The sequence below is a fragment of the Candidatus Binataceae bacterium genome (assembly GCA_035500095.1).
Taxonomy (GTDB): Bacteria; Desulfobacterota; Binatia; order Binatales; family Binataceae; genus JAKAVN01.
In genome coordinates, this window is the sequence record DATJXN010000121.1 from 1 (window position 1) to 50816 (window position 50816).

At 66.0% G+C, this 50816-nt stretch carries 51 protein-coding genes and 5 tRNA genes; 11 read left to right on the top strand and 45 right to left on the bottom strand.

Annotation, left to right across the window (positions count from 1 at the left end):
- The 39 genes from secY to VMI09_12680 all read right to left on the bottom strand — a co-directional run.
- Positions 1–989: preprotein translocase subunit SecY (gene secY / locus VMI09_12490; GenBank protein ID HTQ25508.1), on the bottom strand; the 989-nt coding region annotated here is incomplete at its 3' end.
- A complete protein-coding gene (gene rplO, locus VMI09_12495) occupies positions 982–1461 on the bottom strand; it encodes a 50S ribosomal protein L15 (protein HTQ25509.1) in 480 nt (159 codons plus the stop codon). The genes rplO and secY, both read right to left, overlap by 8 nt.
- Positions 1461–1643, bottom strand: coding sequence for a 50S ribosomal protein L30 (rpmD, locus tag VMI09_12500; GenBank protein ID HTQ25510.1), 183 nt, complete (start codon positions 1641–1643; stop codon positions 1461–1463). Before rpmD ends, rplO begins: the two co-directional genes overlap by 1 nt.
- A gap of 39 nt (positions 1644–1682) precedes the next feature.
- Positions 1683–2189 carry a 30S ribosomal protein S5 gene (rpsE, locus tag VMI09_12505; GenBank protein ID HTQ25511.1) on the bottom strand — a complete coding sequence of 169 codons (507 nt, stop codon included), beginning with the start codon at positions 2187–2189 and terminating at the stop codon, positions 1683–1685.
- Between the two features lie 24 nt (positions 2190–2213).
- Entirely contained in the window at positions 2214–2576 is a 363-nt protein-coding gene (gene rplR, locus VMI09_12510; protein ID HTQ25512.1) for a 50S ribosomal protein L18, read from the bottom strand.
- Positions 2577–2600: 24 nt separating this feature from the next.
- Positions 2601–3152: a 50S ribosomal protein L6 gene (rplF, locus tag VMI09_12515; GenBank protein ID HTQ25513.1), complete on the bottom strand. Its 552-nt coding sequence runs from the start codon at positions 3150–3152 to the stop codon at positions 2601–2603.
- 11 nt (positions 3153–3163) lie between these two features.
- Positions 3164–3562, bottom strand: coding sequence for a 30S ribosomal protein S8 (gene rpsH / locus VMI09_12520; protein ID HTQ25514.1), 399 nt, complete (start codon positions 3560–3562; stop codon positions 3164–3166).
- Positions 3563–3684: 122 nt separating this feature from the next.
- Positions 3685–3870: a type Z 30S ribosomal protein S14 gene (locus VMI09_12525; protein ID HTQ25515.1), complete on the bottom strand. Its 186-nt coding sequence runs from the start codon at positions 3868–3870 to the stop codon at positions 3685–3687.
- A gap of 11 nt (positions 3871–3881) precedes the next feature.
- Positions 3882–4457, bottom strand: a complete 576-nt coding sequence (rplE, locus tag VMI09_12530; protein ID HTQ25516.1) for a 50S ribosomal protein L5 — start codon at positions 4455–4457, stop codon at positions 3882–3884.
- Positions 4458–4600: 143 nt separating this feature from the next.
- Positions 4601–4939: a 50S ribosomal protein L24 gene (gene rplX / locus VMI09_12535; GenBank protein HTQ25517.1), complete on the bottom strand. Its 339-nt coding sequence runs from the start codon at positions 4937–4939 to the stop codon at positions 4601–4603.
- On the bottom strand, positions 4939–5307 hold the full coding sequence (gene rplN / locus VMI09_12540) for a 50S ribosomal protein L14 (GenBank protein HTQ25518.1): 369 nt from the start codon (positions 5305–5307) through the stop codon (positions 4939–4941). Before rplN ends, rplX begins: the two co-directional genes overlap by 1 nt.
- A 17-nt stretch (positions 5308–5324) precedes the next feature.
- Positions 5325–5579, bottom strand: a complete 255-nt coding sequence (gene rpsQ, locus VMI09_12545; GenBank protein HTQ25519.1) for a 30S ribosomal protein S17 — start codon at positions 5577–5579, stop codon at positions 5325–5327.
- Positions 5563–5817 carry a 50S ribosomal protein L29 gene (gene rpmC / locus VMI09_12550; protein ID HTQ25520.1) on the bottom strand — a complete coding sequence of 85 codons (255 nt, stop codon included), beginning with the start codon at positions 5815–5817 and terminating at the stop codon, positions 5563–5565. The genes rpsQ and rpmC overlap by 17 nt, the downstream gene beginning before the upstream one ends.
- Positions 5807–6232, bottom strand: a complete 426-nt coding sequence (gene rplP / locus VMI09_12555; GenBank protein HTQ25521.1) for a 50S ribosomal protein L16 — start codon at positions 6230–6232, stop codon at positions 5807–5809. The genes rpmC and rplP overlap by 11 nt, the downstream gene beginning before the upstream one ends.
- Before the next feature lie 41 nt (positions 6233–6273).
- Complete coding sequence (gene rpsC / locus VMI09_12560) at positions 6274–6954, bottom strand: 30S ribosomal protein S3 (protein HTQ25522.1); 681 nt, start codon at positions 6952–6954, stop codon at positions 6274–6276.
- A 6-nt stretch (positions 6955–6960) separates the two neighbouring features.
- Positions 6961–7290 carry a 50S ribosomal protein L22 gene (rplV, locus tag VMI09_12565; protein ID HTQ25523.1) on the bottom strand — a complete coding sequence of 110 codons (330 nt, stop codon included), beginning with the start codon at positions 7288–7290 and terminating at the stop codon, positions 6961–6963.
- A 20-nt stretch (positions 7291–7310) separates the two neighbouring features.
- A complete protein-coding gene (gene rpsS / locus VMI09_12570; protein ID HTQ25524.1) occupies positions 7311–7643 on the bottom strand; it encodes a 30S ribosomal protein S19 in 333 nt (110 codons plus the stop codon).
- A 14-nt stretch (positions 7644–7657) separates the two neighbouring features.
- Positions 7658–8488 carry a 50S ribosomal protein L2 gene (gene rplB, locus VMI09_12575; GenBank protein HTQ25525.1) on the bottom strand — a complete coding sequence of 277 codons (831 nt, stop codon included), beginning with the start codon at positions 8486–8488 and terminating at the stop codon, positions 7658–7660.
- Positions 8489–8563: 75 nt separating this feature from the next.
- A complete protein-coding gene (rplW, locus tag VMI09_12580; GenBank protein HTQ25526.1) occupies positions 8564–8851 on the bottom strand; it encodes a 50S ribosomal protein L23 in 288 nt (95 codons plus the stop codon).
- Positions 8848–9525, bottom strand: coding sequence for a 50S ribosomal protein L4 (rplD, locus tag VMI09_12585; GenBank protein HTQ25527.1), 678 nt, complete (start codon positions 9523–9525; stop codon positions 8848–8850). The genes rplW and rplD overlap by 4 nt, the downstream gene beginning before the upstream one ends.
- Positions 9518–10183 carry a 50S ribosomal protein L3 gene (gene rplC, locus VMI09_12590; protein HTQ25528.1) on the bottom strand — a complete coding sequence of 222 codons (666 nt, stop codon included), beginning with the start codon at positions 10181–10183 and terminating at the stop codon, positions 9518–9520. Before rplC ends, rplD begins: the two co-directional genes overlap by 8 nt.
- A 6-nt stretch (positions 10184–10189) precedes the next feature.
- Positions 10190–10498: a 30S ribosomal protein S10 gene (rpsJ, locus tag VMI09_12595; GenBank protein ID HTQ25529.1), complete on the bottom strand. Its 309-nt coding sequence runs from the start codon at positions 10496–10498 to the stop codon at positions 10190–10192.
- 132 nt (positions 10499–10630) lie between these two features.
- The gene (tuf, locus tag VMI09_12600) at positions 10631–11830 is read right to left on the bottom strand and encodes an elongation factor Tu (GenBank protein HTQ25530.1); all 1200 of its coding nucleotides are present in this window, start codon (positions 11828–11830) and stop codon (positions 10631–10633) included.
- Between the two features lie 42 nt (positions 11831–11872).
- Positions 11873–13966 carry an elongation factor G gene (gene fusA, locus VMI09_12605; protein HTQ25531.1) on the bottom strand — a complete coding sequence of 698 codons (2094 nt, stop codon included), beginning with the start codon at positions 13964–13966 and terminating at the stop codon, positions 11873–11875.
- A 75-nt stretch (positions 13967–14041) separates the two neighbouring features.
- Positions 14042–14512, bottom strand: a complete 471-nt coding sequence (gene rpsG / locus VMI09_12610) for a 30S ribosomal protein S7 (protein ID HTQ25532.1) — start codon at positions 14510–14512, stop codon at positions 14042–14044.
- Positions 14513–14521: 9 nt separating this feature from the next.
- On the bottom strand, positions 14522–14893 hold the full coding sequence (rpsL, locus tag VMI09_12615; protein HTQ25533.1) for a 30S ribosomal protein S12: 372 nt from the start codon (positions 14891–14893) through the stop codon (positions 14522–14524).
- A 208-nt stretch (positions 14894–15101) separates the two neighbouring features.
- On the bottom strand, positions 15102–19373 hold the full coding sequence (gene rpoC / locus VMI09_12620; protein HTQ25534.1) for a DNA-directed RNA polymerase subunit beta': 4272 nt from the start codon (positions 19371–19373) through the stop codon (positions 15102–15104).
- 25 nt (positions 19374–19398) lie between these two features.
- Positions 19399–23511 (bottom strand): DNA-directed RNA polymerase subunit beta, encoded by a 4113-nt coding sequence (gene rpoB / locus VMI09_12625; protein ID HTQ25535.1) that lies wholly within the window; start codon positions 23509–23511, stop codon positions 19399–19401.
- A gap of 183 nt (positions 23512–23694) precedes the next feature.
- On the bottom strand, positions 23695–24090 hold the full coding sequence (gene rplL / locus VMI09_12630; protein ID HTQ25536.1) for a 50S ribosomal protein L7/L12: 396 nt from the start codon (positions 24088–24090) through the stop codon (positions 23695–23697).
- A 153-nt stretch (positions 24091–24243) separates the two neighbouring features.
- Positions 24244–24852 carry a 50S ribosomal protein L10 gene (rplJ, locus tag VMI09_12635; GenBank protein ID HTQ25537.1) on the bottom strand — a complete coding sequence of 203 codons (609 nt, stop codon included), beginning with the start codon at positions 24850–24852 and terminating at the stop codon, positions 24244–24246.
- Positions 24853–24868: 16 nt separating this feature from the next.
- Positions 24869–25576 carry a 50S ribosomal protein L1 gene (rplA, locus tag VMI09_12640; GenBank protein HTQ25538.1) on the bottom strand — a complete coding sequence of 236 codons (708 nt, stop codon included), beginning with the start codon at positions 25574–25576 and terminating at the stop codon, positions 24869–24871.
- Between the two features lie 42 nt (positions 25577–25618).
- Entirely contained in the window at positions 25619–26044 is a 426-nt protein-coding gene (gene rplK / locus VMI09_12645; protein ID HTQ25539.1) for a 50S ribosomal protein L11, read from the bottom strand.
- A gap of 109 nt (positions 26045–26153) precedes the next feature.
- The gene (gene nusG / locus VMI09_12650) at positions 26154–26738 is read right to left on the bottom strand and encodes a transcription termination/antitermination protein NusG (GenBank protein ID HTQ25540.1); all 585 of its coding nucleotides are present in this window, start codon (positions 26736–26738) and stop codon (positions 26154–26156) included.
- 380 nt (positions 26739–27118) lie between these two features.
- A tRNA-Trp gene (locus tag VMI09_12655) sits at positions 27119–27196 on the bottom strand.
- Between the two features lie 129 nt (positions 27197–27325).
- Positions 27326–27478 carry a 50S ribosomal protein L33 gene (gene rpmG / locus VMI09_12660; protein HTQ25541.1) on the bottom strand — a complete coding sequence of 51 codons (153 nt, stop codon included), beginning with the start codon at positions 27476–27478 and terminating at the stop codon, positions 27326–27328.
- A 104-nt stretch (positions 27479–27582) separates the two neighbouring features.
- Positions 27583–27655, bottom strand: a tRNA-Thr gene (locus tag VMI09_12665).
- A 61-nt stretch (positions 27656–27716) separates the two neighbouring features.
- Positions 27717–27792 (bottom strand) — tRNA-Gly (locus tag VMI09_12670).
- A gap of 37 nt (positions 27793–27829) precedes the next feature.
- Positions 27830–27915, bottom strand: a tRNA-Tyr gene (locus VMI09_12675).
- A gap of 21 nt (positions 27916–27936) precedes the next feature.
- Positions 27937–28008 (bottom strand) — tRNA-Thr (locus VMI09_12680).
- A 187-nt stretch (positions 28009–28195) separates the two neighbouring features.
- Here VMI09_12680 and VMI09_12685 point away from each other — a divergent pair.
- Entirely contained in the window at positions 28196–28888 is a 693-nt protein-coding gene (locus VMI09_12685; GenBank protein HTQ25542.1) for a glutathione S-transferase N-terminal domain-containing protein, read from the top strand.
- Positions 28889–28939: 51 nt separating this feature from the next.
- Here VMI09_12685 and rlmB read toward each other — a convergent pair whose 3' ends face one another.
- Positions 28940–29914: a 23S rRNA (guanosine(2251)-2'-O)-methyltransferase RlmB gene (gene rlmB, locus VMI09_12690; GenBank protein ID HTQ25543.1), complete on the bottom strand. Its 975-nt coding sequence runs from the start codon at positions 29912–29914 to the stop codon at positions 28940–28942.
- 202 nt (positions 29915–30116) lie between these two features.
- On the opposite strand from rlmB, the gene lptF reads away from it, so the two are divergent.
- The 7 genes from lptF (at position 30117) to VMI09_12725 (ending at position 35778) form a co-directional block, all read left to right on the top strand.
- On the top strand, positions 30117–31292 hold the full coding sequence (gene lptF, locus VMI09_12695) for an LPS export ABC transporter permease LptF (GenBank protein HTQ25544.1): 1176 nt from the start codon (positions 30117–30119) through the stop codon (positions 31290–31292).
- A complete protein-coding gene (locus VMI09_12700) occupies positions 31289–32389 on the top strand; it encodes an LptF/LptG family permease (GenBank protein HTQ25545.1) in 1101 nt (366 codons plus the stop codon). Before lptF ends, VMI09_12700 begins: the two co-directional genes overlap by 4 nt.
- Positions 32389–32880: a TIGR03668 family PPOX class F420-dependent oxidoreductase gene (locus VMI09_12705; GenBank protein HTQ25546.1), complete on the top strand. Its 492-nt coding sequence runs from the start codon at positions 32389–32391 to the stop codon at positions 32878–32880. Before VMI09_12700 ends, VMI09_12705 begins: the two co-directional genes overlap by 1 nt.
- Positions 32881–32899: 19 nt before the next feature.
- On the top strand, positions 32900–34090 hold the full coding sequence (locus tag VMI09_12710) for a M24 family metallopeptidase (GenBank protein HTQ25547.1): 1191 nt from the start codon (positions 32900–32902) through the stop codon (positions 34088–34090).
- 262 nt (positions 34091–34352) lie between these two features.
- A complete protein-coding gene (locus VMI09_12715) occupies positions 34353–34577 on the top strand; it encodes a hypothetical protein (GenBank protein ID HTQ25548.1) in 225 nt (74 codons plus the stop codon).
- A gap of 37 nt (positions 34578–34614) precedes the next feature.
- Positions 34615–35301 (top strand): HAD family phosphatase, encoded by a 687-nt coding sequence (locus VMI09_12720; GenBank protein ID HTQ25549.1) that lies wholly within the window; start codon positions 34615–34617, stop codon positions 35299–35301.
- A gap of 153 nt (positions 35302–35454) precedes the next feature.
- Positions 35455–35778, top strand: coding sequence for a hypothetical protein (locus VMI09_12725; GenBank protein HTQ25550.1), 324 nt, complete (start codon positions 35455–35457; stop codon positions 35776–35778).
- Positions 35779–35949: 171 nt separating this feature from the next.
- On the opposite strand, the gene VMI09_12730 is transcribed toward VMI09_12725, so the two are convergent.
- The 5 genes from VMI09_12730 to aroF all read right to left on the bottom strand — a co-directional run bounded on the left by VMI09_12730 (position 35950) and on the right by aroF (position 43122).
- Positions 35950–37413, bottom strand: coding sequence for a Mur ligase family protein (locus VMI09_12730; protein HTQ25551.1), 1464 nt, complete (start codon positions 37411–37413; stop codon positions 35950–35952).
- 5 nt (positions 37414–37418) lie between these two features.
- The gene (locus VMI09_12735; GenBank protein HTQ25552.1) at positions 37419–39893 is read right to left on the bottom strand and encodes a heavy metal translocating P-type ATPase; all 2475 of its coding nucleotides are present in this window, start codon (positions 39891–39893) and stop codon (positions 37419–37421) included.
- 45 nt (positions 39894–39938) lie between these two features.
- The gene (locus tag VMI09_12740; protein HTQ25553.1) at positions 39939–41072 is read right to left on the bottom strand and encodes a serine hydrolase domain-containing protein; all 1134 of its coding nucleotides are present in this window, start codon (positions 41070–41072) and stop codon (positions 39939–39941) included.
- Positions 41059–42009: an LD-carboxypeptidase gene (locus VMI09_12745; protein HTQ25554.1), complete on the bottom strand. Its 951-nt coding sequence runs from the start codon at positions 42007–42009 to the stop codon at positions 41059–41061. The genes VMI09_12740 and VMI09_12745 overlap by 14 nt, the downstream gene beginning before the upstream one ends.
- A 93-nt stretch (positions 42010–42102) precedes the next feature.
- Positions 42103–43122 carry a 3-deoxy-7-phosphoheptulonate synthase gene (gene aroF, locus VMI09_12750; GenBank protein HTQ25555.1) on the bottom strand — a complete coding sequence of 340 codons (1020 nt, stop codon included), beginning with the start codon at positions 43120–43122 and terminating at the stop codon, positions 42103–42105.
- Between the two features lie 171 nt (positions 43123–43293).
- Between aroF and VMI09_12755 the strand changes: the two genes are divergently transcribed.
- From VMI09_12755 to VMI09_12765, 3 genes are all read left to right on the top strand, one after another.
- Positions 43294–44049 (top strand): DNA repair exonuclease, encoded by a 756-nt coding sequence (locus tag VMI09_12755; GenBank protein HTQ25556.1) that lies wholly within the window; start codon positions 43294–43296, stop codon positions 44047–44049.
- Between the two features lie 118 nt (positions 44050–44167).
- Positions 44168–47392 (top strand): PD-(D/E)XK nuclease family protein, encoded by a 3225-nt coding sequence (locus VMI09_12760; GenBank protein HTQ25557.1) that lies wholly within the window; start codon positions 44168–44170, stop codon positions 47390–47392.
- A gap of 17 nt (positions 47393–47409) precedes the next feature.
- On the top strand, positions 47410–50816 hold a 3407-nt coding region (locus tag VMI09_12765; GenBank protein HTQ25558.1), incomplete at its 3' end, for a UvrD-helicase domain-containing protein.

Genomic DNA, 50816 nt, shown 5'->3' on the forward strand with positions numbered 1-50816 from the left:
GTATAGAAATACGAGAAGAAGACGATCAGTCCCGCGTACATCGCCATATACAAGGGCTGACCATGCGCGAGCTGGCCACTGATCCAGCTTACCCACCCAGGCGCGTTGGCGCCCCCGGAAAAACCGGCGATGGTGGCCGGCACCAGCAGAATGGAGCTGGCGAAGATCGGCGGGATCACGCCCGAAGTGTTGATCTTCAGCGGCATATGGGTCGAGTCGCCACCGAACATGCGCGTGCCGACCTGGCGCTTCGGATACTGGATGACGATGCGGCGCTGCGCCCGCTCCATGAACACGATGAAGGCGATCACCGCCACCGCGATCAGGATGAAGGCCAGGATGAACACCGGCGACAGCGCGCCGGTGCGGCCGAGTTCGAGGGTCGCGGCAAGCGCGTGCGGCAGGTTGGCGACGATCCCGGCCATGATGATCAGCGAGATGCCGTTGCCGATGCCCCGTTCGGTTACCTGCTCGCCGATCCACATCACGAACAGCGAGCCTGCGGTAACTGTCAGCACCGTGATGATGCGGAAGCTCCAGCCCGGAGCGTAAACCACCGATCCGCCGCCCGGCGCCTGGATGTGCTCGAGCGACACCGCGATCATGAAGCCTTGTACCACCGAGAGCAGGACGGTTCCGTAGCGCGTGTACTGGCTGATCTTGCGCCGCCCCGCCTCGCCCTCCTTGTACAGTTCGTCGAGGTAGGGCCACGCGACCTTCAGCAGGTCGAGGATGATCGCGACCGAGATGTACGGCATGATCCCTAGCGCGAAAACCGAAAAGCGCTCGAGTGCGCCGCCCGAGAACAGGTTGACCCATCCGAACAGCGTGCTCGATGCCGCGTCGAAAAATGCCGCAAGCGCCTGGCCATCGATACCTGGCGTGGGCACGGCAACGCCGGCACGGTACACGACCAGCATCATGGCCGTGAACCACAGCCGCCGGCGCAGCTCGGGGATGCGCGAGGCGTTTGAGAACCCTTCAAGCATTAAGCTTCGGGTTATCCTCGATTAACTCCGCCATACCTCCGGCCGCCGCGATCTTCTCTTTCGCGCTCGAGGAAAACGCATGCGCACGGATCGTCATCCGTCCCGCGAGCGTCCCGTCGCCGAGCACCTTGACCTTGTCCGCGGCGCGGATTATTCCGCGCGCAGCCATCAGCGCCGGATCGACCGTCTCGACGCCCAACTCGGCCAGCCGCTTGAGGTTGACCACCACGAATTCTTCACGCCGATCCTCGGCCTTCTGCAGGCGGCGAAATCCGCGCTTGGGCACTCGCCGCCGAAGCGGCATCTGGCCGCCTTCGTAACCCGGCGGCGTATTGCCGCCCGAGCGCGAACCCTTTCCCTTGTGACCGCGGCCCGCGGTCTTACCGCTGCCGGAACCGATTCCGCGGCCCACCCGCGCATGGCGGCGCTTGGAGCCCGGGGATGGCTTGAGCGTACCTAAATCCACAGCCATTACTTTTTCACTTCGGCGACCAGGTGCACCACCCGGCGCAGCATGCCCTCGACCGCCGGGGTCCGCACGAGTTCGCTCTCGCTACCCACGCGGCGAAGCCCCAGCCCCTTGAGCGTCTGGCGCACGCGGTCCTTGGTCCCGATCGGACTGCGCACCAGCTTAATTCTGATCGACTCCGTCATTCGCGTGCGTTTCTCCCTGGTCTAGCCCCGTTACCCGTTTCAGGCCGCGGCCGGGCGCTTCGGCCCGCTTTCGCGCGTGCGCAAAATGTCCTGCGGGCTGCGCAGCTCGGCGAGCGCCTCGAGCGTTGCCTTCACCAGGTTGTGCGGGTTCGACGAACCCAGTCGCTTGGTGAGAATATTGCGTATCCCGGCCAGTTCCACCACGGCGCGCACGCCGCCCGCCGCGATCACGCCCGTGCCTTCGGAGGCCGGTTTGAGAATCACCTTGCCCGCACCGAAGCGGCCGAGCACCTCGTGCGGAATCGTTCCTTCGCGCAGCGGCACCCGCATCAGATTCTTCTTCGCTCGCTCGACGCCCTTGCGGATCGCCTCGGGCACTTCGTTGGCCTTGCCGAGACCGAATCCCACCAGGCCGTTTTGATCGCCGGCCACCACCAACGCGCTGAAACTGAAGCGCCGGCCACCCTTGACGACCTTGGCCACCCGGTTGATATGGACGACCTTTTCCTTGATATCGAGCCCTTGCGTTTCTATCCGCTGTGCCACGATGCTCCCGTTTGCCCGGCGTCCTTAGAACTTGAGTCCGGCTTCGCGCGCCGCGTCGGCCAGTGCTTTCACCCGGCCGTGATAGAGAAAGCCGTTACGATCGAAGATGACCTGGCTGATTCCCGTGCTGAGACAGCGCTCGGCGATCGTCTTGCCGATCACCTTGGCGGCCTGCACGTTGCGCTGGCTCTTGAGCCCCTCGCGCAGCTCGGCGCTGAGCGTCGAGGCGGCCGCAAGCGTCCGGCCCGATTCGTCGGACACCACCTGCGCGTAAATATGGTTGAGCGAACGGTAAACCGAGAGCCGCGGCCGCTGGTCGCTGCCCCGTACCTGGCGCCGCACGCGCCGGCGCCGCTCCATCCGCTTTGCAAATCGCTCCGCAGCCATCTCTTTTGATCCGCTCCCGCGGGACTAGCCCGCCGCCGCTCCGGCCGCAGCCTTGCCGGCCTTGCGGCGAATCTTCTCGGTGGCGTACTTGATCCCCTTGCCCTTGTACGGCTCGGGCGGCCTCAGTTCGCGCACCTCGGCAGCAACCGATCCAATCAACTGCCGATCCGCACTTTCCAGCGTGATCAACACCTGCCGATCGACCTTGGCGGTCACGCCAGGCGGCAGCTGGTACACGACCGGATGCGAGTAGCCGAGCGAAAGGTGAATATTGCTGCCGCGAACCTCGGCCCGATAGCCGACGCCGTTGATCTCGAGCTGCCGGGTGAAGCCCTTGCCCACGCCCTCCGCCATGTTGGCGACCAGCTTGCGCACGAGCCCGTGCAGCGCGCGTTCCCGTTGCGAATCGCCCGGGCGCTTCACTTCGATCATCGAGTCGCCAATCTCGAGCGCGAAACCCGACGGTATCCTGATTTCGAGCTTGCCCTTGGGACCCTCGACCTTGAGCAGGTCGCCCGCAAGCTGGGCCTTCACGCCCTTTTCCAGGACCACCGGCAATCTGCCTATGCGCGACACGGTGCTTCTCCCTACCAGACCCGCAGCAGGATTTCGCCGCCGACCTTCTTGCGCCGCGCCTGGCGATCGGTCATCACCCCGAGCGGCGTCGTCACCACCTGCACGCCCATCCCATGCGGCACGCGCGGCATCGAGTCCGCGCCCGCGTAGCGGCGCAGACTGGGGCGGCTGACGCGCTCGATTCCTCGGATCACCGGCTCGCGCTCGCCCGAGTAGCGCAGCCCCACGAGCAGCTTCTTGTTGGGGATTTCGCCGGCGACCTCGACGCCGCCGAGAAAGCCCTCGGCCGAGAGCGTGCGGCAAATCGCCTCGCGCATGCGCGAGTGGGGGACTTCGACCTGGCTGTAACGCGCGTGCATGGCGTTGCGAATCCGGGTCAGCAACTCAGCGATGGGATCGGTCTGCGACATTAAGCCTGTTTGATCCTTTTATCCGTCGATCCTGCTTTAACTGCGCGCCTGCTTTAACTGCCGGCCTTCTTTAACTGCCGGCCTTGTCCGCCGGCTCCTCAAAACGATCGTCAAGTCCGGCCCTACCAGCTCGCCTTGGTCACGCCCGGCAACGCGCCGCGCAACGCATTCTTGCGCAGGCACAGCCGGCACATCTTGAACCGCCGGTAGAAAGCCCGTGCGCGTCCGCACAGCGGACAGCGGTTGTGCTGGCGGGTCGGGAACTTGGGCTTGCGCTGCGCCTTCACGCGCAGACAGGTTTTCGCCATCGCTTCCTACCTTACGCCGCTCGCGCCGCGGCCTCGCGCTCGAGCGCTCCGCGAAACGGCATGCCCAGTGCGCGGAGCAGGGTGTAACCCTCGAAGTCGCTCCGCGCGGTCGTGTTGATCGTCACCGTCAGTCCCTTGACGCGCTCGACCTTGTCCAGGTTGAGCTCGGGGAAAATCGTATGCTCGCGCAGGCCGAGCGAATAGTTGCCGCGCCCGTCGAAGGCCTTGTCGCTGACGCCGCGAAAGTCGCGCACGCGCGCGAGCGATACGCTCACCAGCCGGTCGAAAAATTCATACATCCGCTCGCGCCGCAAAGTGACCATCACGCCGATCGGCATGCCTTCGCGCAGCTTGAAATTCGAGATCGCCTTGCGCGCCCGCGTGATGACCGGTTTCTGGCCCGTCACCAGCTTGAGCTCCTCGACCGCGGCGTCGAGAATCTTGGCGTTGTCGCGCGCCTCGTTGAGCGCCATGTTGATCACGATCTTCTCGAGCCGCGGCGCACGCATCACGTTCTCGATCTTGAGCTCGCGCATCAGCGCCGGCCGGATCTCCTGCTCGTAGCGCACCCTAAGGCGCGCCGGCACCTTGACCTCGGGCTCGCGCGGCTTGGCCTCGACCCGCGGGCCACCCGCCGCGCCGCCGCCTGCTCCGTCGCCGCCCTTTTTGCCCTGGCGCTCACCCTTGGGCTCTTTCTTCGGCTTCTGCGCCTTGTCCTTTTCGTCCGCCATCACTCGTTACCCAGCGCTTCGCCGCAGCGGCGGCACATGCGCGAGCGTGTCCCGTCGGTCGCGGCCTTGATTCCCACGCGCACCGGCGCGTTGCAGCGCTCGCAGAACACCATCACGTTGGAGATGTCGATCGGCGCTTCCTTCTCGACGATTCCGCCGGGGCTCGCCGCGCCGCGCGGCTTCGAATGGCGCTTGACAACATTAAGCCGTTCGATAATCACTCGGCCGGAGGCCGGGATCACCTTGAGCACCTTGCCGGTCTTGCCCCGCTCGCGCCCGGTGATGACCATCACCATGTCGTTTTTCTTGATCGGATACTTGGCCGCGCCGCGTTCCATCACAGCACCTCCGGCGCCAGCGAAATGATCTTGAGAAAGCGCTTGGCGCGCAGCTCGCGGGCCACGGGGCCGAAAATACGCGTGCCGATCGGCTCGTGCTGCGCGTCGACCAGCACCGCCGAGTTGTCGTCGAAGCGGATGTAACTACCGTCGTTGCGGCTGATCTCCTTGTTGGTGCGCACGATTACGGCGTGCGCGACATCGCCCTTCTTGACCTTGGCGTTGGGGATCGCCTCGCGTATCGCAACCACGATAACGTCGCCCACGGTCGCGTAGCGCCGGCGCGAGCCGCCCAGCACCTTGATGCACATCACCTTGCGCGCGCCCGAATTATCGGCCACGTCCAGCACCGTTCGCATCTGCACCATCTGACGCCTGCGCTCCCCTAACCGGCGGCCCGCGCCAGCACCTTGCTGACGCGCCAGCGCTTGCGTCGCGAAAGCGGCGGCGATTCGATCACCAGCACGCGATCGCCCTCGTGGCACTCGCCCCGTTCGTCATGCGCCATCAGGCGCGTGCGCTGGCGGATCCGTTTGCCGTACAGCGGATGCTGAACCAGCCGGTCCACCCGCACCACCACGGTCTTGGCCGCCTTGGCCGAGACCACGACGCCCACGCGCTGTTTAACTCGCTCTCGCATCGTTCGCCTTTGCCGCCGCAGACCCCGCGGCGCCGGCCGCACCCGCCACCGGTCCGCTCTTTTGCCGCAGCAGAGTCATGATCCGCGCGAGTTCCTTGCGCGCGCGCCGGTAGTTCGACGGATTGTCGAGCTGATTGGTGCGCAGCTTGAGCTTGAGGCGGAAGATCTCTTCGCGCGCCTCGCGCTCCTTGACTCGCAGGTCGCCCGCGTTCATCTGTTTGAGTTCGTCAAGCTCCAAGGCTTTCGCTCTCCCGCTCGATCACGATCGTCTTGATCGGCAGCTTGTGCGACGCGAGCCGCATCGCCTCGTGCGCGGTTGCCCGGTCGACCCCTTCCATCTCGAACAGGATGCGCCCCGGCCGCACCACCGCGGTCCAGCCCTCGGGACCACCCTTGCCCTTGCCCATCCGGGTCTCGGCCGGCTTCTTGGTGAACGGCTTGTCGGGAAAAACCCGAATCCACACGCGCCCGCCGCGCTTGATATGACGGGTGAGCGCGATCCGCGCGGCCTCGAGCGCGCGGGTATCGACGCGGGCGGTCTCGACGCTCTTGAGCCCGTAGTCGCCGAAGGCGAGCTCGAGGCCGCGCGACTCCGCGCCGCGCACCCGGCCCTTCTGGATCTTGCGATACTTAACTTTCTTGGGCTGAAGCATTATGCAGTCCCACTAACACGCTCTTTGCGTCAACCGATCCGTCACTGCTGATGGGCTGCGCTCATGCCCGAACGCCTGAGGTCCTCTTCCTTGCGGGTCAGGACCTCGCCGCGGAAAATCCATACCTTGACGCCGATCTGGCCGTAAGTGGTGCGCGCCTCGGCGAAGCCGTAGGCCACGTCCGCGCGCAGCGTTTGCAGCGGCACGCGTCCTTCGCGATACCACTCCACGCGCGCGATCTCCGCGCCGCCCAGGCGTCCCGCGACGTGCACCTTGACGCCCTGCGCGCCCATCCGCATCGCGCGCAGCACCGCTTCTTTCATCGCGCGGCGAAACGCCACGCGCCGCTCGAGCTGCAGCGCAATATTTTCCGCGACCAGCTGCGGATCGAGGTCGGGACGGCGCACTTCATGGATATTGATGAACGCCTCCTTGCCCTTGATCAGCTTCTGGATGTCGCCCTTGAGCTTGTCGATCTCCGCACCCTTTTTGCCGATCACGATTCCGGGGCGCGCCGTATGAATGTTGATCTTGGCCTTGTTGGCCATGCGCTCGATTTCGATCCGCGAGATGCCGGCGTGGTAGAGGCGGCGCTTGATGAAATCGCGCAGCTTCAGATCTTCGTGCAGCAGCGCGGCGTAGTTGTGCGAGGCGTACCACTTGGAATCCCAGCCTTCGATAATTCCGAGCCGAAGCCCGCGCGGATGCGATTTCTGTCCCATGACTACCTACGAGGCGTTCTCGTCAACCACCACCGTCAGATGGCTGCTGCGCTTTAGGATCGGCGTTGAATGCATATGTGCACGCGCGATCGAACGTTTCCAGGTCGGGCCCGTGTCGGCCGTCGCGCGTTTGACGTACAGCCGGTCTTCGTCGACGTTCTGCTGGTCGCGGGCGTTGGCCACCGCCGCCAGCAGGGTCTTGGACACGACCTTGGCGCCGCGCTTGGGCGTGAACTCGAGCACGGACAGCGCGAGATCGATTTTCTTGCCCACGATAAGCTCGCACACCAGCCTAAGCTTCTGCGGCGAGATACGTACATGACGGGTTCTGGCCACCGATTCCATCGCGAAGCCTCTCAGCCTCCCGTCGCCGCCGGTTTCGCCGCCGACGGCGGAGCAGCCGGGGCGCCCGCGCTCTTGACCTCGCCCTTGCGGTCACCGGCATGGCCATGGAAAGTGCGGGTGGGAGAAAATTCGCCGAGCTTATGGCCGACCATGTTCTCGGTGCAGTAGACCGGGATGAACTTGTGGCCGTTATGCACCGCGAAGGTCAGCCCCACCATGTCCGGCACGATCATCGAGCGGCGCGACCAGGTGCGGATGATCCGCTTGTCGCCCGCGGCGAGCGCGGCCGTGACCTTGCGTTCGAGATGGCCGTCGATGAACGGACCTTTTTTAAGCGATCTCATTTTCCAGCTTCCGCCTAACGCTTGCCCTTGGGCCGGCGGCTCACGATGTAATGATCCGACGGCTTCTTGCCGCGCGTCTTGTAACCCTTGGCCGGCTGTCCCCACGGCGATTGCGGGTGATTCCCCTTTGACCGCCCCTCGCCGCCGCCGTGCGGATGATCGACCGGATTCATCGCCATCCCGCGCACATGCGGGCGTTTGCCCAGATGACGGCTGCGGCCGGCCTTGCCGATCGAAATATTTTCATAGTCCAGGTTGCCGACCTGGCCGATGGTCGCGCGGCACTCGGCCAGCACCATCCGCTGCTCGCCCGAGGGCAGCTTGAGCAGCGCGAACTTGCCTTCCTTGGCCATCAACTGCGCTGAGGCTCCCGCACCGCGCACCATTTGCGCGCCTGCGCCGGGCTTGAGCTCGACCCCGTGCACCAGCGTGCCGAGCGGGATGTTCTTGAGCGCGAGCGCATTGCCCGGCTTGATGTCGGCCTGCGGCCCGGACTCGACCTTGTCGCCCGGCTTGAGCCCTTCGGGTGCCAGGATGTAGCGTTTGTCGCCGTCGGCGTAGTGCAGCAGGGCGATATTGGCCGAGCGGTTGGGATCGTATTCCAGCGCCGCAACGATCGCCGCTACGCCATCGCGGTCGCGCTTGAAATCGATAATCCGCAGACGGCGCTTGTGGCCACCGCCGCGATGGCGCGAAGTCATCCGCCCGCGATTGTTGCGGCCGCCCGAGTGTTTGAGCGGCGCGAGCAGACGCTTCTCGGGCGCCTTGGCGGTAAGGTCGGAAAAGTCCGCCAGCTGCATGAAGCGCTGCCCCGGCGTCCTCGGATTGAGCTGTATTACCGCCATCGCAAAATCACCCGATTACCAAATCAGCCGGACTGCCCGATCAAAACCGTTCGTCAAAAGTCACCGCGCAAAATCCTAGACGCCCTCGAAGAACTCGATCTTGTCGCCTTCCTTGAGCGTCACGTAAGCCTTCTTCCAGTCCGCGCGCGCGCCCACGATCCGGCCGCGCCGGCTCTTCTTGCCGAGCATCTTGAGCGTCCGCACCTTGAGCACGGTCACCTTGAACATGCGCTCGACCACCTCGCGAATCGCGTCCTTGCTCGCCTCCGGGCGCACGCGGAACACGACCTGGTTGCCCTGCTCGTTGACCGCCGTGCCCTTCTCGGTGATGAGCGGCGCGAGAATCAGGCTCTCCGTGCTCATCGCGCCTCTCCCCCAAGCCGCGCCTCGACCGCGCGCGCGACCGGCTCGCTCATCAGCACTTCGTCGTAATTGAGCAGGTCGTAAACATTGAGCCCCGCAAGCTGCAGCACCTTGTGCGCGGCAAGGTTGCGCGCGGCGCGGAGAAAAGTCTCCTCGCCTTCGCCGATCAGGATAAGCGCATGCTTGAGCCCGAGCGCGTCGAGCATCGCCTTGGCCGCCTTGGTCTTGGGCTCGGCCAATTCGAGCGACTGCGCGACCACCAGCTTGCCCTTGGCCGCGCGTTCCGAAAGCGCCAGACAGAGCGCGCGCCGCCACGCCCGCCGCGGCATTTTGTACGAATAGTCGCGCGGCTGCGGCCCGAAGATCGTACCGCCGTGACGCCAGAGCGGCGAGCGAATCGAGCCCGCGCGCGCGCGTCCGGTGCCTTTCTGCCGCCACGGCTTCTTGCCGCCGCCCGAGATGAATCCGCGCGTCTTGGTCGAAGCCGTTCCCGCGCGCCGGTTGGCCATCTGCATTTTGACGGCCTCGTACAGGAGCGACTTGTCGCCGACGCGGCCGAAGACCGCGCCCGCGACTTCGATTTCGCCGACGCGCTCGCGCGCCGCCGAAAAGAGCGGCACCTTCACCGCCTCGGGCGACTTGGCCGCGGCCTCGCGATACTTGCGCTCAGCCATTGGCCGCCTCCGCCTGCCGCACGCGTTCCTTGGCCGAGTGACACACCACGACCATCGCGCCGTCGGCGCCAGGCACCGCGCCTGACACCAGGATCGCGTTGTCGTCGGGCAAAATTTCGAGCACCCGCAGATTCAGCACTGTCGCGCCTTCGTTGCCCAGCTGGCCCGCCATCCTCATCCCCTTGCGCACACGTCCGGGATAAGAACGGTTGCCGATCGAGCCGCCATGGCGAAAGTACTCGTGCGTGCCGCGCGAGCCGGGAAAGCCGGCGAAATGGTGGCGCCGGATAACGCCGGCGTAGCCGCGTCCCTTGGAACTTCCCGAAACGTCGACCCGGTCGCCGGCCTTGAAAACGTCGGCCGCCGCGATGTTCTGCCCGGGCTTGATTTCGCCTTCGCCGCGGCGCGCGAACTCCCCGAGCTTCACTCCGGGGGCGACCTCGGCCTTGGCGTAGTGGCCGCGCAACGGCCCGCTCACGCGCGAAATGCGCCGGCGTCCGAAGCTTACCTGCACCGCGTCATAGCCGTCGGTCGCCGCGGTCTTGATCTGCGTCACCGCGCAGGGGCCGAGCTGGATAACCGTCGCCGCCCGCACTATGCCGGTCGATTCGGTCACCTGGGTCATGCCCAGCTTTCTTCCGATGAGTCCGCTCAGCATGGCGCGCTACTCGAGTTTGATTTCCACGTCGACGCCCGCGGCGAGGTCGAGCTTGCCGAGCGCGTCGATGGTTTGCTGGGTCGGTTCAAGCACGTCGAGCAGCCGCTTGTGCGTGCGAATCTCGAAGTGCTCGCGCGACTTCTTGTCCACGTGCGGCGAGCGGTTGACGGTAAAGCGCTCGATCCGCGTGGGCAGCGGGATCGGTCCCGCCACGCGCCCGCCGGTGCGCCGGATCGTGTCCACGATCTCGCGCACCGACTGGTCGAGTAGCCGGTAGTCGTACGCCTTAAGGCGTATGCGGATCTTTTCGTTCATCCTCTAAGCCAGATTCCCAAGAGCCGCCCTTACCGGTACTCGCACGCTCTCCAATTCCCGTCTCATCGCCCTTTACGCTCTCCGCTTCAAGAGCCCTTACTTCAGAACCTTCTCTTACTTCAGAACCCTCTTCTACTTCAGAACCTTGGAAACCACGCCCGCACCGACGGTGCGACCGCCCTCACGGATGGCGAAGCGCAGCCCCTCGTCCATTGCAACCGGCGTAATCAGTTCGCCCGTAATCTTGATGTTATCGCCGGGCATCACCATCTCCGTCCCCTCGGGCAGGTTGAGCACGCCCGTGACGTCGGTGGTGCGGAAATAGAACTGTGGCCGGTAGCCGGTGAAGAACGGCGTATGCCGTCCGCCCTCTTCCTTGGTCAGGATGTAGGCCTCGGCCTCGAAATTGGTGTGCGGCGTGATGCTCGCCGGCTTGGCCAAGACCTGCCCGCGCTCGATCTCCTCGCGCTTGGTGCCGCGCAGGAGCACGCCGATATTGTCGCCGGCCTGGCCCTCGTCGAGAATCTTGCGGAACATCTCGACCCCGGTGACCACGGTCTTGGTGGTGTCGCGGAAGCCGACGATTTCCACTTCCTCGCCGACCTTGATCTTGCCGCGCTCGACGCGTCCGGTGACCACGGTGCCGCGGCCGGAGATCGAGAACACGTCCTCGACCGGCATCAGGAAGGGCTTGTCGATCTCGCGCTTGGGCTGCGGGATGTAGCTGTCGACCGCCGCCATCAGGTCGAGGATCGGCTTGCAATTGGCGCAGTCGTCCTTGCCACAGCCGCAGTTGAGCGCCTTAAGGGCGCTGCCGCGGATGACCGGGATATCATCGCCTGGAAATTCGTACTTTTTCAGCAGGTCGCGCACTTCGAGCTCGACCAGGTCGAGCAGCTCGGGGTCGTCGACCATGTCGACCTTGTTCATGAAGACCACGATCGAAGGCACGCCGACCTGGCGGGCGAGCAGGATATGTTCGCGCGTCTGCGGCATCGGACCGTCGTTGGCGCCAACCACCAGGATCGCGCCGTCCATCTGCGCCGCGCCGGTGATCATGTTCTTGATGTAGTCGGCGTGGCCCGGGCAATCGACGTGCGCGTAGTGGCGATTGGGAGTCTCGTACTCGACGTGCGCGATCGCGATCGTGATGCCGCGTTCGCGCTCCTCGGGCGCCTTGTCGATCTGATCGAAGGCGATGAACTGGGCAAGTTTCTTCGCAGCGAGCACTTTGGTGATCGCCGCGGTCAGCGTGGTTTTGCCGTGGTCGATATGGCCGATCGTGCCCACGTTCGCGTGCGGCTTGGTTCGTTCGAATTTAGCCTTGCCCATGATTCGTCCTCCGGTTTGGACCCTCCCTTGCTGCGGATTCGCTCAGGCCCGAGCGCGTTCGGCGTTCTCGCCGCTGCGCTCCATCAACTCCAGGTATATGTTCTGCGGCACCGGTTCGTAGGCGCCGAACTGCATCGTGTAGGTCGCCCGCCCCTGCGTCATCGAGCGCAGGCGGGTCGCGTAACCGAACATCGTGGCGAGCGGCACGCGGGCTTCGACCACCTGGGCGCCGGCGCGGTTCTCCATGTTGAGAATCTTGCCGCGGCGCCCGTTGAGATCGCCGATGACCTCGCCCATGAACTCCTGCGGCATCACCACTTCGACTTCCATCACCGGCTCGAGCAGCACCGCATCGGCCCTGCCGGCGGCCTCGCGAAAGCCCATCGAAGCCGCAATCTTGAACGCAAGTTCCGAGGAGTCGACCTCGTGGTACTTGCCGTCGAGCAGCGATACCCGCACGTCCACCATCGGGTAACCAGCCAGCACGCCGGTCTCCATCGCCTCCTTCACGCCGTCTTCGATCGACGGGATGAAGTTGCGCGGAATCGCGCCGCCCTTGGTTGAATCGACGAACTCGAATCCGCCACCCTTCTCGAGCGGCTCGATCCGCAGATCGACCACGCCGAACTGACCGTGGCCCCCGCTCTGACGCACGAAGCGGCCCTCGGCCTCCGCGGGCTTGCGGATGGTTTCGCGGTAGGCGACCTGCGGCTTGCCCACGTTGGCGTCGACCTTGAATTCGCGCAGCAGGCGGTCGACGATGATCTCGAGGTGCAGCTCGCCCATCCCGGCGATCAGCGTTTGGCTGGTCTCGCGGTTGACGCTCACGCGGAAGGACGGGTCCTCGCGCGCGAGCTTGGAGAGCGACTCGCCCAGGCGATCCTGGTCGGCCTTGGTCTTGGGCTCGATCGCGATCTGGATGACCGGATCGGGAAATTCGATCGACTCGAGCACGATCGGATGCGCCGGGTCGCAAAGCGTGTCGCCGGTGGTGGTATCGCGCAGGCCCACGGCGCAGATGTCGCCGGCGAAAACCTCGGAAATCTCTTCGCGCTTATTGGCGTGCATCTTGACCAGCCGCCCGATTCGCTCGCGCTTGAGCTTGGTCGAGTTGAGCACCGACGATCCGCTCTCCAGCCGTCCCGAGTACACGCGCAAAAAGGTCAGCGTGCCGATGTAGGGATCGGTCATGATCTTGAATGCGAGCGCGCTGAACGGCGCGTCGTCGCGCGGCCAGCGCTCTTCCATCTTGTCGCCGACCTTGCCCATCACCGGCGGAACGTCGAGCGGGGAGGGCAGATAGTCGACCACCGCGTCGAGCATCAGCTGCACGCCCTTGTTGCGGAAGGCCGAACCCATCAGCACCGGGATCGCTTCGATATTGAGCGTGGCCACGCGGATCGCCTTGCGCAACTGCTCGGCCGACGGCTCTTCCTTGCCCTCGAGGAACATTTCCATGATCCGCTCGTCGTGATCGGCGAGCGTTTCGATCATCTTCTCACGCCAACCGCGCGCGCTCTCCTTGAGATCGGCCGGGATCTCCTCGAGCCTATAGTTGGCGCCGAGGCGATCCTCGTCCCACACGAGCGCGCGCTGCTCGATCAGATCGACGACGCCCGTGAACTTGTCCTCGGCGCCGATCGGCAGCTGGAGCACCAGCGGCTTGGCCTTGAGTTTGTCGCGAATCTCTCCGACCACGCGCTCGAAGTCGGCGCCGATGCGGTCCATCTTGTTGATGAACGCGATGCGCGGAACGCGATACTTGTCGGCCTGACGCCAGACGGTCTCGGATTGCGGCTCGACTCCGCCGACCGCGCAGAACACGGCGACCGCGCCGTCGAGCACGCGCAGGCTGCGCTCGACCTCGATCGTGAAATCGACGTGGCCGGGCGTGTCGATGATGTTGATCCTATGGTCGCGCCAGAAACAGGTGGTCGCCGCCGAAGTGATGGTGATGCCGCGCTCCTGCTCCTGCACCATCCAGTCCATCGTGGCCGTGCCTTCGTGCACTTCACCGATCTTGTAGTTGATCCCGGTGTAGTACAGCACCCGCTCGGTCGTGGTGGTCTTGCCGGCGTCGATGTGCGCCATGATGCCGATATTGCGCACGTCTTCTATGGGAGTTTCACGCGCCATTTTACTGCTGCTACTTCTTGCTGCTTCCGCCGTTACCGACGCGGCCGCTTCCGCCTGCGCTCCGCTTCCCGACGCCTACCAGCGATAATGGGCGAAGGCCTTGTTGGCCTCGGCCATCCGATGCGTATCCTCGCGCTTCTTGACCGCGCCGCCGCGATTGGCCGCCGCTTCCAGAATCTCGACCGCCAGCCGCTCTTCCATCGACTTCTCGCCGCGCGCGCGCGCCGCCGTCACCAGCCAGCGCATCGCGAGCGAATTGCGCCTCACCGGGCGCACTTCGACCGGCACCTGGTAGTTGGCGCCGCCCACCCGCCGCGACCGCACTTCGACCGCCGGCCGGATATTGTCGAGCGCGCGCTTGAACACCACGAGCCCGTCCTCCTTGGAGCGCTCGGCAATCGTATCGAGCGCGCGATAGAGAATCTGCTCGGCGAGCGACTTCTTTCCCTGCACCATCACCACGTTCACGAACTTGGCGAGCGTGCGATCGTGGAACTTTGGGTCCGGGGTTACTTCCCGGACGCGGGCCTGACCCTTGCGTGACATGGCTTTGTACTATTTCGGCTTTTTCGAGCCGTATTTGGAGCGGCCCTTGCGCCGTTCTTGCACGCCGATCGAATCCAGCGTGCCGCGGATTACGTGATATCGCACCCCGGGCAGATCCTTGACGCGGCCGCCGCGGATCAGCACCACCGAGTGCTCCTGCAGATTGTGCCCGACTCCCGGAATGTAGGTGTTGACCTCGTAGCCGTTGGAGAGCCGCACGCGCGCGACCTTGCGCAGCGCCGAGTTGGGCTTCTTGGGCGTCGTGGTCTTGACCTGCGTGCACACGCCGCGCTTTTGCGGCGAGCCCTGCAGGGCCGGCGCGCTCATCTTGTAGCGCTTCTTGATCCGCGCCTGGCGAATAAGCTGGTTGATGGTCGGCACGTCGTCTCTCGGGACTGCGTTCCCGCCGGGCGGCGTCCCTCACCCCCGGCTCGCATGAACTCTTCTACGGAAAAAACCCGGCCCGAAGCGTCCTCCGCGCCGGCCCAGCCCGTCCAAACAGACGGGAGGTCGCTCTTCAAACAAACCCCCCAAGGGCGGACTCGCCCTTGGGGTGAACACATTTATTTAAATCATACAGGCCCTGCTGTCAATCTCCGGCCGCCGCGGTAGCCTCCACCAGATCGGCCTTTTCCGCCTCCTCTCCGGGCGGCAGCGCCTCGGCCACGACTTCGACCCGGTTATAGGTCGGCAAGCCCGTCCCGGCCGGGATAAGCCGGCCCATAATGACGTTCTCTTTGAGCCCGACGAGCCGATCCACCTTGCCGTTAATCGCCGCCTCGGTCAGCACCCGCGTGGTCTCCTGGAACGAGGCCGCCGAGATGAAGCTTTCGGTCGAGAGCGACGCCTTGGTGATGCCTAAAAGGAGCGGCTCGGCGATCGCCGGCTCGCCGCCCTTGGTCAGGACACGCGCGTTCTCCTCGTCGAAGCGCCACTTCTCGGTCTGATCGCCGACCAGAAAGTCGGTGTCGCCGACCTCCTTGATCCGCACCCGGCGGAGCATCTGGCGCACGATGACCTCGATATGTTTGTCGTTGATGCGCACGCCCTGGAGCCGGTAGATCTCCTGGATTTCGTCGACCAGGTACTTGGCGAGCGCCTTCTCGCCGAGGATGGTCAGGATGTCGTGCGGATTGGACGACCCTTCCATCAGCGGCTCGCCGGCGCGGACCATGTCGCCCTCGTGCACGCCGATATGCTTGCCCTTGGCGATCAGATATTCGCGCGGCTCGCCGACTTCGGGCGTGACCACGACCTTGCGCTTGCCCTTGGTGTCCTTGCCGAAGGAGACCTGGCCGTCGATTTCCGAGATGACCGCGAACTCCTTGGGCTTGCGCGCCTCGAACAGTTCAGCGACGCGCGGCAATCCGCCCGTGATGTCCTTGGTCTTGGTCGTCTCCCGCGGGATCTTGGCGATCACGTCGCCCGCGTGCACCGTCGTGCCTTCGGCCGTGTTGATGTAGGAGCCGACCGGCAGATAGTAGCGCGCGAACTGCTCGCTCGCCGGAAGCCGCGAGGTCTTGCCGCTCTCGTCCTTGATCGAGATGCGCGGCCGCACGTCGAGGTCCTTGGCGGCTTCGACGATGACGTTGGAGCGCGCGCCGGTGCGCTCGTCCACCCGCTCCTCCATCGTCTTGCCCTCGATGATATCGCCGTACTTAATCGTGCCGTCGACCTCGGTGATGATCGGCGTAGTGTACGGATCCCACTCCGCGATGAGCTCGCCGCCCTTGACCCGTTCGCCGTCGGCCTTGCGCAGCTTGGCCCCGTAAACCAGCGGGTAGCGCTCGCGTTCGCGCTCGCGCACGGCGTTCGACTCGCCCGCCGTGACCTGGGTGACGATCGCGACCTCGCCGTGGCGCGACATCACGATCAGGCTGCCGTCGCGGCTCGGCACGGTCTTGACGTTGTGCAGGCGCACGATACCTTCGTTGCGCGCCTCCAGAGTGGTCTGTTCGGCGCGCCGGCTGGCGGTGCCGCCGATATGGAACGTGCGCATCGTCAGCTGCGTGCCCGGCTCGCCGATCGACTGCGCAGCCATGATTCCGATCGCCTCGCCCATGTTGACCTGATGCCCGCGGCCGAGGTCGCGCCCGTAGCATTTGACGCAGACGCCCTGGCGCGACTGACAGGTCAGCACCGAGCGGATCTTGACCCGCTCAAGACCGGCCTCCTCGATCGCGGCCACCTTGTCCTCGTCGATCATCTCGTTGGCCCGCACCAGCACGGTGTTGGTGAACGGGTCGTGGATTTCCTCCAGCGCCACCCGTCCGAGCACCCGGTCGCCAAGCCCCTCGATAACCTCGCCCCCTTCGACGAGCGGCGTCATCTCGATTCCGTCGAGCGTGCCGCAGTCGTCCTCGGTGATGATCGAATCCTGGGCGACGTCGACCAGGCGGCGCGTGAGATAGCCCGAGTTGGCGGTCTTGAGCGCCGTGTCGGCGAGGCCTTTTCGCGCGCCGTGGGTCGAGATGAAGTATTGCAGCACGGTCAGGCCTTCGCGGAAGTTGGCCGTGATCGGAGTTTCGATGATCTCGCCCGACGGCTTGGCCATCAGGCCGCGCAGCCCGGCGAGCTGGCGAATCTGCTGCTCGGAACCGCGCGCGCCCGAATCGGCCATGATGAAGATCGGGTTGAACGACGGTCCGCGCTCCTCCTTCTCCTTGCCCTCGCGATCCTTGCCGCGGAACACCTCGGTCGCCAACCCCTTGAGCACGGCCGAGCCAATCTCGTCCTGCACCTCGGCCCAAATGTCGACAACCTTGTTGTAGCGCTCGCCGTCGGTGATGACGCCGTTGTTGTATTGCTTCTGGATCTCGCTTACGTCCTTCTGCGCCTTATCCAGCAGCTCGGCCTTCTTAGCCGGGATCGTCATGTCCTTAATCGAAATCGAAATCCCGGCGCGGGTTGCGAAATCGAAGCCGACGTCCTTCAGGCGGTCGGCGAAGATGACGGTCGCCTTATTGCCGGCCCGGCGGTAAGTCAGATCGATCAGGTTGCCGAGCTCCCTCTTCTTCATCGTCTTGTTGACTTCGGAGAACGGCACCACCGGCGGCACGATCTCGTAGAGCAGCACGCGGCCCACCGTGGTCTCGACCCGTTCATAGTTGGCCGCGTCCGAGGAGTGCGCTATCGACGGCCCCGCGCCGCGCCGGTGTTCGTCCTCTTCGTCCATCGGCTGCGCCGCCATCATCCGCACCACCGGCATCCGCACCGTGATGCGCGCGTGGAGGTCGACTTCGCCGTGGTCGTAGGCGATACGGACCTCGGCCGGGCTCGCGAAGCGCTTGCCCTCGCCGCGGGCGAGCGGCCGCTCGCGCGTCATGTAGTAGAGCCCGAGCACCATGTCCTGGGTGGGCACGATGATCGGCTTGCCGCTGGCGGGCGAGAGGATATTGTTGGTCGACATCATCAGCGCGCGCGACTCGACCTGCGCCTCGATCGAGAGCGGCACGTGCACCGCCATCTGGTCGCCATCGAAGTCCGCGTTGTAGGCGACGCAGACCAGCGGATGAAGCTGGATCGCCTTGCCCTCGATCAGCACCGGCTCGAAGGCCTGGATGCCGAGCCGATGGAGCGTCGGGGCGCGGTTGAGCAGCACCGGATGCTCGCGGATTACGTCATCGAGGATATCCCAGACGTCCTTGCCTTCTTTCTCGACCATCTTCTTGGCGCTCTTGATGGTCGTGACGTAGCCCTTCTCCTCGAGCTTGGAATAGATAAACGGCTTGAACAGCTCGAGCGCCATCTTCTTGGGCAATCCGCACTGATGGAGCCTGAGCTCGGGGCCGACCACGATGACCGAGCGGCCCGAATAGTCCACCCGCTTGCCGAGCAGGTTCTGCCGAAAGCGTCCGGACTTGCCCTTGAGCATGTCGCTCAGCGATTTCAGCGGCCGCTTGGCCGGTCCCGTGATCGCGCGCCCGCGCCGGCCGTTGTCGAACAGCGCGTCGACCGCCTCCTGCAGCATGCGCTTTTCGTTGCGCACGATGATGTCGGGTGCGCTCAGCTCGATAAGCCGCTTCAGCCGATTGTTGCGATTGATCACGCGCCGGTAGAGATCGTTCAGGTCGGAGGTCGCGAAGCGGCCGCCGTCGAGCGGCACCAGCGGGCGCAGATCGGGCGGAATGACCGGCAGGATGGTCAGGATCATCCATTCGGGGCGGTTGCCCGAGTCGCGAAAGGCGTTGACGACCTTGAGCCGTTTGGCCACCTTCTTGCGCCGCGCCTCGCTCGCCGTCGCCTTCATCTCGACGCGCAGATCCTCGGCAAGCTTGTCCAGGTCGAGCCCGGCGAGCAGCGTGCGAATCGCCTCGGCCCCCATCTCGGCCTTGAAGCCGTCGGCGTACTGCTCGCGCGCCTCGCGGTACTTGCGCTCGGTCAGCAGTTCCTTGTGCTGCAGCGGCGTCTCGCCCGGATCGAGCACCACGTAGCTCTCGAAGTAGAGCACCTTCTCGAGCTCCTTGAGCGTCATGTCCACCAGGGTGCCGATGCGCGAGGGGAGCGAGCGCAGAAACCAGATATGCGCGACCGGCGCGGCCAGATCGATATGACCCATCCGCTCGCGCCGCACCTTGGACTGGATAACCTCGACGCCGCACTTCTCGCAGACCACGCCGCGATGCCGCATGCGCTTGTACTTGCCGCAGTTGCACTCGTAGTCCTTGGTCGGACCGAAAATCTTGGCGCAAAAGAGCCCGTCCCGCTCCGGCTTGAAGGTGCGGTAGTTGATCGTCTCCGGCTTCTTGACCTCGCCGTGCGACCACGACCGGATCATCTCGGGCGATGCGATCGCGATGCGGATAGCGTTGAACGCCAGCGGGTTCTTGGGCTTTTCAAAAATTCCGAAAAGGTCTTCCATACCCGATTAACTCCTTGCTCCCGCGCTACTGGCGGGGCTGCTGCTCGAGCAGTTCGACGTTGAGGCAGAGCGACTGCAGCTCCTTGACCATCACGTTGAACGACTCCGGCAAACCCGGTTCCAGCGTGTTCTCGCCCTTGACGATGGCCTCGTACATGCGCGTGCGGCCGGCCACGTCGTCGGACTTCACCGTCAGCATTTCCTGCAGCGTGTAGGCCGCGCCGTACGCCTCGAGCGCCCATACTTCCATTTCGCCCAGGCGCTGGCCGCCGCACTGCGCCTTGCCGCCGAGCGGCTGCTGCGTAACCAGGCTGTAGGGTCCGGTCGAGCGTGCGTGGATCTTGTCTTCGACCAGGTGATGCAGCTTGAGCATATACATCACGCCCACCGTCACCGGCTGCTCGAACTTGAGCCCGGTGCGGCCGTCGTAGAGCGTGCACTGGCCGGTCTCGGAAAGGTCGGCGCGTTTGAGCAGCGCGAAGATTTCCTCCTCGCGCGCGCCGTCGAAGACCGGCGAGGCCACGTGCACGCCGGCCCGGCACTTGGCCACGAGCTTCGCCACCTCGGCGTCGGGCAGCTGCTCGATGAATTCCTGGCTCTCGGGGTCGTGGTAGAACTCGCGCAGCCGCTTGCGCAGTTGCGCCGGTGTCGCCCCCGCCTTTAGCTCGGCGCCGAGCTTGTGGCCGATCTCGCGCGCGGCCCATCCCAGATGCGTCTCCAGGATTTGCCCGACGTTCATCCGTGAAGGCACGCCCAGCGGATTCAGCACCATGTCGACGGGCGTGCCGTCCTCGGTCCGCGGCATGTCCTCCTCGGGCAGGATGCGCGAGAGTACGCCCTTGTTGCCGTGGCGCCCCGCCATCTTGTCACCCACTTGCAGGCGGCGCTTGATCGCGACGAACACCTTGATCATCTTGATTACGCCCGGCGCGAGTTCGTCGCCGCCGCGCAGGCGCTCCTGCTTGGCGCCATAGAACGCGGCCACCGCCTCGACGCTCGAGCGCATCGCGGCAACCGCCGCGGCGGCCTCCGCGGTCGCGTTCTCGCTCTCGACTCTTAGCTGCTCCCAGGCGGGCGGTGGCAGCTCGTCGAGCGCTTCGCTGGTGAGCGCGTCGCCCTTGGCCAGCAGCACGCTGCGGTCATCGGCGATGACTCGCGCGGCGAGCTTCTTGCCGACCAGCGTCCGCTTGAGCTTGCGCAGCGTCTCCTGGCGGATGATGCGGATTTCCTCGCTCTCGTCCTGCTTGAGCCGCTCGATCTCGAGGCCGTGAATCTCCTGGCTGCGATCGTCGCGGGTCACGCCGCGGCGGGCGAACACGCGCGCGCCGATAACCGCGCCTTCGACGCCCGGCGGCACCCGCAGCGAAGTGTCGCGCACCTCGCCGGCCTTTTCGCCGAAAATCGCGCGCAGCAGTTTTTCTTCCGGGCTCAGCTGGGTCTCGCCCTTGGGCGTGATCTTGCCGACCAGGATGTCGCCCGGGCGGACTTCGGCGCCGATGCGGATGATGCCCGAGGCGTCGAGGTCGCGCAGCGCCTCCTCGCCCACGTTGGGAATGTCGCGGGTTATCTCCTCCGGCCCGAGCTTGGTGTCGCGCGCGACGCACTCGAACTCCTCGATATGGACCGAGGTGAAGAGGTCGTCCTTGACCACGCGCTCGGAGATGAGGATCGAGTCCTCGAAGTTGTAACCGCCCCACGGCATGAAGGCGACCAGCACGTTGCGCCCAAGCGCGAGCTCGCCGACGTCGGTCGAGGGGCCGTCGGCCAGCACGTCGCCCGCGCCCACGCGCTCTCCGCGCACGACCACCGGCTTCTGGTTGATGCAGGTGTTCTGGTTGGAGCGCTGGTACTTGATCAGGTTGTAGATATCCACGCCCGCGTCGCGCGGATCCTTGCTCGGCTTGTCGGCGCGGACCACCACGCGCTCGGCATCGACGCTTTCGACCACGCCGTCGCGCCTCGCGATCACGGTCACGCCCGAGTCGCGGCCGACCGTGCGTTCTAGCCCGGTGCCGACCAACGGTGCGTCGGTCTTGAGCAGCGGCACCGCCTGGCGCTGCATGTTCGAGCCCATCAGCGCACGGTTGGCGTCGTCGTTCTCGAGAAACGGGATCAGCGAGGCCGCGACCGACACGAGCTGGTTCGGCGAGACGTCCATGTAGTGCACGCTGTCGGCCCCAACCACCGTGAACTCGCCCCCGATGCGGGCCGAGACCGATTCGTTGGTGAACCGGCCGTGCGCGTCGAGCGGCGCGTTGGCCTGCGCGATTACCTTGTCCTCCTCGTCGAGCGCCGAGAGGTAAACGATCCGGTCGCTCACCCGGCTGTTCTCGACCACCCGGTAGGGCGTCTCGATAAAGCCGAAATCGTTGACCCGCGCGTAGGTCGAGAGCGCCGCGATAAGTCCGATATTGGGGCCTTCGGGCGTCTCGATCGGGCATACCCGACCGTAGTGCGTGGGATGAACGTCGCGGACCTCGAAGCCCGCGCGCTCGCGCGTCAATCCGCCCGGGCCGAGCGCCGAGAGCCGGCGCTTGTGCGCGATCTCGGAGAGCGGGTTGGTCTGATCCATGAACTGCGAAAGCTGCGAGGAACCGAAGAACTCCTTGATCACCGCGGAAGCGGGTTTGTAGTTCACCAGCTCCTGCGGCATCAGGGTCTCGATGTCCTGCAGGCTCATCCGCTCCTTGATCGCGCGTTCCATCCGCACCAGCCCGATCCGGAACTGGTTCTCGACCAGCTCGCCGACCGCGCGCACGCGGCGATTGCCCAGATGGTCGATGTCGTCGATCTGGCCGTTGCCGTTCTTGAGATCGATGAGATAGCGGACGACCTCGAGGATGTCCTCGCGACGCAGCGTTCCCTGCTCGAGCGGGACGTCGAGCTTGAGCTTGTGGTTGAGCTTGAGCCGCCCGACTTTCGAGAGATCGTAGCGCTCGGGGTTGAAGAACAGGTTGTTGAAGAAGCTGGTCGCGGTCTCCTTGGTCGGCGGATCGCCCGGGCGCAGCTTCTTGTAGATGTCGATGACCGCCTCTTCGGGCGTCTCGAGCTTGTCGAGCGCGAGCGTGAGGCGCAGCGGCCCGCCGCCCGGCTGATCCTCGGTGTACAGCACCTCGACCTTCTTGATCCCGTGCGTGCGCAGCTTCTCCAGCGACTCTTCGCTCAGCTCCTCGTTGGTCTGCACCAGCACTTCGCCGGTCTGCGGGTCAGCCACGTCATGCGCGGAGATTCGCCCGACCACTTCGTCGAGCGCGATCGGAATCTCGGTGACCTTGGCCGCTTCGAGCGCGCGCACGATCGCCTTGTTGAACTTGCGCCCCTCGCGCGCGAGCACGTCGCCCGTGCGCGGATCCTTCACGTCGCGGCCGATCTTGGATTGGAGCAGCTGATCGGGCTTGAACTGCTTGGCGAGCTGCTTGGAATCGAGGATCAGGACGTCCTTGCGGTAATAATAGTTGAGCAGATCCTCGGTGGTCATCCCGAGCGCGCGCAAGAGCACGGTCGCGGGAAACTTGCGCCGGCGGTCGATGCGCACGTACAGCACGTCGCGCGGATCGAACTCGAAATCGATCCAGCTTCCCCGGTACGGGATGATCCGCGCCGAGTAAAGCAGCTTGCCGGTCGAATGCGTGCGCCCCTTGTCGTGCTCGAAGAACACGCCCGGCGAGCGATGGAGCTGCGAGACGATTACCCGCTCGGTGCCGTTGACCATGAACGTCCCGTTGCCGGTCATCAGCGGAATCTCGCCGAAATAGACCTCCTGCTCCTTGACGTTCTTGATCGAGCGCCGCCCGTTCTCGACGTCCCAGATCACCAGCTGGATCTTCACCTTCAGCGGCGCCGCGTAGGTCATCCCGCGCTGATGGCATTCCTCGACGTCGTACTTGGGCTCGCCGAGCTCGTAGGTCACGAACTCGAGCGAGGCGGTCTCGTTGAAGTCCTTGATCGGGAAGACCGACTTGAACACCGCCTGCAAGCCGGTGTCGGTGCGTTGGTCGGCGGGAACTCCGGCCTGCAGAAATTCGTCGTACGAGCGTTTTTGAATCTCGATCAGATTGGGGATGTCGATAATCTTCTTGATCTTGCCGAAACTGCGGCGCAGACGAAGATTACTCGTCACCTGTGACAACTGGGCCATCGCTACCTCGCTCGGCGCGGGACCGCGCGCGCCACGCACAAAGTCGAACAGGCCCGAAGCGCGGCTTGCCGGATGCCGCGCTTCGCGCCTTCTATTGCAGCGCAACCGGACCGCACGGCGCGGCTTTTCGCCGCCGCCGCCAGCCCGATTGCGCAGAATTCAATTTGCACAGAATGGGTGAACCTACTTCAGCTCCACCGTTGCGCCCGCCTCCACCAGCTTCTTCTGCACCTCTTCGGCCTCGGCCTTGGCGATGCCTTCTTTGACCGGCTTGGGAGCGCCGTCGACCAGATCCTTGGCCTCCTTGAGACCGAGTCCGGTGAGTTCGCGCACGACTTTGATCACCTGGATCTTCTTCTCGCCCGCCCCGGTCAGCATCACGGTGAATTCGTCCTTCTCGACCGCCGGCGCCGCTGCACCTGCCGCCGCCGGACCCGCCGCCGCAACCGTGACCGGCGCCGCCGCCGACACGCCAAGCTCCTGCTCGAGCTCCTTAACCAGGGCCGCCGCTTCCATCAGGCTCATGTTCTTCAGAAAGTCCTTGACCTGATCGCGGCTTACTTGTGCTGCTTCTGACATCTGAGGATCCCTCTCTACTTTATTTCGTCGTCAGCGGCCGCCGGAAGGGGTGTTTGTGGGAGCGCCTCACCCGGAGCCTCTTTCTCAACTGTTGACTCTCTTCTACTGTCGCCTCGATCCGATTTTCCCGCCCCGATTTTCCCGCCCGCTCGCTCAGCTCTCGCCGCCCGCCGCCGGCGCTTCGGGCGCCGGTTTATCGGCCGGAGCCGCCGCGGCAGCCGCGACGCTGTCGGCCTCAGGCGCGCGGTCGCCGTTCTTTTTGCCGACCGCGTCGACCACGCGCGCGAGCGCCGATCCGGGCTCGTTAAGCAGCCGCACCAACCGCGTCGCCGGCGCCATCAGCAACCCGAGCAACTGCGCTAAGATAATTTCGCGTGGCGGCAGCGATGCGAGCGCCTCGATCTCCTCGGCGCTCAGCGGCTTGCCCTCGAGCACGCCGCCGCGGATTTTGAGTTTTTCGCCCAGCTCGCGCATCCCGGTCACGGTCTTGGCGAGTTCGATCGGGTCGGCAAAGCTCAAGATGAGCCCAACCGGGCCGCCGAGCTGGCGGTCGAGTTCCGAGTAGGCGGTATCCTTGATCGCGCGGCGGATGAGCGTATTCTTGGCCACCCGCAGCTCGCCGCGCACCGCCCGCAGCTTGCGCCGCACTTCGGTCGCCTCGCCCGCGGTCATCCCGCGCGACTCGGAGACAATGGCGATGCTCGCGCGGCCGAGCCCCTCGGCGATTTCCGCCACCAGCGCGGTCTTCTGTTCCTTGCGCATGCTTTTAAGCTTCCCCTTACGCCGCGGCCGCCACGGTCCGCGCCGCGCCGGGATCGACTTTCACGCCGGGCCCCATGGTCGAGGACACCGACACGCTCCTTACGTAATTGCCTTTGGCGCTGGCCGGCTTGGCGCGCGCGATGGCGCTCAGGAGCGCGTGCGCGTTCTCCGCGAGCTTGCCCTCACCGAAACTGACCTTGCCGATGCGCGCGTGGATCACTCCGGCCTTGTCGACCCGGTAGTCCACCTTGCCCGCCTTGACTTCGCCCACCGCCTTGGCGACGTCGAAGGTCACGGTGCCGACGCGCGGATTGGGCATCAGGCCGCGCGGTCCGAGAATTTTGCCGATGCGGCCGACCGCGCCCATTATATCGGGCGTCGCGAAAACGCGATCGAAGTCGAGCCAGTTCTCTTCCTGGATCCGCTTGATCAGGTCTTCGCCGCCGACGAAGTCGGCGCCCGCCTCGCGCGCCTCGCGCTCCTTGTCGCCCTTGGCCAGCACGAGCACGCGCGACACCTTGCCGGTGCCGTTGGGCAGCACCACGGTGCCGCGCACGTTCTGGTCGGCCTGGCGCGGATCGACATTGAGCCGCACGGCGAGCTCGACCGTCTCATCGAACTTCGCGACCTTGTTGGCGGCGACGATCTTGAGCGCTTCTTCGAGCGAGTAGCGCTTTTCCAAATCGATCTGTTTGGCCGCCTCGCGGTATTTCTTGCCTGCCATCGCGTTCTCTCTAAAATCCTGCCTCGGTCTTTATTCCAAGCTCTACTCGACGACGTCGATACCCATCGAACGCGCCGTGCCGGCCACCGTCCGCGCCGCCGCCTCGACGCTGGCGGCGGTTAGATCTTTGACCTTCGTTTTGGCGATCTCCTCGATCTGCTTGCGCGTCACCTTGCCGACCTTGTTCTTGTTCGGCAGCGCCGATCCTTTCTCGATACCGGCCGCGCGCAGCAGCAGGATCGAGGCCGGCGGGCTCTTGGTGACAAACGTGAACGAGCGGTCGGCATAGACCGTGACGATCACCGGGATAACCAGTCCCTGCATCGCCTGGGTCTGCGCGTTGAAGGCCTTGCAGAACTCCATGATATTGACGCCGCGCTGGCCGAGCGCGGGCCCCACCGGAGGAGAAGGATTGGCCGCTCCCGCCGGAATCTGCAGCTTTATCTGGCCGACAACTTTCTTCGCCATCTAATCAATTCCCGCTCAGCACATCGGTCATCGTGAAAAGACAAACGTATGACGATCGCGACAAAGCCCGCCGGACGCCCCGAACCGGCGTCCGCTCGGGCCGGCACTTCTATGATTTCTCCACCTGCACGAAATCGAGCTCGACCGGCGTTGCGCGGCCGAAAATCGAGATCAGCACCCGCACCTTGCCCTTCTCGGGCCGGACTTCCTCTACCGTCCCGTTGAAATCCTGGAACGGTCCGTCGATCACCTTGACCGCCTCGCCGACCTCGAAGAGCACCTTCGGCTTGGGCCGGAGCGCACCCTCCTGCATCTGTTCCGTAATCTGGCGCACTTCGGATTCCGGCACCTCGGGCGGCGCGGTGGCATGGCCGACGAAGCCGGTTATCTTGGGCGTGTCCTTGATAACGTGCCAGGTCTCGTCGTTCAGCTCCATGTTGACGAAGATGTAACCGGGGAAAAACTTGCGGCTCGAGATCTTGCGCTGGCCGCCCTTGCCCAGTTCCTGCACCCGCTCGACCGGGACCAGCACTTCGCCGATCTTGTCTTCCATCCCGAGCGCGCGCACCCGTTCCTCGAGCGCGGCCTTGGCCTTCTGCTCGTAGCCCGAGTACGTGTGTACCACGTACCACTTCCAGCTCGGATGGCCGGGCGACTTGCTCGCGTCGTTGGTGCCGGATGCTGCGTCTGCCATAGTCAAAGTGCCGAGCCCCGGGCGCTTGCGCCGCGGGGCCGAATCGCGAGACCCGCATCGCCGCAGCGCCCGTCGGCGCCGGATGCGATGCGCGTCACGAATGTAACAGCCAGCGGACTATCCGGGTCGTGCCGAAATCGGCCAACCCCAGCCACATCGCCATCACCAGCGCCAATATCACCACTACGAAGGTCGCCTGTGCCGTCTCCCGAGGCGTCGGAAAGTGGACTTTCCCGAGTTCTGTCCATGCCTCCTGGACAAAACTAACCGACCGATCGAGGTAACTTTTCAGACTATCCATATTAGCGAGCCAATTCAAGTACTCTCGCGAAGGTCTTAAGCCCCTTTGGCAGGCGGCCCGCCACCCAAGGGAGGTGTAATGGCGGGCCAGGCAGGATTCGAACCTGCAACCCTCGGATTTGGAGTCCGATGCTCTAGCCAGTTAGAGCTACTGACCCTCCGTGAAGCCATCCTAATATAATACATCCAGCGTTTATAAGCCGAAATACCCGCGCTCAGCCCGATTGAAATGGCGACCCCCGCCCCACCGAGGCCCGGGACACCCGCAATCGGGTGGACGCGCCGTTCTAAACCTTGGCTTCCTTGTGCGCCGTGTGCGAGCGGCAGGAGGGGCAGAACTTTTTTATCACGAACTTCTCGGTCTGCTTCTTCTTGTTTTTGCTGGTCGTGTAGTTGCGCCGCTTGCAACTGTCGCACGCCAAACTTATCAAATCTCGCATCGCTTGACTCCTCAACTTGCACGGATTCGGGGCCGTCTTTCGGGGCGCGCGTCTATGGTCCGGGCACCGTTCCTCGCAACCGCGGCGCTACCGAGCGCTCTGCAAGCCCACGGCGGGAATCGAACCCGCGACCTCTTCCTTACCAAGGAAGTGCTCTACCGACTGAGCTACATGGGCTCAATTTCATCTCGCGGCCCGGGCACCGCAGCCTCGGGCGGCGCGGCATCGTTACGGCTAATGGAGCGGGAAACGGGATTCGAACCCGCGACCCCGAGCTTGGAAGGCTCGCGCTCTACCAACTGAGCTATTCCCGCCCACACGGGCGCCAAAAAATCCCCGCGCTCCGATTACTGGTGGAGAGGGGAGGATTCGAACCTCCGAAGGCATAAGCCGGCAGATTTACAGTCTGCTCCCTTTGGCCACTCGGGAACCTCTCCGCTCCCTAATCTCCAAACCGGAGCCGATGGGCGGATTTGAACCGTCAACCTACTGATTACAAATCAGTTGCTCTACCGTTGAGCTACATCGGCCCACGAATCGCAAACTATCCTAAATAGACGTACCTCTAAAGAGTGTCAAGCGCGGCTATCGGCGGCCCCCCTCGGGCGGCACGGAATTCCCTTTCGTTGACGATCCGTCCCCGACCGTGCTGACATGCCGAAACGAAGCTTTCCGGCGCCTCGAAACGAAAGACGGACGCAGCAAGGAGCGAAAAGAATGATCGATCTCTACTACTGGCCGACTCCCAACGGCCACAAGGTTACGATTTTCCTCGAAGAGACCGGCCTCGAATACAGGATCGTGCCGGTCAATATCCGCAAGGGCGACCAGTTCGCCCCCGATTTTTTGAAGATCAGCCCGAACAACCGGATGCCGGCGATCGTGGACCACGACGGCCCCGGCGGAAAGCCCTACGCGCTCTTCGAGTCGGGAGCGATTCTGCTCTATCTGGCGGAGAAGACCGGCAAACTGATGCCGTCCGAGATGGGCGCGCGTTACCGGGTGGTCGAATGGCTGATGTTCCAGATGGCCAACGTCGGCCCGATGCTCGGACAGGCGGGCCATTTCCGCAACGCCGCGCCCGAAAAGATCCCCTACGCGATCGAGCGCTACACCAACGAATCGCGCCGGCTCTTCAGCGTGCTGGACAAGCGCCTCGCCGACCACTCCTACCTGGCGGAGGACTATTCGATCGCCGACATCGCGAACTATCCGTGGATCGTGGCCGCGCTCAAGGCGCAGCCGGAGCAACTGGAGACGCGCCCCAACCTCAAGCGCTGGATCGATGCGCTCGCCGCGCGGCCGGCGGTGCAGCGCGGGATGGCCGTGATGTCTGATCAGCCGCAGCGGCCGCTGACCGAAGAGGAGCGCTCGATCCTGTACGGCGCGAAGCAGCACGAGCGCCGCTAGCCGAGGACGCAAACCGGCTCGATCGCTTCGCCGATCGTATCGTTGGAAGAATTATTGGGGTACGCCGGCCGCCGTTCGCGCCGCGGCGCGCCGGCGCGCGATCTCGAACAACGCGATCGCCGCCGCGACCGACACGTTGAGCGACCCCACCTTTCCGTGCATCGGAATTCGCACCACGAAATCCGAATTCTTGCGCACGATCTCCCGCACGCCGCGGCCCTCGGAACCGACCACCAGCGCAAGACGGCGCGTCGTGTCGAGTTCGTAGAGTTCGACGTCGCCCTGGGGCGCGAGCGCCGCAATCCAGTAGCCGGCCTGCTTGAGGTCCTCCAGCGCGCGCGCCACGTTGCCGCATCGCGCGATCTTAAGATGAACCCACGCGCCCGCTGACGATTTTATCGCCGCCGGCGTAATCGCGGCCGTACGGTCGCGTGCCAGCACTACGCTCGCGACTCCGGCGCCCTCGGCCGAGCGCAAAAGCGCGCCGACGTTGCGCGGATCCGTCACCCCGTCGATAAGGAGCAGCGGGTCGGGCGCCTCCGCGACCACGTCCTCGAATGCCGCATAGTCGTACTCGCGAATCAGGGCGACCACGCCCTGATGTCGCGCCTCGGCGCCGGCCATCCGCGCAAGCGCCGCCGCCTCTGCCGCGACGACCTGCCCACCCGCCGCGCGCACGCGCTCGATGTCCTCGGCAAAGCGCGCCGCGAGGTCGCCGCGCACGTAGAGCGTGCGCACGGCACCGGGCGCCGCCGCGACCAGCTCGCGTACGGGCTCCGCGCCGAAGACCAGGTCGCGTCCCGACGTCTCGCGCCCGGAACTGCCATGTGTCGAAAAGTCGCGTGCGGACGTGCCCTGTGCCGGACCGCAGGATTTCGCAACAGCGGGCGTCCCGCGCTCCGGCGCAGATGCGCCGGGCGGGTGGCGCCGCCAGGGGCGCGCCGCCGCCTTGGGCGGCGGCCCGCCCCTGGCGATGTCATGATGCGCCCGCGGGCCGCCCGGCCGATTGGGGCGTCGATGCTTCATCGCGGCTCGATCATAGTCGGCTCGCGCACGCCGCGACAGGGGCGACGCGCGAGCCGACGCGCCACGCATCGCCGCCGGGCTACCGCCACGACACGCCGCTGCGCCCGCCGCCGCTTTCTTTGATCCGGTGCCGTATCAGTCTAAACTTATCCGCGTACCAGGACTCAGCCGCGCGCCGCGGGCGCGCCGCGAGTGCTCCGCGATGCTCAAGCCGCGAACCATCGACCGCTACATCGCCACCGAGGTCATCGGACCGTTCGTGATGGGCGTCGGTCTGCTGACCTTCGCTCTGGTCACCGGCAAGCTGCTCAAGCTCACCGAGATGGTGGTTAATCACGGCGTCGGACTGGGCCAGGTGATGAGCCTTATCGGGTACATCATGCCGGCCTTTCTCGAGCTCACGTTTCCGATGGCCGTGTTGCTCGGAGTGTTGCTCGGCTTCGGACGGATGTCGGGCGACCGCGAGCTCATCGCGGCGCGCGCCTGCGGCATCAGCCTCTACCGGCTCGCGATCCCGGTGATCGCGGTGTCGCTGGTGGTGTACGCGATGGCGAGCTGGTTTGCGTTTTCCGTCCGCCCGTGGGCCAATACCAACCTGCAGAGCGAACTCTACCGGCTCACCCGGACGCGCTCGACCGCCGGGCTTAAGGAGAAAATCTTCGATAGCAGCTTCCCCGGCCTGGTGCTCTACGTCGACCACATCTCCAACGACAATGGCTCGCTGCAGGGCGTGCTGATCTCGGATGCGCGCAATACCGACCAGCAGAATACGATCATCGCGCAGCACGGCATCGTCGTGCCCGACGAGAACAACCAGAACATCACGCTGCGCCTGTTCGACGGATCGGTTTTCGGCGTCGACCCGTCAACCCATCAGAGTCACATCACGAGCTTTCGCATCTACGACCTCAACGTCGAACCTCAGGGCGGACTGGCCGAGGACACCCGCGAGCCCGAGCAGATGACCTACAGGGAGTTGCGCGGCGTGATCGCCGGCGCGCGCGCGGCAGGGAAGCCCGACCATCTGGCCGAGGCCGAGATGGCGGGCAAGTTCACGGTGCCGCTGGCGACGCTGCTGTTCGCGTTGCTCGGCGTGCCGCTCGGGATGAAGCCGGCGCGCGGGGGCCAGTCGGAACGTTTCGGCGTCGCGATTTCGCTGTTCTTCCTTTACTACATGCTGATGCGGCTGGGGCGGACGCTGGCCGAGCGCGGGATACTGAACGCGTTCGCCGCGATGGCGATTCCGGACGTGGTGTTTTTGGCGCTCGCGGTATGGATGTTCTACCGCAGCGCGACCGACCGCTCCGACCAGGGCCGCGGCCCGGGCGACCTCATCTGGGATCTCATCGAGCGCTTCGGCCACAAGGAGGCCGCATGAAACTGCGCCCGCGGCTCTCGCCCACGCTCGACCGCTTTCTCGGCGGCCATTTTCTCGGCCCCTTCTTCGTTTGCCTCGCGGCCTTCACTGCGGCCTACCTGCTGGGCGACATCTTCGACCGCTTCGACGACCTGATGCGCTACGGCGGCTTCGGCCTGCTCGGCCTCGAATACTTCGCGCTGAAACTGCCGCTCATCATTTCGCAGCTGCTCCCGGTCGCTTCGCTGGCCGGCGTGCTGCTCGGCTTTGCCCTGCTGAACCGCACCGGCGAGGTTCTCGCCTGCCAGCAGCTCGGGATCAGCCGGCTCGAGATGGCGGTGCCGGTGCTGCTGCTGGCGGCGCTGGTTTCGATCGCCGACTTTGGGATCAGCGAGACGATCGTGCCGGTCGCAACGCGTGAGGCGAAGCATCTTTACCAGGTGGAGCTGCAGCGGCGCAAAATCTACGGCATCTTTTTCAACCGCCGCATCTGGGTGCGCGTCAGCGACGGCTTCATGAGCGCCGACGACTACGACGGCCATCAGAAGATGCTCCACGGCGTCACACTCTACCGCGTCGGCCGCGATTACCGGCTTACGCAGGTCGAGCACGCGCCGTCGGCCGCATGGACCGGCAGAAACTGGCGGCCGGCCGAATTGACCGCGATCCGGCTCGCGCCCGGCGGCCAGGTCGAGGCGACGGCTCCCGGCCCGTTCCGGATCGACGTCAACCCGGCCGACTTCAGCCTGTTGCGGATGGATCCCGACGAGTTCAGTCTCTGGCAGCTCGATTCGTATATCCACAACCTGCGGCACAAAGGGCTCGACCCGGGAGGTTATTTCGTCGACCGCGATCTGAAGTACGCGATGCCGCTTGCGTGCGTGATCATGGCAGCGCTCGGGCTGGCGCTGAGCCTCGACCCGCTGCCGCGCAGCCTGAGCATCGGGCGCAGCTTCACCCTCGCGATCGCGATCGGCTTCGGCTACTGGCTGATGTTCGGTCTGACCTCGTCGCTCGGCCGCACCGGCCTGCTGGCGCCATGGCTCGCCGCATGGATTCCCAACATGACGTTCACCATCCTGGCCGCTTCGCTCTTCCTGTTCGGGGAGGAACGCTGATGGCGACGGATTCGATCTCCTTGCTGATGCTGCCCGTGGTGCGCGACTTTCTCGCGCTCGAGCGGATCGGGCATCTTGCGACCGCCGACAAAGCCGGCGTGCCGCACAACGTGCCGCTCTGCTTCTGGTTCGACGGCACGCGCTTTTATTTCGCGATCGACGAGAAACCCAAACGCGCGCGCGCGCTGGCGATCACCCGGATGCGCAATATCACGGCCAATCCCAACGTCGCGCTGGTCGTCGACCATTACGAAGAGCACTGGTCCAACCTCGCTTACGTACTGGTGCGCGGACTCGCCGTGGTGGTCGACGATCGCGAGGAATACCTGCTCGCGCTGCGCAGCCTGCGCGACAAGTATCCGCAGTACCGCGCGATGGCGCTGAGCATCGAGAACAACCCGGTCGTCCGGATCGATCCGACGCGGGTCCACGTCTGGGGCGAGCGCTTCAAACCGGCGCCGCCCGGCCCCGGGCGCCAGCATCCGGCCTAGGATGGCGGGCCGGACCGCGATGCGGCGGCAGCGGCTCGAGGAAATCGCGCGCGCGCTCGGCGACGCCGGGCTCGACGGATGGCTCTTTTACGACTTCCGCCTGAGCGACCCGCTGGCCTACCGGATTCTCGGACTTTCGAGCGCGGGAATAAGCACGCGGCGATGGTTCTGCTATGTGCCGGCGCGCGGGCCGGCCCGCGCGCTGGTCTCGGCGGTCGAGGCCGAACGGCTCTCAGAGCTTGGAATCGAGACGACCGTCTATCGCTCGGCGGACGGGATGCTCGCGGCGCTCGGCGATTTTCTTTCCCGCGCGCAGCGGATCGCGATGAACTACTCGCCGCGCGGCGCGATTCCCTACGTCGCGCGCGTCGATGCGGGGACGGTGGAGATGATCCGCGCGCTCGGCGTCGAGGTCGTGTCGGCCGCCGATTTGATTCAGCGCTTCGAGGCCCAACTGGAACCCGCGCAGCTTGAAAGCCATCGGCGCGCCGCCGCGATCGTGCGCCGCGTGGTCGACGAGACCTTCGCCGAGATCGCGCGCGCGATCGAATCCAACGCGCCGGTCAGCGAATACTCGGCTCAGCAATTCGTGCTCTCGCGCTTCGCCGCTCAGCGCCTGATAGCCGAGGACCCGCCGATCGTCGCGGTCAACGCCAACGCTGCGCGCCCGCACTTCGAGCCTTCGCCCACTGCCGATACGCCGATCCGGCGCGGCGACCTGGTGCTGCTCGATCTGTGGGCCAAAGAGCCGCAGGCCGACGCGATCTACGCCGATCTGACCTGGATGGCGTACGCGGGCGAGCGGGTGCCCGAGGAATGCGCGCGCGTCTTCGCGATCGTGGCCGCGGCGCGCGACGCGGCGGTCGATTTCATCGGCGCCCGCGTCGCGGGCGGCGAGCCGGTGCGCGGCGAGGAGGCGGACCGCGTCGCGCGCGGCGTCGTCGAGCGCGCCGGCTTCGCCGAGCAGTTCGTTCATCGCACCGGCCATTCGATCGGCCGCGAAGTCCACGGCACCGGCGCCAACCTGGACTCGCTCGAGACGCACGACCATCGCGCGCTTATCGATCGGACGTGTTTTTCCGTCGAGCCGGGAATCTATCTGCCCGGACGCTTCGGCGTGCGCAGCGAGCTCGACATGACGATCGAGAACGGCCGCGCCGAAGTAAGCGCGGCGCCCGCGCAACGCGAGATCGTCGCGCTGCTGAAATAGCGCCCGCGGCAACGTTCCTTTAATAATGCGCTTCGCATTCAGCACCAGCCACGGCGGAGACGATCCCGATCAATCGCCGGTGAACCCTTATCGCCATGGCGTTGAAGAAAGCGAGCGTCATGACGGAAAATCGCAAGGCCGCTCCCAGTGACTATCTGGCCGCGGAACGTACGTTTCTTGCCTGGATTCGGACCGGGCTTGCCCTGATGGGCTTCGGCTTCGTTGTCGCGCGCTTTGGCTTGTTCTTGCGCGGACTACGGACATGCGCAAGTTCGAGTCCAACGGCATCTCGCAGTTGATCGGAACCGCCCTTATACTGACCGGCGTAGCGGTCAACATCGCCTCCACGATCGGCCATGTCAGGCTGATCGCAAGGCTGAACAGCGGCGCAGCGATCTCGCGGCCCTCCGGCACCGCGATCGCGGTTGCTTTGGGCCTGTCCGCGCTGGGACTCGCGCTCGCCGCTTACCTTATTTCGGTAGGATAATCGGCGTGAAAACTTTCTGCGGTAAAAAGCTCATCCGATGATTCGCGCCATAATCTTCGACCTCGACGGCACGCTCGCCGACACTGAACCTCTCCACTTCGAAGCCTTCGCCCGCGTGCTCCACGGCGAAGGAATCGAACTCGACCGCGGCGTCTACTACAGCCGGCTCATCGGCTTCGACGACCGCGACTGCTTCAGCGCAGTGCTCAGCGAAAACGGCCGCGCGGCGGGCGAAGAGACGCTCGCCGCGCTCATCGGGCGCAAGGCCGCCATCTATCAGGCGGCGATCGCCGATCGCGACGTCACGTTTCCCGGCGCCGCCGAGTTCGTGCGGCGATGCGCCGAGCGCTTTCCGCTGATTGTTGCGACCGGCACGCTGCGCGTCGAAGCGGAACTGATCCTGAAGCGCGCCGGCGTGCGCGAGCTTTTCGCCGACGTTATCGCGGCCGAAGACGTCGAGCACGGTAAACCCGCACCCGAGGGTTTCGTGAAGGCGATGGGCCGGCTCGGCTTCCTTCTGCGTCTGCGTCCGCCGCTGGAGCCCGCCGAATGCTTGGTTATCGAAGACACGATAGCGGGGGTCGAGGCGGGGCGGCGAGCCGGGATGAAAGTTCTGGCGCTGTGTCATAGCGCTCGTCCCGAAGATCTTAAGCGGGCGCAAATAGTGCGCAATTCGCTGGCCGAGACCGACCTCGACGAGATTCTGCGAGAGATCTCGAGATAGCTTATGTCTCACAATGACATATTTATATTATCTTTAAGATGCTTTAAGTTCTTGTTTCATCCGTGGCGAACTGTAAACTGACGCGCATCAGCGCGGCCCGCCATAGCCGAATCTCGCAAGGGGTAGCGCGAAACTCGGGGAGCAAGAGAGACAATGCACATCACATCAATCGACTCGAAACAGGCCGCCAAGATCGCCGCGCTGATGGGGCTCGTCGCAGTTATGGCCGCAACCTGGCCGCTGGCGGGCGCGGCCTGGGCCTTCTCGGTCCATCTGCCGCCCAAGCATTTCGCGGTGCTGCTCTTCGTGCCGTTCTTCTATGCGGTAGCGATCTACTTCCTGGCCGGCCTGGCATGCGGGCTTTACAACTTCGCCGCGCGCGTGGTCGGCGGGTTGCGCCTCGAGATCGCGCATCACACGCCCGCGACGGCGGCCGAGAATCCGGAGAAGCCTGCGCCGATACGCAAGGTCGCCTAGCGGCGCAGCTCCGGGCTCGCCTCGAAAATCGCGCCGCTTGCAGGGAAGAAGGCGGTTCTCATAGAGATTCAGAACCGCCTTGGAGCCCATCCTCACCCTCCCTCAGCATTGGCGGCGGGAATAATTTCACGTGACTGGGCAACCGAAGGAACCATCTGCTGCGGGCGCGCGCTACTCTGATGTCTTGAGCGCGGACAGCAGCCGCTCTTTCAGATTGTCGAACGGTCCGTTGGACATGATGAGCGCGACGTCGCCGGCGTACGCGTCGGCGAGTATCCGCGCTAGGATGTCGTCGGTCGAGGCGCAGGCGAATGCGGCCGGTCCGCGGCGTCCGATCGCGGCCGCGAGTTCTTCGACCGAGAGGCGCCCGCCCTCGGGAATCGGATCGTTGTCTTTGAAATAGACCGGCGCCAGGTAGACGCGCGCGGCGCGATCGAAGGCGGCGGCGAACTCGGCCTGGAAGACGTTGCGCCGGGCGGTGTTGGAGCGCGGCTCGAAGGCGGCCAGGATGCGCCGGCCGGCGAAGCGCTCGGCGATCGCCGCGAGGGTCGCGCGGATCGCGGTCGGATGATGCGCGAAGTCGTCGACCACGGCGACGCCGCGCGCCTCGCCGAGCAAATCCTGGCGGCGCACCACGCCGCGAAACGATTCGAGCCCGCGCGCGATCTCGCCCGCACCGAGGCCGAACTCGCCGAGCAGCACCGCCACGCCGAGCGCGTTGGCCACGTTCATCCGGCCGCCGATCGGGAGCCGCAGTCCTTCGGCCACAGCGCCGCCGCCGCGCTCGATCGAAAAGCGCGCGCCGCCCGCGTCGACGGTTATCGCCGCGGCGCGAAACTCGCCCGCATCAAGGCCGAACGTGATCCGCCGCGCGCGCGAACCCTCGGTCACCTCCAGCGCGGCGCTCGAATCGGCCGAGACCACGAGCACGCCCTCGGGCGCCATCTGCGCCGCCAGCGCGCGGAACGAGGACTTCACGTGCTCGAGGTCGCGGTAGATGTCGGCGTGGTCGAACTCGACCGCGGTCAGGATCGTGCCGCGCGGCCGGTAGTGGAGAAATTTCGGCCCCTTATCGAAAAACGCGGTGTCGTACTCGTCGCCTTCGATCACGAAGTCGCCGCCCGCGCCGAGCCGGTAGTTGGAGGCGAAGTCCCGCGCCACGCCGCCGACCAGCATCGAGGGATCGCGGCCGGCCGAGTTGAGCACGTGCGCCATAATCGCGGTCGAAGTTGTCTTGCCGTGCGTCCCGGCGACCATCAGCACGCGTCTGGCGCTCAGAAAGAAATGCCATAGCGCCTCGGGCATCGAAAGATACGGAATGACGCTATTGAGCAGGGCCTGCGCTTCCGGATTGGCGCGCGGGATTACGTTGCCGACCACGACCAGATCCGGCGGCGGCGCAAGGTTGTGCGGGCCGAAGCCGGCTCGCACCTCGACGCGCATCCGCTTCAGCAGCGACGCCGTCGGCTCGTAGAGCTGGTTGTCGGAGCCGGTGACGCGGAGGCCGCGCTCGGCCAGCATCCCGGCCAGCGCCGCCATCGCGGTGCCGGCGACGCCGATTAGATGGACATGGCGGACCTCGCGCGGCACCCGCGCGATCCGAGCCGCCGACTCGGCGGAGGTTGCGTCAGACATCGCCGTTAGAGCCTGAGCGCTCGCAGGCGCAGCGCGTTGGTGATGACCGAGACCGAGCTCAGGCTCATCGCGGCGCTCGCGATCATCGGATTGAGCATCAGCCCGAACCAGGGATAAAGCACGCCGGCCGCGATCGGGATTCCGATCGTGTTGTAAACGAAAGCGAAGAAGAGGTTCTGGCGAATGTTGCTCATGGTCGCGCGGCTGAGATGCACCGCGCGCACAATCCCGCGCAGATCGCCGCGCACCAGCGTCACGCCCGCGCTCTCCATCGCGACGTCGGTGCCAGTGCCCATAGCAATTCCTACGTCGGCCGCCGCCAGCGCCGGCGCGTCGTTGATCCCGTCGCCGGCCATCGCGACCACGCCCCCTTTTTGCTTAATCTCGCGCACGACCTCGGCCTTGCGCTGGGGCAGCACTTCGGCGTGAACTTCGTCGATCCCGAGGCGGCGCGCGACGGCCTCGGCGGTGAGGCGGCTGTCGCCGGTCAGCATCACGATTCGCACGCCCGCGGCACGCAGCGCGCCGAGCGCGGCGGCGGCGCTATCTTTAACGGGATCGGCAACGCCGAGCAGTCCGGCCGCGCGGCCATCAATCGCGACGAACATCACGGTGACGCCATCGCGGCGCATTTCCTCGGCGCGCGGCGCAAGCTCGCCGGGATCGATTCCGTTCTCCGCAAGCAGCGCGGCATTGCCGATGATCAGCTTGCGGCCGTCGACGCGGGCGCTCACGCCCTTGCCGGCAAGCGAGCGAAATTCGGAGGCGTCCGCGAATTTGAGCGAGCGCGCCGCCGCGCCCGCGACGATCGCCGCGGCGATCGGATGCTCGCTCAGGCGCTCGACCGACGCGGCGAGCCGCAGCATTTCGCACTCGTCGAACTGCGGAAGTGCGGCGGCGGCGGCGGTAAGCGCCGGCTTGCCGGCCGTCAACGTGCCGGTCTTGTCGATGACCAGCGTATCGACCTTCTCAAGGCGCTCCAGCGCCTCGGCGTCGCGCACCAGCACGCCCGCGCCGGCGCCGCGTCCGGTCGCGATCATGATCGACATCGGCGTCGCCAGTCCCAGCGCGCAGGGGCACGCGATGATCAGCACGGCGACCGCGGCGACGATCGCGTGCGCGAGCGCGGGCGCCGGCCCGGCGGCAAGCCATACGATGAAGGCGAGCGCCGCGCAAATCACCACGGCGGGAACGAAATAGCTCGCGACCGCGTCGGCCAGACGCTGGATCGGCGCGCGGCTGCGCTGCGCGTCGGCGACCATCCGCACGATCTGCGCGAGCAGCGTGTCGGCGCCGATGCGTTCGGCGCGCATCACGAAACTGCCGCTTGTGTTGACCGTGGCGCCCGTAACGCGATCGCCCGGGTGCTTGCTCACCGCGAACGGCTCGCCGGTGAGCATCGATTCGTCAACCGCGCCCCCGCCCTCGACCACCGCGCCGTCGGTCGGTACGCGCTCGCCCGGGCGCACACGGAGAAGATCGCCTACGGCGACCCTTGCCAGCGCGACGTCCTCCTCGACGCCGCCCTCGCCCACGCGACGCGCGGTCTTCGGCGCCAGCCCAAGCAGCGCGCGGATCGCGCCCGCGGTGCGGCCGCGCGCGCGGAGTTCGAGCACCTGGCCAAGCAGCACCAGCGTGGTGATTACCGCGGCGGATTCGAAATAGACGGGCACCATCCCTGACGCATCCGCCGCCGTAGGCGGAAGCAGGCCGGGAAAAAGCGCGGCGAGGACGCTATAGACGTAGGCGATCCCAACACCGAGCGAGATCAGCGTGAACATGTTGAGATGGCGACTGACGAGCGAGCGCCATCCGCGCTCGAAGAACGGCCACGCGCCCCACAGCACCACCGGGGTCGCGAGCAACAGCTGAAGATAGGTAAGCGACCGGTCAAACGCGGCCCTCAGCGGGTAGGCCGGTAGCAGATCCGACATCGAGAGCGCCAGCAAGGGCAGCGCGAGCGCCGCGCTCACCCACAAGCGCCGCGTCATGTCGGCAAGTTCGGGATTGGGCGGTTCTTCCGCGGTGACCGTCCGCGGCTCCAGGGCCATCCCGCACTTCGGACAACTCCCTGGATGATCCTGGACGACCTCAGGATGCATCGGGCAAACGTACTCGAGCGCGCCGGGCGTTGCCGCCGAAAGCGGCGCCTCGAGCGCCATCCCGCATATAGGGCACGGACCGGGAGCATCGGCGCGCACCTCGGGATCCATCGGGCAGGTGTAGGAGCCCCTTGCGCCGGGCGCGGCCGCGGGCATCGGCGCGCGCGCTGGCGCCGCCGCGGCGGCGAGATACTTCGCCGGCTCGGTGGCGAATTTGGTGCGGCAGCCGTCGCAGCAGAAGTAATAAGTTGCAGCCTCGTGAACGTGCGAATGGCGCGCCGTTGCGGGATCCACCTTCATCCCGCACACCGGGTCGGTCATCGGCGCGCGCGCTTGCGCCGCCGCGGACGGCGCGCTCTCTGTTTCGGCCTTACTCATCGAACGAGAACATTACTCGCGGGCCACGCCGGTCCGGCGTTCGTGCTACTTCCCGGCATCTATCGCTTCCATGATGAGATCGTGGATTCGCGGACGGAAGTCGCGAATCGCCTGGTTGTCGCGCCGCGGATGCACCCGGTTGGTCAGCAGCGAGACCGAGATCGCGCGCTCGGGCTCGATCCAGATCGAGGTGCCGGTAAAGCCGAGATGGCCGACGGCGGCCGGCGAGAAATGCCGCCCCGAACTCGAATACTGCGGCGACGGCGTGTCCCATCCGAGCGCCCAGGTCGAACCGTTGACCGTGGTGTCGCGGGTCCAGAACTCGCGCACGATCTTCTGCGGCAGCCAATCGGAGCGTCCGCCATAGCAGGCGAGCAACTCCTGGACGATCCGATCGACGTCGCGCACCGGCGCGAACAGACCCGCATGTCCCGCCACGCCGCCCATCGCATACGCGTTTTCATCATCCACTTCGCCGACCAGGAGCCGTTTGCGGAAGGCGCAGAACGACGTCGGGGCGAACATCTCGGGTACCGGCTCGAGCCGGCGCGAGCGCACCAGCGAAATATCGATGAAATCCGTCGCGCGGATGCCGAGGGGGCGGAAGATGCGTTCGCGGCAGAAGCGGTTGAGCGGCGTCCCGGCGACGCGCTCGACCGCCTCGCCGAGCAGCATGAAGTTGAGGTCGGAGTAAATCGTCCTGGTGGCGGGCGGCGCTTCGGGCTTCTCGCGATGAATTTCCTCGTAGACCCATTCCTTGGCGCCGTGGCTGGCCATGAAATTGACCTTGCCGTTCTTCTCGATCTGCGCCACCTGCTGAAAAAACGGTCGCCACGCGGCAAGCCCAGAGCAATGCGCCAGTACATGGCGAAAGGTGACGTGGCTCTTGTCGTGGACGCCGAAGTTGTGAAAAAAGCGCGTCACGCGGTCGTTCAGGCGCAGCTTGTTCTCGCGCACCAGCATCATCACGGCCACCGTCGTCGCGAGCGGCTTGGTCAACGACGAGAGATCGAATACGGTTTCCATCTTCATCGGCGAACGCTCGGGCACGAGCGCGCGATGGCCGAAGGCGCCCTCGAAAACGACGTCCGCACCGCGGCGCACGATCAGGGTAGCGCCGGGGATCACTCCACGCTCGACCGCGTCGGCAAACGCCTGCTCGACCTCACGCCATCCCAAACCGATCTCCCCTATCCGCCACGGCAGGCTCGAGGAAACTGAGCCGCCGCGCCGCCGCGTCGACTCGCGCGCGCACGCCGAAGGGAATCGTGAAGTTCGCGCTGCCATGGCCCGCCTCGATTCCCGCGAGCACCGGGCAATCGAGACGCGCCGATTGTTCGGCAACGCATTCATCGATCAGGCGGCGCTCCGCCTCGCTGCCCTCCGGCGGACGCAATGCGCCGAAAACCACCGCGGCGACCCGCGCGAGGACGCCGGCCTGTCCGAGCTGGACCAGCATCCGGTCGATTCTATACGCTTTCTCGCCGGTATCCTCCAAAAAAAGTATCGCGCCGTCGAGCGGCGGCATGTACGGAGTACCGATCGCCGCGGCCACCATCGAAAGGCATCCGCCGACGACTTCGCCCTCGGCGACGCCGGCTCTGAGCGCCGTTCGCGCGGGCAACTCGAAGCTCGCGGTTTCGCCCTCAAGCAGGCGGCGCAGATGGTCGAGCGCTGCCTCGCCAACCCCGCGCGCGAAATCCATCGCGACCATCGGTCCGTGAAAGCATACCATCCCGGCCCGCCCCACCAGTGCGTTAAGGATAAAGGTCGCGTCGGAAAAGCCCATGAAAATCTTCGGCGTGCGCGCGATCGCCGCAAAGTCGAGCAACGGCAGGATCCGTCCGGCGCCGTAGCCGCCGCGCGCGGCGAAGATCGCATCGACTGCAGGATCGGCAAAGAAGGCTTGCAATTCGCGCGCGCGAACTTCATCGGGGCCGGCCACGATCGCAGCGCGGTCGAGCGCGTGGCTTGACACCTTGACCCGAAACCCGAGGCGCTCGAGCGCTGCGACGCCGCGCTCGAGATGTCCGCGATCGATTGCGGAAGCGGGCGCGACGACTCCAATCGTGTCGCCGGGCTTGAGCGCACGCGGCTTTGTTCTTGAACGGCTCACCGGCGACGATGTGCGCTATTCATGGCTTTGGGGCGAGCTTATCATGCGCCGCGTATCGGTGCTCGCGACAGGCGCGGACGCGGCGATCGCGCCTCACAGCGTGCGGCCGACCGCTTCGGCCACGGCCTTGAGCGCGGTCATCAATTCGGCAAAGCGATCGGGCCGCAACTGCTGCGGACCGTCGCTGAGTGCGGTCTCAGGGTTGGGATGGACTTCGATCAACAGGCCGTCGGCGCCCGCCGCGACCCCCGCCAGCGCCATCGGCATCACCAGCGACCAGATGCCGGTGCCGTGGCTGGGATCGACGACCACCGGCAGGTGCGTCCATTGCTTGAGCAGCGGCACGGCGGTCAGGTCGAGTGTGTTGCGCGTGGCGGTCTCGAAGGTCCGGATGCCGCGCTCGCACAGTACGACGTCGGGATTTCCCGCGGAGAGGATATATTCCGCGGCCATCAGGAATTCTTCCAGCCGCGTGGACATCCCGCGCTTGAGCAGCACGGGTTTTTTGATCTTGCCGAGGCGCCGCAGGAGCGAAAAATTCTGCGCGTTGCGCGCGCCCACCTGCAGCATGTCGGCGTGTTCGGCGACCAGCTCGATATCGTGCGGGTCCATGATTTCGGTAACGACCGGCAATCCCACGTGCCGCCCCGCGTTTTCGAGCAGTCTCAGCCCCACGTCCTCCATCCCCTGGAACGAGTAGGGAGAAGTGCGCGGCTTGAATGCGCCGCCGCGCAGCAGCGTCGCGCCCGCCGCCTTGACCGCAGCAGCCGCCGCCTCGACCTGCGCTTCGCTCTCAACCGCGCACGGCCCGGCGATCACCGCGATACGCCGGCCGCCGATTTCGACCCCGCCCACGTTGACGCGTGAGCCCTCGGGACGAACCTCGCGCGCGGCGAGCTTGAAACTGCGCAACACGGGCATCACGCGATCGACGCCCGCGACGGCTTCGAGATGGCCGAGTTGATGCTGTTCGCCGCGCTCCTCACCGACGCACGCGACGACCGTGCGCTCGACGCCGCGGATGATGTGAGCGCTGTAGTCGAGCTTCTCGACCATCCCGACGACGGCCTGAATCTCCGCCTCGGTCGCGCTGGCTTTCATTACGACGATCACGGTGCTTTTTTCCTCCCCCTTCGCGACTCCCTTCGCAGCTGAGTGATGAATCAGGCTGCGAAAGTTGAAATAGTCGCCTTGCGAAGTCTAGTATTGCACAGACGGGCCCTTCAAGTTGGCCCTTTTTGCCGGGGCGACCCGAATCGTGCGCCTACCGGCAGGAGAAAAGGCTTGGCCCCCAGACCGCTGCGACCGCTCAGCATCATCCATACCTCGGACGTCCATCTCGAGACCGACAGTTTCGGCAGCGGCCCGAGTGGCGACGCCCTGCGCGAGCGGGTGCGGCGGTCGTTCAGTGGCGTTATCGACATCGCCAACGAGCGGAGCGCCGATTTGATGCTGATCGTCGGCGATCTCTTCGATTCCAGCCGCATCAGCGAGGGTGCGCTCGGCTTCGCGCTCGGCGAGATCGCGCGCGCCGCGATGCCGGTGGTGATGATACCCGGCAATCATGACGCGCACGACGAGCGCTCGCTCTACGCCAACCTCGGCCGCGAGCTGCTGCCGCGCAATCTTCATCTGATCCTCGAGCCCGAGGGCTCGCTGCTCGACTTTCCCGAGCTCGAGACGCGTATCTGGGGCCGCGCGCTGGTCGAGCATACGCCGGATTACCGGCCGCTGGGCGGGATGCCCGCGCCGGCGCCGGGACGATGGAATATCGCGCTGGCGCACGGCTTCTTCACCGAGGAGGCCGACGGATTTCGCTCCTCGCCGATCACTCCGGCGGAGATCGAAGCGAGCGCCTACGACTACGTCGCGCTTGGCCATATCCACGTCTTCGGCGACGTCTCGCAGGGCGCGACGCGCGCCGCTTACTGCGGCACGCCGGCGCCGCTCTACGCGAGCGACAACGCCGGATGGGTCGTGCGGATCGGATGCGTCCCGGGCGAACCAATAGCGCTGGAGCGGCTCGCCGTCACGCCCTGAGCGCGCGCCCCCCTGTTCACAAACCATTCGCGCACAGGGAGCCATCCGGACAGCGGTTGGCGCGCCGCGGAGTATATTTTTTGAGATACTCCGGCTGCACCGCGGAAGGCATGACCTCGTGAACAAGCTAATTGCGCTCTACCCGACCGCGCGCAAAGTCGAGGACTGGTTGAAGCGCCATAGCCGCGGCCGCACCCTGCTCGACTATCCGATCATGACCTTTCCGCAGCTGATCGATCGGCTGTGGCGCGAATTCGGCCCGCGCGGCACGATGCTCGACGAGTTGCAGGAACTGCTCGCCGCCGATGAGGCGATGGGAGATTCGCGCGCCGCGCTGGGCCGTGCCGATCACGTCCTCGGCCTCATCCGCCAGTTCAAGAGCGCGGCGCTCGGGCTGTCCGACCTGCGCGCCGCGGCCGCCGCGCTCCCTGCGCAAGCCGGCGCCGCCCGCAGCCGTATCGGCGCGCTCGCGGCGGCCTTCGAGCGCTACGAGCGCCTGCTCGCCGCGCGCGGCCTTTGCGATCGTCACGACCGCGAACGAATCGTGCTCAGACACTTGCTCGCGCTCGAGAAGCGCGGCGCGCGTCCGGCGCTGCTCGACGGCGTCGAGCAACTGCAGGTCGCCGAGATCTACGACTTCAGCCTGCTCCAGTTCATGATCGTCACCGCGCTCATCCGGATCGTCGGCGACGCGACGCTCACCATCCAGGCCGCCGATCATCCAGCGCGCGGCGGGCGCTTCGCCGAGCTGACCTGGAACCGTTTCGTTGCCGAAGAATCGATCGCGGACAAAGTGCTGCCCGGCTTCGTGCGCCGCGGCGGACGCTCCGGGCGCCTCGGCTTCGTGCTCGAGCGGCTGTTCGTCGAGACCGCCGACGCCGCGCCGCCCGCCGACGGGACGCTCGAAGTGGTGGAAGCGCCGACGCCGCTTGGCGAGATCGAAGAGGTCGGCCGCGCGATCCGACGCGCGATGGAGTCGGCGCCGCCGATTGCGCCGGAGCGGATCGCGGTCGTCGCGCGCGACCTCGCGCCCTATGCCGAACATCTGCGCGACGTGTTCCGCCGCTATCGTATTCCGCTCACGATCGGCCAGCCGCCGGCGCTGCGCGCGAGCGCGCCGGCGCGGCTGGTGGCCGAGATTTTGCGCGCGCCGCGCGAGCGCTTCACACGCGAGTCGCTCGGCGCGCTCTGCCGTTCGCCCCATCTGCTGGCGATTACGCCCGGCCTGGCGCGCGCGCTCGACCAGATCGGCTATGTCGACAGCGGAGCGCAGCCGCTGCTGGATCGTTTCGACCGCCATCTCGCCGACCTGCGCCGCCGCGCGCTCGAAAAGCGCGCGGCGGCGCAGGTCACGGAGCGCGAGAAACTCGACCGGCGCATCGCCGGTCTCGAACCGGCGCGCGAGCGTTTCGCGCGGATGCTCGCCTCGCTTGCGCCGCTCGGCGAGTCCGCAACGCTCAGCGAGCATCTGGCTCGCCTCGAGCATGCGCTCGAGGCCATGCGCTTCGACCCCGCGGGCGGGGACGGCGAGATCGGCGCGGACGACGATGCCGTGCGGGCGTGGGGCTCGGTGCGCGCGGCGATGGCGGGGCTCGCGCGATGGGCGGCGGCCGGCGGCGGCGGGCGCGTCGTCGATCCGATGGAGTTCGCTGCGATGGTCGAGGCGGCGTTCGATTGCGCCGCGGCGCCCGCCGACAGCGAGGCGGCGGGCGCCGTAGCCGCGCTGCCGGTGCTCGAGGCGCGCGGGCTCGACTTCGACCTAGTCTTCGTGATCGGGCTCAATGACGGCGCCTTCCCGCACTACCATCCCGACGATCCGCTGCTCCCCGACGAAGTGAAGCTCGCGCTCAATCGGCCGCTCGGCGAGGCGCTCCGGCGGCATTTCGGCCCGGAGGCGCCGAGCCGCGCCGGCGCTATTCTGCGCACGCGCCACGACCGCAACGGCGAAGACGCCCTGCTGTTTTTTCTCGCCCTCTCGATGCCGTCGCGGCGCGTCGTCCTGAGCTACGCGGCAGCCGACGCGAGCGGCAATCCGGTGGTCCGCTCGCCGTTCGTCGATGAAGTGCTGCGCGTGCTCGGCCATCCTCAGGGTGCGGCGACGGTGAGGCGCCCGACGGTTGCGGGCGTGATTCCCGCGGCCGGCGATTGTCTTTCGCGTGGTGAATTTCTCGCCCGCGCTGCGGCCGACGGGATGCTGAACTCGGCCGAGGCGGAAACGATCGAGACTCGCGCGACGCTCGATTCGATAGGCCTGCGATCGCATTTCGAAACGCAGCGCGAAAAATATCTGGCCCTCCCCGCGCGCGAGGATTTCGCGGACGCGGACAAGCAGGGAATGCGCTACGCGGCGTTTCCGGCAAAGTTAGCGTTGGCCGGTCGATGGGACGGACGCGTCGCGCCCGATCCGCGTCTGGCGCGGATGCTCAGCGGCGCTCCCGACGATCCCCGGCGATGGACCGCGACCGGGCTCGGCGAGCTTGCGGCCTGCGGCTTCAGGTTTTTCGCGCATCGCGTGCTTGGGCTCGACGCGGACGAGGAGCAGGACTACGAAATGAGCGCGCCCGAAGGCGGCGAGCTGATTCACGAGGTCTTGCGCCGCCTGGTCGAGCAAATCGACTTTGCCGATCCCTCGCGCGCGCGGAGGGAGGCGGCCGAAGTAATGAACACGGTGCGCGAGGAGTACCGGGCGCTCGCGCGCGACCGGGGATTTTTCGATCTGCGATGGCGTTCGATCGACCGGACGGCGAAAGAGTTCATCGACGCGGAAATCGGCAACCGCGCGAAAAATCCCGACGCCGAAATCCGGACCGAGCATCCGGTCAGCTTCATCCTCGACGACCTTCGCACCCCGGGCCGCCCGCCGCTTCGGATCGAAGGCCGCATCGATCGCCTGGAGCTTCATCCGCGCCGCGGCGCGATCAGGAAGATCCGGGTAATCGACTACAAGAACTCGCGCGACGCCGGACGCTACAAAAAGATCCTGGATCCTGGCGGCGCGGCGTTCGGATGGACCGACTTTCAGCTGCCGATTTACCTGATGGGCGCGCTCGGCGAGTTCGGCGGCCGGCTCGCGCGCGACGCCGAGCTCGAGGCCGGCTATATCGTGCTGCGCAGTTCAGACAAAGAGCAAGTCGCGCCGGTCCCGCGCGCGATGGTCGAGAGCGATCCGAAACTGCGTGCGGCAGCAAAGCAGGCGGGCGAGCCTCCGGTCGCCGAACGGATTATCGCGCTGGTGGACGAAGCGCTGGCCGGCCGTTTCGACGTCGATCCGCGCCGCTGCGACGACTGGTGCCCTTATCGCAAGGTCTGCCGCTACTACAAAGGCGGGGAGCCGGGCGCCTAGCGCCGGAGTATTCGATTTTGGCGCGAGTCGAACTCACCGAGGAGCAGCGCGACGCGGTTTACGCCGCGGGCAACGCGCTCGTGCGCGCGGGCGCCGGCTCGGGCAAGACCGAGGTCCTCTCGCAGCGTTTCGTCGCGCTCGTGGCCGGCGATATCGCGGGGCGCGAGCCGCTCGCGCCGGAGCGGATCGCAGCCATCACCTTCACCGAAAAGGCCACCGCCGACATGCGCCGGCGGATCGCCGACGTCCTCGACGATCGGATCGCGCGCGAAGGCGACGCCGTGCGCCGGGCGGCGCTGGTTCGCGCGCGGCGCACGCTCGGGCTCGCGCGCATCTCGACCATCCATGCGTTTTGTGCGCGCCTGCTGCGCGAATTTCCGATCGAGGCCGGCGTCGATCCCGGCTTCGAAGTGCTCGACGAATACCAGAGCGTCACCTTCCTCCAGGGCCGGTGCTGCGAGCTGCTCGCCGACGCGGTCCGCAAACAGGAGCCCGGCGCGATCCGCCTGGTGGGCGCGCGCGGCCTCTACGGATTCAAGAATCGAAACGGCGCGATCGGGATCGTGCTGCAGGCGATCGGCGAGAGCGCCCGCCTCGGCAAATCGCCTCGATGGATTCGCGAAATAGCCGAAGCGACGGCGGCGAAACTGCGCGAATACGGCGCGAGGATTCCCGCGCTGCGCTCGGAGCTGTTCGACCTCGTCGGGCAATTGCTCGCGGTTCGCGACGCCGGAGGCGCGACCGGAAAGAAACTGCAGGAATTGCGCGACACCTGGCCGTCGCTGCAACCCGCGATTGAAGCGTTCGGCGCCGAGTCCGATCCCGCGGATCGCTCCGTATTCGACGACCTCCGGCTCGTTCTGCCCACGGCACAAAGCAAGAAGGTCAAGGAGCTGGTTTACGCCATCCGCGGCAACGACGAACCCGGAGTCATCCCTGCGATACTCGACGCGTACGGCGGCGCGCGCGCGGCGCAGCCAACGCTTGAGATCGCCGCCCTCATCGGCGATCTCGGGGCCAAACTCGAACAACGCAAGCGCGCCGAGCGCGCCGTCACCTTCGACGACCTGCTGATCCTGGCCGCGCGCCTGCTCCGCCGCCATCCCGAAGCCGCCGCGCGCTACCGGCGCGCGCTCGGCGCCCTGCTGGTCGACGAATACCAGGACACCGATCCGATCCAGGATGAAGTCGTGCGCCTGCTCACCAGCGAAGGCTCGGCCGCGCCGGAACTGTTCATCGTGGGCGACGAGAAACAATCGATCTATCGCTTCCGCGGCGCAGACGTCACGGTCTTCAACCGCGAGCGCGGGCCGCTCCTTGGACGCGCGCTGCGCGAGAACCGCCGCTCGCTCCCGGCAATCGTCGATTTCGTCAACGCCGTAAGCGCGCGTTCGATGGCGCCCGGCGACGACGCGGACGCGAAGCCGTACCGGGTCAGATGGAGCGAAGAGCATCGGCTGCGGGCGATCCGGTCCGCAGACGGCGCGCCCGCCGTTGAGCTGATCGTGACACCGACCGGCCCCGAACTCGACACCCGCGCACTTCGGCGGGTCGAGGCAGATGCGATCGCGCGGCGCTGCGCGCGGATGGTAGCGAATAAGGCGGCGGAGGCGGCGCACAAGGTCGAATTCGGCGAAATCGCGTTGCTGCTGCGTTCGTTCATGGACGTCGCTATCTATGAAGAGGCTTTCCGGCGCGCGGGCGTGCCGAGCTACACGGTCAAAGGGCGTGGCTTTTACGAGTGCAAGGAAGTGAACGACCTGGCCGCGCTGCTCGCCACGATCGACGATCCGGAAAATCCGCTCGAACTTGCGACCGCGCTCCGCTCTCCGCTCTTCGGTCTTTCGGATCAATGCCTGCTCGATATCGCGCTGCATCTGGACGAACGGCGTGCGGCGACCGGAGAGGCGCGGCGTCTTTGGCAATTGTTCGACGACGCCGGCGAAGACTTCGCGTGGCTCGGCGACGAACGGACGGCGGCGCTCGGCGCGCGGGATACGCTGATCGCGCTCCGCAAGATGCGCGAGCGCGCCTCGCTGACGGCGATCATCGTCCGCACGCTCGAATCGACCTGCTTCGAGGCGGTGCTGCTCGGCCTCGAAGGCGGCGCCCAGCGCGCCGCGAACGTGCGCAAGCTCGTCGAAATCGCGCGCGAGTTCGAAGCCCATCGCTTCCTCGGGCTCGGCGACTTCGTGCGCCATCTGCGCCTCCTGGTCGAGGAAGCCCCGCGCGAACCCCAGGCGCAAATCGCCGGCGAGAATGACAACGTCGTGCGCCTGATGACGATCCATCAGGCCAAGGGCCTCGAATTCCCCGTCGTGATCGTCGCCGACCTCGGACGCCGGACGCCGACGAGCAACGAGCAGATCGTGATGACGGCTGAGCACGGGCTGCTCGTTTGCGACACGGTCGGCGCCGGCGATGAATCGCTGCCCAACCCGCTCGCGGCGCAATATCGAACCGCGGTGAGAGACCAGGAAGAGGCCGAAAGCGCCCGCCTGCTTTACGTCGCGATGACGCGGGCGCGCGACCGCCTGATCTTGAGCGAAGGCGCGAAGAAATCGAAATCGAGCTGGGTGGACCATGTTCGTGCCGCCGTGGGGACCGACAGGGTCGAGGCTTTCGTCGGCGCCGCGGCCGGCGATCGGATAGTTGACGCCAACGGAGTGAAAGTCGTGCTGCGGCGCGCCGACGCGCTCGCGTGCGAGCCCGGCGCGAAACCACCGGGCGCTGAATCGTCCCCGCCCGCCGAATTGGCGGCCGCAGCGCGCGCGCGGCTCAGCTTCGCCGCGCCGCCCGCGCGCGAACTGGTCGTCAGTCCGAGCGCGCTCGAAGACTTCGAGCGATGTCCGCGTCAGTTTTTCCTGCGCCGCGAGCTCGGGTTTCCCGAAGGCGGCCCTGGCGCCACCCTCGACGCGAACGGCGACGGGCAGGCCATCGCGATGGGCACCGTTGCGCATGCGGTGCTCGAACAGCTCGCTCCGGCGACGCCTGAGTCAGAGCTCGAAGCCGAAATCGCGCGCCTCGTCGGCGTTCATGGCGCGGCGGCCGATCTCGATCCCGCGGCGCAACGCCCGCTCGTACGCGACCTTCTTTGCTACGCGCGGAGCCGCGAAGATCGCGCGGCGACACGGTCCGAAGCGGTCGCCGCCGTCAGCCGTGAAACGCCCTTCTTCATGAGCCTCGAGGACGACGAGCTGACGCTCTTCATTCGCGGCCGGATCGATCTGCTGAGCGATGACGGCGAGCGAATCGTCGTAAGCGACTACAAGTATGCGCGCGCCGGAAGCGGAGATTACCGCGTGCAGATGGAATGTTACGCGCTGGCCGCGGCCGAGCTTGCACCCGGCCGCGAGGTGAGCGCGGAGATCGTGTATCTGCGCGACCGCGTCGAGCGGCGCCAGCTGGAGCTGGCGCCGCTCGA

Bases quoted from the DNA above. Each gene is read 5' to 3' on its own strand.
- rplO (HTQ25509.1), bottom strand. From the start codon at position 1,461: ATGGCTGTGGATTTAGGTACGCTCAAGCCATCCCCGGGCTCCAAGCGC.
- rpmD (HTQ25510.1), bottom strand. From the start codon at position 1,643: ATGACGGAGTCGATCAGAATTAAGCTGGTGCGCAGTCCGATCGGGACC.
- rplR (HTQ25512.1), bottom strand. From the start codon at position 2,576: ATGGCTGCGGAGCGATTTGCAAAGCGGATGGAGCGGCGCCGGCGCGTG.
- rpsH (HTQ25514.1), bottom strand. From the start codon at position 3,562: ATGTCGCAGACCGATCCCATCGCTGAGTTGCTGACCCGGATTCGCAAC.
- VMI09_12525 (HTQ25515.1), bottom strand. From the start codon at position 3,870: ATGGCGAAAACCTGTCTGCGCGTGAAGGCGCAGCGCAAGCCCAAGTTC.
- rplX (HTQ25517.1), bottom strand. From the start codon at position 4,939: ATGGAACGCGGCGCGGCCAAGTATCCGATCAAGAAAAACGACATGGTG.
- rplN (HTQ25518.1), bottom strand. From the start codon at position 5,307: ATGGTGCAGATGCGAACGGTGCTGGACGTGGCCGATAATTCGGGCGCG.
- rpsQ (HTQ25519.1), bottom strand. From the start codon at position 5,579: ATGCGAGAGCGAGTTAAACAGCGCGTGGGCGTCGTGGTCTCGGCCAAG.
- rplP (HTQ25521.1), bottom strand. From the start codon at position 6,232: ATGCTTCAGCCCAAGAAAGTTAAGTATCGCAAGATCCAGAAGGGCCGG.
- rpsC (HTQ25522.1), bottom strand. From the start codon at position 6,954: ATGGGACAGAAATCGCATCCGCGCGGGCTTCGGCTCGGAATTATCGAA.
- rpsS (HTQ25524.1), bottom strand. From the start codon at position 7,643: ATGAGATCGCTTAAAAAAGGTCCGTTCATCGACGGCCATCTCGAACGC.
- rplB (HTQ25525.1), bottom strand. From the start codon at position 8,488: ATGGCGGTAATACAGCTCAATCCGAGGACGCCGGGGCAGCGCTTCATG.
- rplW (HTQ25526.1), bottom strand. From the start codon at position 8,851: ATGAGCACGGAGAGCCTGATTCTCGCGCCGCTCATCACCGAGAAGGGC.
- rplD (HTQ25527.1), bottom strand. From the start codon at position 9,525: ATGGCTGAGCGCAAGTATCGCGAGGCCGCGGCCAAGTCGCCCGAGGCG.
- rplC (HTQ25528.1), bottom strand. From the start codon at position 10,183: ATGCTGAGCGGACTCATCGGAAGAAAGCTGGGCATGACCCAGGTGACC.
- rpsJ (HTQ25529.1), bottom strand. From the start codon at position 10,498: ATGAACGAAAAGATCCGCATACGCCTTAAGGCGTACGACTACCGGCTA.
- tuf (HTQ25530.1), bottom strand. From the start codon at position 11,830: ATGGGCAAGGCTAAATTCGAACGAACCAAGCCGCACGCGAACGTGGGC.
- fusA (HTQ25531.1), bottom strand. From the start codon at position 13,966: ATGGCGCGTGAAACTCCCATAGAAGACGTGCGCAATATCGGCATCATG.
- rpsG (HTQ25532.1), bottom strand. From the start codon at position 14,512: ATGTCACGCAAGGGTCAGGCCCGCGTCCGGGAAGTAACCCCGGACCCA.
- rpoC (HTQ25534.1), bottom strand. From the start codon at position 19,373: ATGGAAGACCTTTTCGGAATTTTTGAAAAGCCCAAGAACCCGCTGGCG.
- rpoB (HTQ25535.1), bottom strand. From the start codon at position 23,511: ATGGCCCAGTTGTCACAGGTGACGAGTAATCTTCGTCTGCGCCGCAGT.
- rplL (HTQ25536.1), bottom strand. From the start codon at position 24,090: ATGTCAGAAGCAGCACAAGTAAGCCGCGATCAGGTCAAGGACTTTCTG.
- rplJ (HTQ25537.1), bottom strand. From the start codon at position 24,852: ATGCGCAAGGAACAGAAGACCGCGCTGGTGGCGGAAATCGCCGAGGGG.
- rplA (HTQ25538.1), bottom strand. From the start codon at position 25,576: ATGGCAGGCAAGAAATACCGCGAGGCGGCCAAACAGATCGATTTGGAA.
- rplK (HTQ25539.1), bottom strand. From the start codon at position 26,044: ATGGCGAAGAAAGTTGTCGGCCAGATAAAGCTGCAGATTCCGGCGGGA.
- nusG (HTQ25540.1), bottom strand. From the start codon at position 26,738: ATGGCAGACGCAGCATCCGGCACCAACGACGCGAGCAAGTCGCCCGGC.
- rpmG (HTQ25541.1), bottom strand. From the start codon at position 27,478: ATGCGAGATTTGATAAGTTTGGCGTGCGACAGTTGCAAGCGGCGCAAC.
- VMI09_12685 (HTQ25542.1), top strand. From the start codon at position 28,196: ATGATCGATCTCTACTACTGGCCGACTCCCAACGGCCACAAGGTTACG.
- rlmB (HTQ25543.1), bottom strand. From the start codon at position 29,914: ATGAAGCATCGACGCCCCAATCGGCCGGGCGGCCCGCGGGCGCATCAT.
- lptF (HTQ25544.1), top strand. From the start codon at position 30,117: ATGCTCAAGCCGCGAACCATCGACCGCTACATCGCCACCGAGGTCATC.
- VMI09_12700 (HTQ25545.1), top strand. From the start codon at position 31,289: ATGAAACTGCGCCCGCGGCTCTCGCCCACGCTCGACCGCTTTCTCGGC.
- VMI09_12705 (HTQ25546.1), top strand. From the start codon at position 32,389: ATGGCGACGGATTCGATCTCCTTGCTGATGCTGCCCGTGGTGCGCGAC.
- VMI09_12710 (HTQ25547.1), top strand. From the start codon at position 32,900: ATGCGGCGGCAGCGGCTCGAGGAAATCGCGCGCGCGCTCGGCGACGCC.
- VMI09_12715 (HTQ25548.1), top strand. From the start codon at position 34,353: ATGCGCAAGTTCGAGTCCAACGGCATCTCGCAGTTGATCGGAACCGCC.
- VMI09_12720 (HTQ25549.1), top strand. From the start codon at position 34,615: ATGATTCGCGCCATAATCTTCGACCTCGACGGCACGCTCGCCGACACT.
- VMI09_12725 (HTQ25550.1), top strand. From the start codon at position 35,455: ATGCACATCACATCAATCGACTCGAAACAGGCCGCCAAGATCGCCGCG.
- VMI09_12730 (HTQ25551.1), bottom strand. From the start codon at position 37,413: ATGTCTGACGCAACCTCCGCCGAGTCGGCGGCTCGGATCGCGCGGGTG.
- VMI09_12735 (HTQ25552.1), bottom strand. From the start codon at position 39,893: ATGAGTAAGGCCGAAACAGAGAGCGCGCCGTCCGCGGCGGCGCAAGCG.